Source organism: Streptomyces sp. NPDC048734 (genome assembly GCF_043198675.1).
Classification (GTDB): domain Bacteria; phylum Actinomycetota; class Actinomycetes; order Streptomycetales; family Streptomycetaceae; genus Streptomyces.
In genome coordinates this window covers 28,404-83,454 of record NZ_JBICUZ010000007.1, presented here as the reverse complement: position 1 = coordinate 83,454, position 55,051 = coordinate 28,404, and the positions used below count along the sequence as shown (strand labels likewise).

General features: G+C 72.9%; 54 protein-coding genes (1 of these 54 running past the window's edge). 23 read left to right on the top strand and 31 right to left on the bottom strand.

Annotated features, from left to right (window positions below; all coding sequences use genetic code 11):
* Window positions 1–79 carry the start of an acyltransferase gene (locus tag ACGFQC_RS19835; RefSeq protein WP_363089857.1) on the bottom strand. The gene continues 686 nt to the left of window position 1, outside the view, so the window shows 79 of its 765 coding nt (coding positions 1–79); the start codon lies at window positions 77–79; its stop codon lies beyond the left edge, outside the window.
* Window positions 80–188: 109 nt separating this feature from the next.
* On the opposite strand from ACGFQC_RS19835, the gene ACGFQC_RS19830 reads away from it, so the two are divergent.
* Complete coding sequence (locus ACGFQC_RS19830) at window positions 189–716, top strand: gamma carbonic anhydrase family protein (protein ID WP_363089858.1); 528 nt, start codon at window positions 189–191, stop codon at window positions 714–716.
* Between the two features lie 31 nt (window positions 717–747).
* Here ACGFQC_RS19830 and ACGFQC_RS19825 read toward each other — a convergent pair whose 3' ends face one another.
* Entirely contained in the window at window positions 748–1,419 is a 672-nt protein-coding gene (locus ACGFQC_RS19825) for a DedA family protein (RefSeq protein ID WP_363089911.1), read from the bottom strand.
* A gap of 283 nt (window positions 1,420–1,702) precedes the next feature.
* Here ACGFQC_RS19825 and galU point away from each other — a divergent pair, with 283 nt between their 5' ends.
* Window positions 1,703–2,692 (top strand): UTP--glucose-1-phosphate uridylyltransferase GalU, encoded by a 990-nt coding sequence (galU, locus tag ACGFQC_RS19820; RefSeq protein ID WP_363089859.1) that lies wholly within the window; start codon window positions 1,703–1,705, stop codon window positions 2,690–2,692.
* A 274-nt stretch (window positions 2,693–2,966) separates the two neighbouring features.
* On the opposite strand, the gene ACGFQC_RS19815 is transcribed toward galU, so the two are convergent.
* The gene (locus tag ACGFQC_RS19815; protein WP_363089912.1) at window positions 2,967–3,404 is read right to left on the bottom strand and encodes a DUF4442 domain-containing protein; all 438 of its coding nucleotides are present in this window, start codon (window positions 3,402–3,404) and stop codon (window positions 2,967–2,969) included.
* 164 nt (window positions 3,405–3,568) lie between these two features.
* On the opposite strand from ACGFQC_RS19815, the gene ACGFQC_RS19810 reads away from it, so the two are divergent.
* Both ACGFQC_RS19810 and ACGFQC_RS19805 read left to right on the top strand, forming a co-directional pair.
* Window positions 3,569–4,603 (top strand): hypothetical protein, encoded by a 1,035-nt coding sequence (locus ACGFQC_RS19810; protein WP_363089860.1) that lies wholly within the window; start codon window positions 3,569–3,571, stop codon window positions 4,601–4,603.
* Between the two features lie 87 nt (window positions 4,604–4,690).
* Window positions 4,691–6,043, top strand: a complete 1,353-nt coding sequence (locus ACGFQC_RS19805; RefSeq protein WP_363089861.1) for an MFS transporter — start codon at window positions 4,691–4,693, stop codon at window positions 6,041–6,043.
* Between the two features lie 176 nt (window positions 6,044–6,219).
* Here the strand turns inward: ACGFQC_RS19805 and ACGFQC_RS19800 are convergent, their stop codons facing one another.
* Both ACGFQC_RS19800 and tuf read right to left on the bottom strand, forming a co-directional pair.
* Window positions 6,220–7,065, bottom strand: a complete 846-nt coding sequence (locus ACGFQC_RS19800) for a fused MFS/spermidine synthase (protein ID WP_363089862.1) — start codon at window positions 7,063–7,065, stop codon at window positions 6,220–6,222.
* 341 nt (window positions 7,066–7,406) lie between these two features.
* Window positions 7,407–8,588: an elongation factor Tu gene (gene tuf / locus ACGFQC_RS19795; protein ID WP_363089863.1), complete on the bottom strand. Its 1,182-nt coding sequence runs from the start codon at window positions 8,586–8,588 to the stop codon at window positions 7,407–7,409.
* Between the two features lie 497 nt (window positions 8,589–9,085).
* On the opposite strand from tuf, the gene ACGFQC_RS19790 reads away from it, so the two are divergent.
* A complete protein-coding gene (locus ACGFQC_RS19790) occupies window positions 9,086–9,880 on the top strand; it encodes a TVP38/TMEM64 family protein (RefSeq protein ID WP_363089864.1) in 795 nt (264 codons plus the stop codon).
* A gap of 181 nt (window positions 9,881–10,061) precedes the next feature.
* On the opposite strand, the gene ACGFQC_RS19785 is transcribed toward ACGFQC_RS19790, so the two are convergent.
* Window positions 10,062–11,231 (bottom strand): thiolase family protein, encoded by a 1,170-nt coding sequence (locus tag ACGFQC_RS19785; protein ID WP_363089865.1) that lies wholly within the window; start codon window positions 11,229–11,231, stop codon window positions 10,062–10,064.
* Window positions 11,232–11,379: 148 nt separating this feature from the next.
* Between ACGFQC_RS19785 and ACGFQC_RS19780 the strand changes: the two genes are divergently transcribed.
* Window positions 11,380–11,853 carry a helix-turn-helix domain-containing protein gene (locus ACGFQC_RS19780; RefSeq protein ID WP_363089866.1) on the top strand — a complete coding sequence of 158 codons (474 nt, stop codon included), beginning with the start codon at window positions 11,380–11,382 and terminating at the stop codon, window positions 11,851–11,853.
* A 411-nt stretch (window positions 11,854–12,264) separates the two neighbouring features.
* The gene (locus tag ACGFQC_RS19775) at window positions 12,265–12,978 is read left to right on the top strand and encodes a S1 family peptidase (protein ID WP_363089867.1); all 714 of its coding nucleotides are present in this window, start codon (window positions 12,265–12,267) and stop codon (window positions 12,976–12,978) included.
* A 202-nt stretch (window positions 12,979–13,180) separates the two neighbouring features.
* Here the strand turns inward: ACGFQC_RS19775 and ACGFQC_RS19770 are convergent, their stop codons facing one another.
* From ACGFQC_RS19770 to ACGFQC_RS19760, 3 genes are all read right to left on the bottom strand, one after another.
* A complete protein-coding gene (locus ACGFQC_RS19770; RefSeq protein ID WP_363089868.1) occupies window positions 13,181–13,660 on the bottom strand; it encodes a hypothetical protein in 480 nt (159 codons plus the stop codon).
* Window positions 13,661–13,943: 283 nt separating this feature from the next.
* Window positions 13,944–14,870: a PmoA family protein gene (locus tag ACGFQC_RS19765; protein ID WP_363089869.1), complete on the bottom strand. Its 927-nt coding sequence runs from the start codon at window positions 14,868–14,870 to the stop codon at window positions 13,944–13,946.
* The gene (locus ACGFQC_RS19760; protein ID WP_363089870.1) at window positions 14,867–16,108 is read right to left on the bottom strand and encodes a Gfo/Idh/MocA family oxidoreductase; all 1,242 of its coding nucleotides are present in this window, start codon (window positions 16,106–16,108) and stop codon (window positions 14,867–14,869) included. Before ACGFQC_RS19760 ends, ACGFQC_RS19765 begins: the two co-directional genes overlap by 4 nt.
* A gap of 304 nt (window positions 16,109–16,412) precedes the next feature.
* On the opposite strand from ACGFQC_RS19760, the gene ACGFQC_RS19755 reads away from it, so the two are divergent.
* Entirely contained in the window at window positions 16,413–17,288 is an 876-nt protein-coding gene (locus ACGFQC_RS19755) for an undecaprenyl-diphosphate phosphatase (RefSeq protein WP_363089871.1), read from the top strand.
* A 97-nt stretch (window positions 17,289–17,385) separates the two neighbouring features.
* Here the strand turns inward: ACGFQC_RS19755 and ACGFQC_RS19750 are convergent, their stop codons facing one another.
* Complete coding sequence (locus ACGFQC_RS19750; RefSeq protein WP_363089872.1) at window positions 17,386–17,964, bottom strand: TetR family transcriptional regulator; 579 nt, start codon at window positions 17,962–17,964, stop codon at window positions 17,386–17,388.
* 239 nt (window positions 17,965–18,203) lie between these two features.
* Between ACGFQC_RS19750 and ACGFQC_RS19745 the strand changes: the two genes are divergently transcribed.
* Window positions 18,204–21,335 carry a Tn3 family transposase gene (locus ACGFQC_RS19745; RefSeq protein WP_363089873.1) on the top strand — a complete coding sequence of 1,044 codons (3,132 nt, stop codon included), beginning with the start codon at window positions 18,204–18,206 and terminating at the stop codon, window positions 21,333–21,335.
* Between the two features lie 128 nt (window positions 21,336–21,463).
* On the opposite strand, the gene ACGFQC_RS19740 is transcribed toward ACGFQC_RS19745, so the two are convergent.
* Together ACGFQC_RS19740 and ACGFQC_RS19735 are read right to left on the bottom strand one after the other, a co-directional pair.
* The gene (locus tag ACGFQC_RS19740; protein WP_363089874.1) at window positions 21,464–21,880 is read right to left on the bottom strand and encodes an ester cyclase; all 417 of its coding nucleotides are present in this window, start codon (window positions 21,878–21,880) and stop codon (window positions 21,464–21,466) included.
* A 146-nt stretch (window positions 21,881–22,026) separates the two neighbouring features.
* Window positions 22,027–22,818 (bottom strand): MBL fold metallo-hydrolase, encoded by a 792-nt coding sequence (locus ACGFQC_RS19735; RefSeq protein ID WP_363089875.1) that lies wholly within the window; start codon window positions 22,816–22,818, stop codon window positions 22,027–22,029.
* Window positions 22,819–22,902: 84 nt separating this feature from the next.
* Between ACGFQC_RS19735 and ACGFQC_RS19730 the strand changes: the two genes are divergently transcribed.
* The 3 genes from ACGFQC_RS19730 (at window position 22,903) to ACGFQC_RS19720 (ending at window position 25,147) form a co-directional block, all read left to right on the top strand.
* Complete coding sequence (locus ACGFQC_RS19730; RefSeq protein WP_393288435.1) at window positions 22,903–23,520, top strand: ABATE domain-containing protein; 618 nt, start codon at window positions 22,903–22,905, stop codon at window positions 23,518–23,520.
* Between the two features lie 258 nt (window positions 23,521–23,778).
* The gene (locus ACGFQC_RS19725; RefSeq protein ID WP_363089877.1) at window positions 23,779–24,786 is read left to right on the top strand and encodes a recombinase family protein; all 1,008 of its coding nucleotides are present in this window, start codon (window positions 23,779–23,781) and stop codon (window positions 24,784–24,786) included.
* Window positions 24,787–24,967: 181 nt separating this feature from the next.
* Complete coding sequence (locus ACGFQC_RS19720) at window positions 24,968–25,147, top strand: hypothetical protein (RefSeq protein WP_363089878.1); 180 nt, start codon at window positions 24,968–24,970, stop codon at window positions 25,145–25,147.
* Between the two features lie 131 nt (window positions 25,148–25,278).
* On the opposite strand, the gene ACGFQC_RS19715 is transcribed toward ACGFQC_RS19720, so the two are convergent.
* Window positions 25,279–26,394, bottom strand: coding sequence for an AI-2E family transporter (locus ACGFQC_RS19715; protein WP_363089879.1), 1,116 nt, complete (start codon window positions 26,392–26,394; stop codon window positions 25,279–25,281).
* Between the two features lie 203 nt (window positions 26,395–26,597).
* On the opposite strand from ACGFQC_RS19715, the gene ACGFQC_RS19710 reads away from it, so the two are divergent.
* Window positions 26,598–27,077, top strand: a complete 480-nt coding sequence (locus tag ACGFQC_RS19710; RefSeq protein WP_363089880.1) for a nuclear transport factor 2 family protein — start codon at window positions 26,598–26,600, stop codon at window positions 27,075–27,077.
* A gap of 90 nt (window positions 27,078–27,167) precedes the next feature.
* Window positions 27,168–28,733, top strand: coding sequence for an apolipoprotein N-acyltransferase (gene lnt / locus ACGFQC_RS19705; RefSeq protein WP_363089881.1), 1,566 nt, complete (start codon window positions 27,168–27,170; stop codon window positions 28,731–28,733).
* Here the strand turns inward: lnt and ACGFQC_RS19700 are convergent.
* Window positions 28,651–29,562, bottom strand: coding sequence for a Gfo/Idh/MocA family oxidoreductase (locus tag ACGFQC_RS19700; protein WP_363089882.1), 912 nt, complete (start codon window positions 29,560–29,562; stop codon window positions 28,651–28,653). The two genes, lnt and ACGFQC_RS19700, sit on opposite strands and share 83 nt — an antisense overlap.
* A 730-nt stretch (window positions 29,563–30,292) precedes the next feature.
* Here ACGFQC_RS19700 and ACGFQC_RS19695 point away from each other — a divergent pair.
* Window positions 30,293–30,805 carry a DinB family protein gene (locus tag ACGFQC_RS19695; RefSeq protein WP_363089883.1) on the top strand — a complete coding sequence of 171 codons (513 nt, stop codon included), beginning with the start codon at window positions 30,293–30,295 and terminating at the stop codon, window positions 30,803–30,805.
* A gap of 604 nt (window positions 30,806–31,409) precedes the next feature.
* On the opposite strand, the gene ACGFQC_RS19690 is transcribed toward ACGFQC_RS19695, so the two are convergent.
* The 7 genes from ACGFQC_RS19690 to ACGFQC_RS19660 all read right to left on the bottom strand — a co-directional run bounded on the left by ACGFQC_RS19690 (window position 31,410) and on the right by ACGFQC_RS19660 (window position 37,414).
* On the bottom strand, window positions 31,410–31,889 hold the full coding sequence (locus ACGFQC_RS19690; RefSeq protein ID WP_363089884.1) for a hypothetical protein: 480 nt from the start codon (window positions 31,887–31,889) through the stop codon (window positions 31,410–31,412).
* Window positions 31,890–31,989: 100 nt separating this feature from the next.
* Window positions 31,990–32,673, bottom strand: coding sequence for a uracil-DNA glycosylase (gene ung / locus ACGFQC_RS19685; protein WP_363089885.1), 684 nt, complete (start codon window positions 32,671–32,673; stop codon window positions 31,990–31,992).
* 79 nt (window positions 32,674–32,752) lie between these two features.
* Entirely contained in the window at window positions 32,753–34,333 is a 1,581-nt protein-coding gene (locus tag ACGFQC_RS19680) for an ABC transporter substrate-binding protein (RefSeq protein WP_363089886.1), read from the bottom strand.
* A 200-nt stretch (window positions 34,334–34,533) separates the two neighbouring features.
* Entirely contained in the window at window positions 34,534–35,295 is a 762-nt protein-coding gene (locus ACGFQC_RS19675; RefSeq protein WP_363089887.1) for an SDR family oxidoreductase, read from the bottom strand.
* A gap of 19 nt (window positions 35,296–35,314) precedes the next feature.
* Window positions 35,315–36,076, bottom strand: a complete 762-nt coding sequence (gene fabG / locus ACGFQC_RS19670) for a 3-oxoacyl-ACP reductase FabG (protein ID WP_363089888.1) — start codon at window positions 36,074–36,076, stop codon at window positions 35,315–35,317.
* Between the two features lie 169 nt (window positions 36,077–36,245).
* A complete protein-coding gene (locus ACGFQC_RS19665) occupies window positions 36,246–36,662 on the bottom strand; it encodes a DUF3037 domain-containing protein (RefSeq protein WP_363089889.1) in 417 nt (138 codons plus the stop codon).
* Complete coding sequence (locus ACGFQC_RS19660) at window positions 36,659–37,414, bottom strand: HipA family kinase (protein WP_363089890.1); 756 nt, start codon at window positions 37,412–37,414, stop codon at window positions 36,659–36,661. Before ACGFQC_RS19660 ends, ACGFQC_RS19665 begins: the two co-directional genes overlap by 4 nt.
* 197 nt (window positions 37,415–37,611) lie before the next feature.
* Between ACGFQC_RS19660 and ACGFQC_RS19655 the strand changes: the two genes are divergently transcribed.
* Complete coding sequence (locus ACGFQC_RS19655; protein WP_363089891.1) at window positions 37,612–38,100, top strand: Rieske (2Fe-2S) protein; 489 nt, start codon at window positions 37,612–37,614, stop codon at window positions 38,098–38,100.
* 156 nt (window positions 38,101–38,256) lie between these two features.
* Window positions 38,257–38,724 carry a pyridoxamine 5'-phosphate oxidase family protein gene (locus ACGFQC_RS19650; protein WP_363089892.1) on the top strand — a complete coding sequence of 156 codons (468 nt, stop codon included), beginning with the start codon at window positions 38,257–38,259 and terminating at the stop codon, window positions 38,722–38,724.
* Between the two features lie 195 nt (window positions 38,725–38,919).
* On the opposite strand, the gene ACGFQC_RS19645 is transcribed toward ACGFQC_RS19650, so the two are convergent.
* Window positions 38,920–39,822, bottom strand: coding sequence for a LysR family transcriptional regulator (locus ACGFQC_RS19645; protein ID WP_363089893.1), 903 nt, complete (start codon window positions 39,820–39,822; stop codon window positions 38,920–38,922).
* A gap of 75 nt (window positions 39,823–39,897) precedes the next feature.
* Between ACGFQC_RS19645 and ACGFQC_RS19640 the strand changes: the two genes are divergently transcribed.
* A complete protein-coding gene (locus tag ACGFQC_RS19640; RefSeq protein ID WP_363089894.1) occupies window positions 39,898–40,866 on the top strand; it encodes a DMT family transporter in 969 nt (322 codons plus the stop codon).
* Window positions 40,867–41,145: 279 nt separating this feature from the next.
* Here ACGFQC_RS19640 and ACGFQC_RS19635 read toward each other — a convergent pair whose 3' ends face one another.
* Complete coding sequence (locus tag ACGFQC_RS19635) at window positions 41,146–42,477, bottom strand: aminotransferase class I/II-fold pyridoxal phosphate-dependent enzyme (RefSeq protein WP_363089895.1); 1,332 nt, start codon at window positions 42,475–42,477, stop codon at window positions 41,146–41,148.
* Between the two features lie 35 nt (window positions 42,478–42,512).
* On the opposite strand from ACGFQC_RS19635, the gene ACGFQC_RS19630 reads away from it, so the two are divergent.
* Window positions 42,513–43,214 (top strand): pyridoxamine 5'-phosphate oxidase family protein, encoded by a 702-nt coding sequence (locus ACGFQC_RS19630; RefSeq protein ID WP_363089896.1) that lies wholly within the window; start codon window positions 42,513–42,515, stop codon window positions 43,212–43,214.
* Window positions 43,214–43,849 carry an FMN-binding negative transcriptional regulator gene (locus tag ACGFQC_RS19625; protein ID WP_363089897.1) on the top strand — a complete coding sequence of 212 codons (636 nt, stop codon included), beginning with the start codon at window positions 43,214–43,216 and terminating at the stop codon, window positions 43,847–43,849. Before ACGFQC_RS19630 ends, ACGFQC_RS19625 begins: the two co-directional genes overlap by 1 nt.
* A gap of 159 nt (window positions 43,850–44,008) precedes the next feature.
* On the opposite strand, the gene ACGFQC_RS19620 is transcribed toward ACGFQC_RS19625, so the two are convergent.
* From ACGFQC_RS19620 to ACGFQC_RS19610, 3 genes are all read right to left on the bottom strand, one after another.
* A complete protein-coding gene (locus ACGFQC_RS19620; protein WP_363089913.1) occupies window positions 44,009–45,013 on the bottom strand; it encodes an EamA family transporter in 1,005 nt (334 codons plus the stop codon).
* Window positions 45,014–45,087: 74 nt separating this feature from the next.
* Window positions 45,088–45,675, bottom strand: a complete 588-nt coding sequence (locus ACGFQC_RS19615) for a Clp protease N-terminal domain-containing protein (protein ID WP_363089898.1) — start codon at window positions 45,673–45,675, stop codon at window positions 45,088–45,090.
* 341 nt (window positions 45,676–46,016) lie between these two features.
* Window positions 46,017–46,658: a PadR family transcriptional regulator gene (locus ACGFQC_RS19610; RefSeq protein ID WP_363089899.1), complete on the bottom strand. Its 642-nt coding sequence runs from the start codon at window positions 46,656–46,658 to the stop codon at window positions 46,017–46,019.
* A gap of 142 nt (window positions 46,659–46,800) precedes the next feature.
* On the opposite strand from ACGFQC_RS19610, the gene ACGFQC_RS19605 reads away from it, so the two are divergent.
* The gene (locus ACGFQC_RS19605) at window positions 46,801–47,229 is read left to right on the top strand and encodes a VOC family protein (protein ID WP_363089900.1); all 429 of its coding nucleotides are present in this window, start codon (window positions 46,801–46,803) and stop codon (window positions 47,227–47,229) included.
* 188 nt (window positions 47,230–47,417) lie between these two features.
* Here ACGFQC_RS19605 and ACGFQC_RS19600 read toward each other — a convergent pair whose 3' ends face one another.
* The 3 genes from ACGFQC_RS19600 to ACGFQC_RS19590 all read right to left on the bottom strand — a co-directional run bounded on the left by ACGFQC_RS19600 (window position 47,418) and on the right by ACGFQC_RS19590 (window position 50,260).
* Window positions 47,418–48,260: a class II glutamine amidotransferase gene (locus ACGFQC_RS19600; protein WP_363089901.1), complete on the bottom strand. Its 843-nt coding sequence runs from the start codon at window positions 48,258–48,260 to the stop codon at window positions 47,418–47,420.
* Window positions 48,261–48,327: 67 nt separating this feature from the next.
* Complete coding sequence (locus ACGFQC_RS19595) at window positions 48,328–48,750, bottom strand: hypothetical protein (protein ID WP_363089902.1); 423 nt, start codon at window positions 48,748–48,750, stop codon at window positions 48,328–48,330.
* 580 nt (window positions 48,751–49,330) lie between these two features.
* Window positions 49,331–50,260 (bottom strand): NAD-dependent epimerase/dehydratase family protein, encoded by a 930-nt coding sequence (locus ACGFQC_RS19590; RefSeq protein ID WP_363089903.1) that lies wholly within the window; start codon window positions 50,258–50,260, stop codon window positions 49,331–49,333.
* Between the two features lie 189 nt (window positions 50,261–50,449).
* Here ACGFQC_RS19590 and ACGFQC_RS19585 point away from each other — a divergent pair, with 189 nt between their 5' ends.
* Window positions 50,450–51,259 (top strand): PhzF family phenazine biosynthesis protein, encoded by an 810-nt coding sequence (locus ACGFQC_RS19585; RefSeq protein WP_363089904.1) that lies wholly within the window; start codon window positions 50,450–50,452, stop codon window positions 51,257–51,259.
* A 31-nt stretch (window positions 51,260–51,290) separates the two neighbouring features.
* Here the strand turns inward: ACGFQC_RS19585 and ACGFQC_RS19580 are convergent, their stop codons facing one another.
* Window positions 51,291–52,091 (bottom strand): type II CAAX endopeptidase family protein, encoded by an 801-nt coding sequence (locus ACGFQC_RS19580; protein ID WP_363089914.1) that lies wholly within the window; start codon window positions 52,089–52,091, stop codon window positions 51,291–51,293.
* A 145-nt stretch (window positions 52,092–52,236) separates the two neighbouring features.
* Window positions 52,237–53,754 (bottom strand): glutamate--cysteine ligase, encoded by a 1,518-nt coding sequence (locus tag ACGFQC_RS19575; protein ID WP_363089905.1) that lies wholly within the window; start codon window positions 53,752–53,754, stop codon window positions 52,237–52,239.
* A 577-nt stretch (window positions 53,755–54,331) separates the two neighbouring features.
* Between ACGFQC_RS19575 and ACGFQC_RS19570 the strand changes: the two genes are divergently transcribed.
* Window positions 54,332–54,916 carry a hypothetical protein gene (locus ACGFQC_RS19570; RefSeq protein WP_363089906.1) on the top strand — a complete coding sequence of 195 codons (585 nt, stop codon included), beginning with the start codon at window positions 54,332–54,334 and terminating at the stop codon, window positions 54,914–54,916.
* Window positions 54,917–55,051 lie beyond the last annotated feature (135 nt).

The window sequence follows — 55,051 nt, the reverse complement described above, 5'->3', positions numbered from 1 at the left end:
CCCAGGCCCAGCCCGCGTGGACGGCCCGCTGGGCGAGGCGGCGCCGCCATGATGAGAACGTGTTCTTGCGCTTCGGCACCCGCTCACCGTACTCAGCACGCGTCGGCGCCAGGACGCCGGAAGCCTGTGATCTTCACCCCACCGGGTGACGTACGGTGCGGGGAGCGGACGGACACGAGGAGACGGTGATGACGCACAAGGCGCTGATCGTGGGCATCGGCGGCAGGGAACCGAAGGTCGACGGGGAGGCGTTCGTGTCGCCGACGTCCTCCGTCATCGGGGACGTGACGCTGGCGGCGGGCGCGAGCGTCTGGTACGGCGCCGTGCTGCGCGGTGACGTGGAGCGGATCTCGGTGGGGGCGCGGAGCAACGTCCAGGACAACTGCACGCTGCACGCCGACCCCGGTTTCCCGGTGACCATCGGCGAGCGGGTCTCCGTCGGCCACAACGCGGTCGTCCACGGGGCGAGCGTCGGGGACGACTGCCTGATCGGGATGGGGGCGACCGTGCTGAACGGCGCGGTGATCGGGGCCGGTTCGCTGGTCGCCGCGCAGGCGCTGGTGCCGCAGGGCATGGAGGTGCCGCCGGGGTCGCTGGTCGCGGGGGTGCCGGCGAAGGTCAGGCGGCAGCTGTCCGAGGAGGAGCGTCAGGGCATCACGCTGAACGGCACGCTCTACGCCGACCTGGCGAAAGCCCACGGCGATATCCACGAGTAGGGCGGTGCCGCGGCGGGCGCGCGGCTGTGGCCTACTCGGCGGCCGCCACCGTCTCGGCCCTCGGTGCGGCGGCGGTCTCGGTCTCGGTCTCGGCCTGCCGTGCGGCGTTCTTCGCCTTGCGCTTGAGCACGATCATCGAGGTGAGGCCGATGAGCACGGCCACCACCAGGCCCAGCCAGGAGAACCGCTTCAGCCAGGACTCCGCGACGACACCCACGTAGTAGATGACGGCCGTCGTGCCGCCCGCCCACACGATGCCGCCGAGCAGGTTGGCGGTGAAGAACCTCCAGTACGGCATGTGCAGGACGCCCGCGAGCGGCCCGGCGAAGATCCGCAGCAGGGCGATGAAGCGGCCGAAGAAGACGGCCCACACGCCCCACTTCTCGAAGGACCGCTCCGCCGTGGCGATGTGCCCCTCGCTGAAGTGCCGGGGGAACTTCTCGCCCAGCCAGGCGAGCATCGGGCGGCCGCCCTTGCGGCCGATGGCATAACCGATGGAGTCACCGATCACCGCGCCCGCGATGGCGCAGGCGCCGAGGATCACGGGGTTGATGTCGCCGTGCTGCGAGGCCAGCAGCGCCGAGGAGACGAGGATGATCTCGCCCGGCAGCGGGATGCCCAGGCTCTCCAGTCCGATGACCAGGCCCACCAGCGCGTAGATGGCGACCGGGGGTACGGCCTCGAGCCACTCCTGGACGTGCACCGCCGGCTCCTCCCGTACGAGTCCTGCTTCGCGGCGCGCCGGGGACGGGCGCACGCCGGGAAGCCTACCGGGTCGGCCCCGCGACCGGTCCGTCCCGTCGTCCCGTCGCCCCCGGACTGCGGCTCCGGCTCCGGCTTCGGCTCCGGCTCCGGCTCCGGCTTCGGCTCGCAGCGGTCCGGAATCCCCGGACTCCCGCCCGCTCCCCGCGGTCCGGCCCTCGCGCACAGGATTCTCAGACGTGTCTCCCGGGGAACTCCCATCCCGGTGGTCCAGCATGACCGCCATGAACGCCCCCCACCCTTCCGCGCCCCCCGCCGGCTGTGTCCCCGCCGTACCCGCCGTCCGCAAGGCGGTCGTCCCGGCGGCCGGGCTCGGCACCCGTTTCCTCCCCGCGACGAAGGCGACGCCGAAGGAGATGCTCCCGGTCGTCGACAAGCCGGCCATCCAGTACGTCGTCGAGGAGGCCGCCGCGGCCGGTCTGGACGACGTGCTGATGGTCACGGGGCGCCACAAGCGGGCCATCGAGGACCACTTCGACCACGCCTTCGAACTGGAGCAGGCCCTCGCGGCCAAGGGCGACACCGTGCGACTGGACGCGGTGCGCGATCCGGCCCGGCTCGCGGACATCCACCACATCCGCCAGGGCGACCCGCTCGGCCTCGGTCACGCCGTGCTGTGCGCCCGCAACCACGTGGGCGACCAGCCGTTCGCGGTCCTTCTCGGCGACGACCTCATCGACCCGCGCGACGCGCTCCTCAGCCGCATGCTGGAGGTCCGCGACCGGCACGCCGGCAGCGTGGTCGCGCTGATGGAGGTGCCACCGGAGCAGGTCCACCTCTACGGCTGCGCGGCCGTGGAGCCGTCCGGCGAGGACGGCGTCGTACGGGTCACGGGGCTGGTGGAGAAGCCCGCGCCCGAGGACGCTCCGAGCCGGTACGCGGTCATCGGGCGGTACGTCCTCGACCCGGCGGTCTTCGACGTCCTGGAACGCACGGAACCCGGCCGCGGCGGCGAGATCCAGCTCACCGACGCCCTCCAGGAACTGGCCGCGGGCGGCACGGTGCACGGCGTCGTCTTCTCCGGCCGCCGCTACGACACCGGCGACAAGGCCGACTATCTGCGCACGGTGGTCCGGCTGGCCTGCGACCGGGACGACCTGGGCCCGGAATTCGTCTCCTGGCTCAAGGAGTTCGTGGCGGAACTGGAGGAGACCGGCGCGCCGGGGCGCGAACGGTCCCACCGCGTGCGGGCGAGGGCCGCCGGGGCGGCGTAGCGCCGGCGCCCGGCAGGGCGAGAGGGGAGGACGGCGCCGCGAAGCACCGGCGCCGGGCGGTGCGGCGCGGGTGGGAGGTCACCGGCACCACGCGACGCCGTCCCGCTCCACGCCGCGCCGGTGGCCGCCGGTCCCGGAACGCGGGGCGCGGGCCGCCGGTCCCGGAACGCGGGGCGCGGGCCGCCGGTCCCGGAACGCGGGGCGCGGGGCGCGGGGCGCGGGGCGCGGGAACGACCGCAGCCGCGTCCGGGGTCCCGGTCCGCGGCCCGTCCGCTCAGCCGTTGGGCCGCAGCGTCCACACCACGGTCATCTCGCCGGTCACGGCCCCGTCCTCGCGGCGGATCTCGATCGCCACCGGGAACTCGGGCCGCTCCCCCGCGTCGAGCTGGGCGACGACCTCGGCGGCCGGGCGTCCCAGTGTCGCGGTCGCCGTGACGGGCCCCATGGCGAGCTTGCGGTAGGCGATCTCGGCGCGGACGGCGAGCGGCACGGCCCGGGACAGCTGGTCCCCGAACGCGGCGAGCACGATCGCCCCGCTCGCGGACTCGCCGAGCGTGAACATCGCCCCGGCGTGCGGCCCGCCCACGTGGTTGTGGAACGCCCCCTGGTCCGGCAGAGCCACCACGGCCTTCTCCGGCCCGGTCTCGAGGAACTCGAGGTTCAGCGTCCGGGCCATGGGCACAGTGGCGGCGAGCATCTCGCCGATGGACATCTGGTCAGCGCTCATGCCGCGATGTTACCCACGAGTAGGCTCGTCGGCCAGGGGGAGGGAACAGGGAGTCCACGCGGGAGGGGGCGCGCCGCGGCCGATTCGGTACCGCCCTGACGAGGGGCGGTGACCTGTTCGTGTCATGGGCGGCACTAGGGTTTCCGGCCATGTGGCCAGGACAGCAGCAGCCCGGGGGAGAGCAGAACCCGCAGGCGCAGAACAACCCGTACCAACAGCCGGGATACCAGCAGCCGAATCCGTATCAGCAGCCGGGGTACCAGCAACAGCCCGGCTATCAGCAGCACCCCGGTGCCTACGCGCAGACGGCTCAGTGGGGCGCGCCCGGGGGGCCGGGCTCCCCGCAGTCCGGCGGTGGCGGCGGGAACCGGACGAAGGTGGTCGCGATCGTGGCGGCCGCGGCCGTCGTCCTGGCCGCCGGTGTCACCGGATTCCTGGTGCTGGGCGGAGACGACGAGCAGCCGGAGGCCAAGGGCAAGGGCGGTGCGAGCCCGACGGTGTCGGTCGAACCGAGCGGCTCGGCCTCCTCCTCGTCCGGCACGGACGACAACCCGCGCGACACCGAGACCGAGAAGCCGACCGTGGCGGGCTGGAAGGTCGTCGTGAACCCCAAGTGGGGCATCGCCTTCGACGTGCCCGCGGACTGGGAGGTCCAGTCGCCGGGCCTGAGCCAGGGCTTCGAGTGGGAGGACAAGGAGCAGCCCGACGGCTACGACGCGATCATCCAGGGGGGCACGGCCGAGTACAAGTCCAAGTGGTGCACGTCCGACGACGACAAGGACGGCAAGACCGACGACACCGCGCTGGCCATGGTCGGCAGCAAGGGTGCCGAAGGGGCCAAGAACACCGACGAGATCGCCCTCAACACGCCCGCCTGGTGGGTGTTCGGCGGCTACACCGAGCCGGACCGCAAGAGCATCACCACCGACAAGAAGGCCACCCCCTTCACCACTGCCTCGGGGGTCGAGGGCAGCTACGCCTGGGCACGGTCGACGAACACGCCGCAGAAGGGCAAGTGCGACAGCGACGGCAAGGCGATCACCTTCGGCTTCAAGAACTCCGCCAACGACTACGTGTCGTGGAACCTGTACGGCGCCAGGGGCGTGAAGGACGAACTGCCCGAGGCGACCATCCTGAAGATCCTCGCCACCGTGCGGCTGCACGGGGAGCCGACCGGCGGCTGAGTCCCCACCGCCCGCGCGCCGGCTCCCCGGCCGGCGAAACCGGCCGCCGGCTTGCCGGACCGGCGGCCGGGCGGGGATAGTCGGCCGGTGACCTCAGCCGCCGATCCCCGCCCCCGCCTGCGCAGACCCTCCTGGGCGGGCCGCAACTACAGCCTGCTGACAGCCGCCGCGTTCGTGACGGGCCTCGGGGCCAACGGGGCCCTCATCGCCGCCGCGTTCGCCGTCCTCGAAGCCGGCGGCGACGGCGGCGACGTCGGTCTGGTGGCGGCGGCCCGCACGCTGCCACTGGTGCTGTTCCTGCTGGTCGGCGGGGCGGTCGCGGACCGTCTGCCGCGGCACCGGGTGATGGTCGCGGCCAACGCCCTCAGCTGTCTGTCGCAGGCCGCGTTCGCCGTGCTCGTCCTGACCGGCGAGCCGCGGCTGTGGCAGATGATGCTGCTGACCGCCCTCGGCGGCACCGGCCAGGCGTTCTTCAGCCCGGCCGCCGAGGGCATGCTGATGTCCTCGGTGCGCGGCGAGCAGGCCGGCCGGGCGTTCGCGGTGTTCCGGATGGCGATGCAGGGAGCGGGCCTCGGCGGCGCGGCCCTCGGCGGCGCCATGGTCGCGGTGATCGGGCCGGGCTGGGTGCTCGCGGCGGACGCCGCCGCCTTCGCCGTCGCCGGGTCGCTGCGCGCGTTCCTCGACGTGGGACACATACCGGACCGCGAGCCCGGCGGCGGCCTGCTGGCCGATCTGCGGGAAGGCTGGCGGGAGTTCAGCGGCCGCCCCTGGCTGTGGGGCGTCGTGCTCCAGTTCTCGATCGCCAACGCCGTCGTGGCGGCCGCCGACGCGGTCTACGGCCCCCTCGTCGCCCGGGACCACCTGGGCGGGGCGGGCCCCTGGGGTCTCGCCCTCGGCTTCTTCGGCGCGGGCACGGTGGCGGGCGCCCTGCTGATGACCCGCTGGAGACCACACCGTCTCCTCTTCGTCGGCACCCTCTGCGTGTTCCCCCTGGCCCTGCCCTCGGCGGCCCTCGCCGTGCCGGTGCCGGTCGGCGTCCTGTGCGCGGTGATGTTCCTGACCGGCATCACCCTGGAGGTGTTCGGCGTGTCCTGGATGACCGCCCTCCACCAGGAGATCCCGGAGGAGAAGCTCTCCCGCGTCTCGGCCTACGACTGGTTCGGCTCGGTCGCCCTGGTTCCCCTGGCCACGGCCCTGGCAGGCCCCTCGGAGTCCCTCTTCGGCCGCACGGCCTCCCTGTGGGGCTGTGCCGTCCTCGTCGTCGTGGTCACGGCGGCGGTCCTGTGCGTACCGGACGTACGCCACCTGACCCGCCGCACGAAGCCGGTGGCAGGCCGACGGGCGGCCGCGGCCCCCACCGGTCCCCTTCCGAAGACGCTGCCGGACCAGGCCTCCCCGGCCCCGGCGAAGCCGGACGGGAGCACCGGCGCACTCGGGTGAGAGCCGCGCACGGGTTCCCGGTGCCGAGCATCACCCGCGGGCGGCGAGGCCCCCGTCCGGCTTCGCGCCGGCCGGCCCGGCCGCGCTGGCGACCCGCCCGCGTCCCGCCGGCCGACCGGCCGGCCCCGGTGCGGCCGGCAAGGGCCGCGGCCCGCGGCAGTGGAGGCCGGCGCTGGTCACCCGATCCCGAACGCCCCCTCGGGCGGCACCGGTGACGGCACCGCCTCCGCGTCGCCCACCGGGCGGGCGTCGCCGGTGAACTCCCTCAGGGACGCGCCGTGTTCCACGCGGGCGGGGAAGGCGTCGGAGGCCGTGCGGCGGGCCAGGGGCGGGACGTCCAGGGGATGGTGGGCGGCGACGAGGACGGCGTTGCCGAACCGTCGGCCGCGCAGGACCGCCGGTTCGGCGATGACCGCGAGATGCTCGAACACCACCGCGAAGGTCGCGAGTTGGGAGCGCAGGAAGGCGAACGGGGCCGCGTCCGCGAGGTTCGCCAGATAGACGCCGTCCGCGCGCAGGACCCGCCCGGCCTCGCGGGCGTAGGACAGCGTCGTCAGGTGGGCGGGGACGCGGGAGCCGCCGAAGACGTCGGCCACCAGGATGTCGGCGGAGGCCGTCGGGGCCGCCTCCAGCCAGTCCCGCGCGTCGGCCGCGTGCAGGGTGATGCCGGTGCCGGCCGGGACCGGCAGCTGCTCGGCCACGAGGTCCAGCAGACCCCGGTCGGCCTCCACGACGTCCTGCCGGGAGCCCGGCCGGGTCACGGCGAGGTACCGGGGCAGGGTGAGCGCCCCGCCACCGAGGTGCAGCACGTCCAGCGCACGGCCGGCCTCGGCGACGGTGTCCAGGACATGCCCGAGCCGCCGGGCGTACTCGAACTCCAGATGCGTCGGCTCGTCCAGGTCGACGTACGACTGCGGCGCCCCGTCCACCGTCAGCAGCCAGGCCCGCTCCCGGTCGACGTCGGGCATCAGCTTGGCGGTGCCGTGATCGACGGCTCGGGTGACGGGTATGGAGTCGTTCACGCTGTCATTGTGCCCGGGACCCGCCGAGGCCGTGGGACCCGCCGAGGCCGTGGGACCCACGGGGGCGGGCGGCACGGCACGGCGCGGCAGGGGCGGAAGCGCCAGGAACGCGGGAGCGCCGCACACGCGGAAGCGCCAGGGGCGCGAAGCACCGGAGAAAGGCGCGGGGTGCCACAGGCGAGCAAGATCCGCAGGAGCTGGGCCCGCAGTGGCAGGGCCCGCGATGGCGCAAGGCTCACAGAAGCGCGAGGCGCCTCAGAGGCACAGGGCGCCGGAGGAGCGCGGGGCCCCGCGAGACCGGTTCGGTACCGGCCCCTGCGGGCCCCGCCTGTGTTCCGTCGTCACTCGACGGTGGTCACGGTGCCCGCCCCCACGGTCCGTCCGCCCTCCCGGACGGCGAAGCCGAGGCCGGGCTCCAGCGGCATCTCGCGCCCCAGCTCGACGGTCATGACGACCGTGTCACCGGGGCGGGCGACGGCCACCTCTGCGAGGTCGACGTCCCCGACCACGTCCGCCGTGCGGATGTGGAACTGCGGCCGGTAGCCGGTGGCGACGGGCGTCGAGCGCCCGCCCTCCCGCGTCGACAGCACGTGCACCCGCGCCGTGAAGCGCCGGCTGGGCACCACGCTCCCCGGCGCGGCGACCACGTGCCCGCGCCGTACGGCGTCCCGCGGCACGCCCCGCAGGAGCAGCGCCACGTTGTCGCCGGCCTGTGCCTCCTCCATCGGCTTGCCGAAGGTCTCCAGGCCGGTCACCACCGACTCGACGCCGGCGCCGAGCACGTCGACCCGGTCGCCGAGGCGGACCGTGCCGCGCTCCACGGCGCCGGTGACGACCGTCCCGCGTCCGGTGATGGTGAGCACGTTCTCCACGGGCAGCAGGAACGGCGCGTCCAGGTAGCGCTCGGGCATCGGCACGTAGGTGTCCACCGCGTCGAGCAGCGCGTCGATCGACGCCGTCCAGCGCGGGTCGCCCGCCAGTGCCTTCAGCCCCGAGACCCGTACGACGGGCGCGGAGTCGCCGCCGTAGCCGTGCGCGGTGAGCAGGTCGCGGACCTCCAGTTCGACCAGGTCGGTCAATTCGGCGTCCGCGCCGTCGCCGACGGCGTCGGCCTTGTTGAGCGCGACCACGATGTGGTCGACGCCCACCTGGCGGGCGAGAAGGACGTGTTCGGCGGTCTGCGGCATGATCCCGTCGAGCGCGGACACGACGAGGATCGCCCCGTCGAGCTGCGCGGCACCGGTGACCATGTTCTTGACGTAGTCGGCGTGACCCGGCATGTCGACGTGCGCGTAGTGCCGGGTGTCGGTCTCGTACTCGACGTGCGCGATGTTGATGGTGATGCCGCGCGCCGCCTCCTCGGGGGCGCGGTCGATGCGGTCGAACGGCACGAAGGTGCCGGTGCCGCGCTCGGCGAGGACCTTGGTGATGGCGGCGGTGAGCGTGGTCTTGCCGTGGTCGACGTGACCCATGGTGCCGATGTTCAGGTGCGGTTTCGTACGCACGTAAGCCGTCTTGGGCATGGCGGTACCTCGAAGCCTCTCGGAGGGTGCTGCGTGACGGCCCCGGCGGCGAAGGACGCGCAGGCCGGGACGGGGACCCCGGGGAACCCGCCGACCCTCCCCCTGCGGGGTCCGCCGGTCGATCCGGAGAGGGTCAGCTTCGGGCGCCGTCGACAGCGGCCACGAGAACGGGAACGGCAGCCTTCGGCGCATCCGCGACCGCGGATGCCGCAAGGAGGAAGGCGCACCGGAACATGGGGCCGATCCTCGCCGACGGCGGAACCGGTGTCGAACGGTTTTCCCGGGCGGGCGGGGCGGGCGGACCCTGGCCGGCCCGAGCGGCCGGGGGTCCACGCCCCGATGCCCTCAGCGCCTCACGGCACCGGCCGGGGCACCGTACTCGGCGGCCGGGCGGTGTCGGCGGGAGCGCCGGGCGGTGCCTCCGCCGCCCCGCTCCTGCGACGGCCATGAGACGGACCACACGGCGATCACACCTGTCCTTCGGTTAGTGTCGCCGGATGCTCGATGCCCACACCCGCTCTGGGGGCACCGCCACGGCCTCTCCCCGGGCCACCGCCACTGAGCTGGTCGTCCCCGTACCGCTCGTCCCCCTGCCCGTCGTCGCCCCGGCGCCGACGGGGTTCGCCGCGCGCTGCACGAGAACGCTGCTCTCGCCGTGGGCGCGGTTCTCGCTCCTGGTCGCACTCCTGACGGTGGCCGCGTCGAGCGTGCTGCTGTTCGAGCCGCAGCGGCTGCTCTCGGAGGGCTGGCCACCCCAACTGGGCGGAGTCGCCGCGGCGTCGGTGTTCGCGGTGGCGTACGGCCTGTGCACGGTGGCGTTCGTGCCGCGCCCCTTGCTGAACCTGGCCGCCGGAGCGCTGTTCGGCTCGCAGCTGGGCACCGGCACGGCGCTGGCCGGCACGGTGCTGGGCGCCGGGCTCGCCTTCGGGCTCGGCCGGATCCTCGGCCAGGACGCGCTGCGGCCCCTGCTGCGGGGGCGGCTGCTGAAGGCGGCGGACGGCCAGTTGAGCCGGCACGGACTGCGGTCGATGCTGGCGGCCCGGCTGTTCCCGGGGGTCCCGTTCTGGGCGGCGAACTACTGCGCCGCCGTCTCCCGCATGGGCTGGCTGCCGTTCCTGGCCGCGACCGCGCTCGGTTCGATCCCGAACACGACCGCGTACGTCGTCGCCGGGGCGAACGCCTCGTCCCCGACCTCGCCCCTCTTCCTGGTCTCGATGGCGGCCATCGCCCTGCCCGCGGCGGCGGGCACGGTGGTCGCCTGGCGCAAACGCCACCACCTGCGCCGCCGCTGACGCCCGCCCGCGCCACCGCCCGCACCACCGCTCACGCCCGCGTCCGCGCGGGCGCCACCGCTCACGCCCGCGCGGACGCGGACGCCGGTGTCCGTCACGCCGGGGCACCCGCGCGTCGGACGCCTCCGCGTGTCGGACGCGCTCGTGTGCGAGACGCGACCGTGCGGGGACGCGTCGCGTGTCAGACGCCCTCGAGGATCATCGCGTTGGCGAGACCACCCGCCTCGCACATCGTCTGAAGGGCGTAGCGGGCTCCCCGTTCACGCATGGTGTGGACCAGGGTCGTCGTCAGCCGGGTACCGCTCGCACCCAGTGGATGGCCGAGCGCGATCGCGCCCCCGCGCACGTTGACCTTGCGCGGGTCGGCGCCGGTCTCCTGCGCCCAGGCGAGTACGACGCCGGCGAAGGCCTCGTTGACCTCGAACAGGTCGATGTCGTCCAGGCGCAGGCCCGCCCGGCGCAGGACCTTCTCGGTCGCCGGGACGACTCCGGTGAGCATCAGCAGCGGATCGGAGCCGGTCACGGCGAAGCTGTGCAGGCGGGCCAGCGGGCGCAGGCCGAGGCGTGCGGCGGTGTCGCCGGACGTGATCAGCACGGCCGCGGCGCCGTCGTTGACCGGGCTGGCGTTGCCCGCGGTGACGTTCCACTCGATCTGCGGGAAGCGCTCCGCGAAGGCGGGGTCGTGGTAGGCGGGCCGGAGCCCCGCCAGCACGTCCAGACCGGTGTCCGGACGGACGCACTCGTCGCGCGAGACACCGTCGAGGGGCGCGACCTCGGCGGCGAACAGGCCCTTCTGCCAGGCCTCGGCCGCCTTGCGGTGCGAGGAGACGGCGAAGGCGTCCATCTGCTCGCGCGTGATCGACCACTTCGCGGCGACGAGTTCGGCACTGATGCCCTGCGGGACCAGGCCCTGCGGGTAGCGCTCGGCGACGCCCGGACCGAAGGGGTCCTTGCCCGGCGGCACGTTGGACCACATCGGCACCCGGCTCATCGACTCCACGCCGCAGGCCACGACGAGGTCGTAGGCACCGGAGATGACGCCCTGCGCCGCGAAGTGCACGGCCTGCTGGGAGGAGCCGCACTGCCGGTCCACCGTGGTCGCGGGCACCGCCTCCGGGAAGCCCGCCGACAGGGCGGCGTACCGGGTGGTGTTCATGGCCTGCTCGCCGACCTGGTCGACGGTGCCGCCGATGACGTCGTCGATGAGCGCGGGGTCGACGCCGGAACGCTCGACGAGGGTGCGCAGGGTGTGGGCGAGGAGTTCGACGGGGTGGACGTGGGCGAGGGAGCCGTTCGGCTTGCCCTTGCCGATGGGGGTGCGTACGGCTTCGACGATGACTGCGTCACGCATGTGCGGGCCTCCTTGGCCGCCGGACGGTGACCGGTCGCCTGGCACGGCGATTACCGGTGAGTAGGAAATCCGAACTCACCATAGCGTTACGAGTTTGAAAATCAAACTTACAAGTTGGAGAATCCAACCCTCATCTAGACTGGGCGGCATGGCCGCCTCCACCAAAGACCCGCGTCCCTGCTCCATCGCCGACGCCCTGGCGCTGGTCGGCGAGAAGCACTCCCTGCTCGTCCTGCGGGAGGTGTGCCTGGGCAACGGCCGTTTCGACCAGTTGGCGCGCAACATCGGCGCCCCGCGCGACATCCTGGCCACCCGGCTGCGCCGCCTGGTGGACGCGGGGATCCTGACCAAGCGCGCCTACAGCGAGCGCCCGCAGCGCTTCGAGTACCGGCCCACCCGGGCGGGGCTCGAACTGGAACCGGTCCTGCTGACGCTCATGGCGTGGGGCGACCGCCACCTCCGCGCGGACGACGACCGCCCCATGGTCGTCGAGCACGTCTGCGGCCACGAGATGGTCCCCGTGGTCACCTGCACGGCCTGCGGCGCCCCGGTCCACCACGAGGACCTCTCGGCGCACCCCCAGGTCCCCGGCTGGACGGTGGCGGGTCCGACGGCCGCCTGACCACTGCTGAGGGAAGGGCGCTTCCGCACCGGACCGGGTCGAGAGCGGTGATCGACGACTCGCACGCCAGGGCGCTCGAAGGCGGCGGCCCGAAACGGGACCGAGCCCGGTCGGCCGAGCGTGCCCGGTCGGCCGAGTCCGGACAGGCTCGAAGCACCACCCGATCACCTGAGGGCAGCGCGTTCCACCGGCGGTACCGCTGACCGACGGCAACCACAACGGCGGAAACCACAACGGCGTCACCCGGCCCGCCCCTCCGGTCCAGACCGCCCCGCCCGTACGTGGCCCGTGGGGACGACCCGGCGAGGACGGCCGGCGGCCCGCCCACGTGCTCCGCGGTTGGCGGCTTTCCGTCTGACCGTCCGGGTCCGGAAGGTGCACAATGGCAGGCACATGTCATGGGAGGTCGCCGTGGGTCCCCTGCGTACCGAAAGTCCGCTCCGAGACGTCGTCCGGGCCGTCGTCGTGCTGGCGCTGCTCTTCGGCTGGTCCGCCGGCATCGGACCGGTCGCCCGTGCCGGGGAACGAGCGGGGCAAGAGGCGGCTGCCGCGGTGCGCGGGGGCGACACCCTCTACAGCACCGGCACCCGTTGCACCGTGGGCTTCAACGCCCGCTCCGGATCCGCGCTGTACGCGCTCGTTTCGGGCCGGTGCGCCCAGGGCGCCCGTACCTGGTACGCCGACGCCGCCCTGACCGTCGTCGTCGGCGTCACCGCGGGAGTCAGCTTCCCGGGCAACGACTACGCGAGCGTCCGGTACACGAACACGGCGGTCGCCTACCCGGGCGAGGTCTCGCTGGGCGCCGGCGCCGGTACCCGCGACGTCACCGGCGCGGCGAATCCCGTCGTCGGGCAGCCGGTCTGCCACGTCGGACGGACCACCGGATACCGCTGCGGGACCGTCCAGGCCGTGAACGTCACCGTCAACTACGGCGGGGGAACCGTCTACGGACTGTTCCGGTCCACCGTCTGCTCCGAGCCCGGAGACACCGGCGGTCCGGCTTTCTCGGGCGGCACGGCCCTCGGCATCATCGTCGGCAGCAGCGGGAACTGCGGCTCGGGAGGGTTCACCTACTACCAGCCGGTGACCGAGTGGCTGTCGGCGTACGGCCTGAGCGTCTACTGAGGCGACCGGGCCGACCGGGCGCGCAGGCCCCTGCCGCAGCGCACCACGGATCGGGCACGCCTCGATCCACGACTGCGCCCGCCGCCCGTCCCGGCCTTTCCCTGCCGTTCGAGGCGGCGATCCCCACGGGCCGACGTGTCCGTCGGGGATCACGGAGGTCGGGGATCACGGAGGAGGCAGGACTTCCCCGGCAGCCGCACTCTCAGCCGGCGGTGACGGGAGCGGGCCGGACGTGGGGGCAGATGCCCGCGGCGGCTGTTCCGGGGATGCGCATCCGGCGCAGCAGATCGCGGGTGAGACGCTTGTCGAGCGTGGTGCGCCAGGTGATGTCCGGGTACTGGGACTTCAGATGTGACAGTGCCCTGGTGCCCAGTCCGCTGTCGCGGAAGGGTTCGTCGAGAACCATGTTGGTGATCACGCCCTGGGCGCACTCGCCGCAGGACCGGTAGGTCACCCGCCCGACGACCTTGCGGATGTGCACCAGCAGCAGGCATTCCTCACCCGCCGTTTCCGGCGCGGGGGACACCAGCAGTTCGATGCCGCGGTAGGCCAGAAGCCTGCGGTGCCAGCGGCCCCATCGCCGTTCGGAGCGGCGGTGTCTTCCCCCGGTCCGCCGCTGCGAGGCCTCCACCGTCGGTCCGGTCCGGCCGTGGGCCGTGGCATACGTCTGATGTGCCTGCATGCCATCGCGCCTGCCCCGACACCGGGAGTCCATGCCCGTACGACGCCACGAGGAGCCGGGCGGACCCCCGGGGCGGCAGGGGACGGGGGACTCCCCCACGGGCCTCGCCGTTCCGCCCGCCGCGACGGCCAGAGGGAAGAAGCGCCCCTCTGCCGGGAGTCGTCAGGCGTTTCCGCGTGGATCGGACCTCGTGAGCCCGGCGTGATCCGCACGAGAGGCACCGTATGCGCCGGATGTGCCGCCCCCGACGCGGTTCGCATGACCGACGGGGGCCGGACCCCGCTCACCAGGGATGCGCCGCCAGGTACTCGGCGATCTCCTTCCGCTCCCAGGCGCCGTCCGCCACGACCACCCGGTAGCGGCGGGTGAGGGTGTCGCCGGGGGCCAGTTCCAGTTCGTCGTGGAAGGCCCAGGACGGGGCCAGGCCCGCGAAGGGCTCGTTGCGGACGAACCAGTGCGCGGGATGGGACCCGGCGTCGCCGGACTGGTCGTTCTCGGGGGCGTGCGCGAAGACGACCGTGGCGTGTCCGTCGGTGCCGTCGTGCTCGCCGGACAGCGCGAGCCAGGGGCCCTGCGTGCCCATCAGTGCGGGCCCCTCACCGTCGGGGCCGATGATCCGGCCGTCGCGGAAGGCGCGCGGGCCGCGCCAGAACAGGCCCGTGTAGCCGGCCATCTCCCGGCCGGCGGTGGTCGGACTGCCGAACCGCAGCGGCTCCTCCCGGCGGTTGGTGATCGCGCTGGCCCAGGTCAGCGCCCAGGAACCGGCGGCCCGGTCCACGTCGTGCACCTCGATCCGGCGCCGCTCCTCGGCCCACAGCTCCCCGCCGTACGGATGCCAGGTCAGCCGCTCGGCGAGGACGACCCGGTCACCGTCCGCCGTGACCTCGTCGAAGCCGACGTGCGCCATCGAGCCGACGCGCTCCGGAAGTGCGCGATACCCCTCGCCGTGCACGTAGCTGTTGCCGCCCCACAGGTTGGCGCCCGAGAGGTGGGAGGCGGTCAGCGACAGCCCCTTGTGCCAGCGGTGGTCGTTGGGCCGGTAGTCGGTGACGACATCGCCCGCGAGGGTGCGCAGCGGGTGGATGTACGGCTTCGGCGCCTCCCAGGCGGCCTCGGGCCGGTAGACGTACGCGAGCAGTTCGACGCCGCTTCCGGAGTCGGTCACGGTGACGCGGTCGCCGTGGGTGTGGACGAGGCGCAGCCCGGTCATGCCGCCCCCTCCCGGCTGCCGACCGGAGCGACGGGAGGGACGGGAGGGACGGGAGTCATGGCGGACTCCACGGCCGGCTCGGCGGAGGAGGCGGCGGGAGTCGCGGCGGGCGTGACGACGGGTGCCCAGCCGGGAGCACCCCCGTGCAGGGCCGTGTAGAAGGGATCGCCGGGCCCGATCTCGCCCCGCCTCACCGTCACGTCCGTGAACGCCGACTTGTACAGGGCGCTGACCAGTTCCAGGCTGGTGCGCCCGTCGGCGCCGCTGCTGCGCGGCCGTTCCCCCGCCCGCATGCCGGCGACGAGCGCCCGCAGCTGGGCCAGGTGCGAACTGGGCACGTCCGCGCCGAAGTCCTGCCAGACCGCGGCCCGTTCCGCGGGGACGTCCCGCGCCGGGGTGATCCGCCAGTTGTCGTTGCTGTGGCCGTAGAGATGGGTCAGCTCGACGGTGGCGTGCTCGCAGTCGACGCGGATGCGGCTGACCTCGTCGGGGCTGAGGACGCTGTTCACGATCGTGGCCATCGCGCCGTTCTCGAACCGGACCAGGGCGGTGGACACGTCCTCGGTCTCCACGTCGTGGACGAGCCGGCCGGCCATGGCCCGCACCTCGCTCCACGGTCCGAGCAGATCGAGCAGCAGGTCCATCTGGTGGATGCCGTGGCCCATCGCGGGACCGCCGCCCTCGGTCCGCCAGCGTCCGCGCCAGGGAACGGCGTAGTAGGCGGTGTCGCGGTACCAGGTCGTCTGGCAGTGCGCGACGAGCGGCCGCCCCATCGCCCGCCCGGCGAGCAGCCGCCGTACGTGATCGGCCCCGGACCCGAAGCGGTGCTGGAAGACGATCGAGGCGTACGGCCCCCCGGCGGCCCCCTCCTCGGCCATCACGGCGTCGTAGTCGGCGAGGGTCGGCACGGGCGGCTTCTCGCACCACACCCAGGCCCCCGCCCGCAGCGCGGTGACGCTCTGCTCGCGGTGCAGGGTCGGCGGGGTGCAGATCGTCACCAGGTCGGGGCGCTGCTCCGCGAGCATCCGCTCCAGATCGGTGTAGGCGTGCGGAATCCCGCCCTCCGCACAGAAGGCCTCGACCGCGCCGGCGTCGATGTCGACGGCCGCGACGACCTCGGCCTCACCCTCCGCCGCGAGCTGGGCGAGCGCGGGCAGATGGGAGCCGCGGGCGATGGCACCGGTGCCGATGACGGCGGCGCGGATGCGGCGACCGGCGAGCGGAGGGGACGGGGACATGGGCGTGATCAGCACTCCTCCGACGAACGGCCCGGCAACGGGAGCGAGAGCGGCAAGCACGGCAACCGGCATAGCAAGCGCTTTCCCTCGGCAGCAACGTAAGCGGCCGCCCCCGGGCCGGTCAACACATACGCCCTGTTCGACCGCCGTGCGCGCTTCCCCTGCGCACTCTCCTTCGAAACCCCTGTGCCGGATCTGTCACCCGGGGGCGCTACGCTGCCTCCGACACATCACTTGATCACCGCGCGCGGCGGCCCGCCGTGTCCGTCGCCCTCCCCGATCGGCACTTGGACTCCGTAACCTCATGTCTTGGTTTGAATCTCTCATCCTCGGACTCGTCCAGGGGCTGACCGAGTTCCTCCCCGTCTCCTCCAGCGCGCACCTGCGGCTGACCGCGGCCTTCTCCGGATGGGAGGACCCCGGGGCGGCCTTCACGGCGATCACACAGATCGGCACGGAAGCCGCGGTACTGATCTACTTCCGCAAGGACATCGGGCGGATCATCTCCGCGTGGTCCAGGTCGCTCTTCGACAAGACGATGCGCAAGGACCACGACGCCCAGATGGGCTGGCTGGTGATCGTCGGCTCGATCCCGATCGGCGTCCTCGGCGTCACCCTCAAGGACCAGATCGAGGGCCCGTTCCGCGACCTGCGGATCACCGCGACGATGCTCGTGGTCGTCGGCATCGTCATCGGCATCGCCGACCGGCTGGCCGCCCGCGACGAGAACGGCGGCCGGCACCGGGCGCCCAAGCAGCGCAAGGGCCTGGAGAACCTGGGCGTCAAGGACGGCCTGACCTTCGGCCTCTGCCAGGCCTGCGCCCTCATCCCGGGCGTCTCCCGTTCCGGCGCCACGATCAGCGGCGGCCTGTTCATGGGCTACAAGCGCGAGGCCGCGGCCCGCTACTCGTTCCTGCTCGCCATCCCGGCGGTGCTGGCCTCCGGCGTCTTCGAGCTGAAGGACGCCATGGAGGGCGGCCACGTGGCCTGGGGACCGACGGGGTTCGCGACGGTGATCGCGTTCGTGTCCGGATATGCCGTGATCGCCTGGTTCATGAAGTTCATCAGCACCAAGTCGTTCATGCCGTTCGTGTACTACCGCGTGGTCCTCGGCATCGTGATCATCGCCCTCGTCGCGACGGGCGTCCTGAGCCCGCACGCGGCGGAGTCGGCGGGCTGATCCCGCTCGGGCGGCAGTCGACCCGCGCCGCACCGGCACGGCCGTTCCGCCTGCTGCCTGCCGCCCCCGGCCGTGGGCAGCAGGCAGCAGTCCCGGCCTACTCGGCCGCCACGATCCGGTCGACCGCCGCCGTCACCAGCTCCTCGCGCTCCGCCGCCGTGAAGACGTCCGGCAGGGTGAGCTGCTCCACGATCAGCCAGTTGAGCGCCAGGATGAGCAGCTTGACGGCCATGGCGTCCCCGGGGAGCCCGGAGGCCTCGTGGTAGGCGACGTTCCCCTCGACGTCGGCCCGGACCCGCTCGGTGAGGACCTTGCGCAGTTCGGGACGGCGGGTGGCCTCGAGGCGCAGTTCGAGCAGGGCGAGGTAGCCGGTGCGGAACGAGGCGACGCGGCCGACCAGTTCACGCATCAGCTCCGCGTACGTCTCCCGGTCGCGGCCGGCCGTCCGCTGCCGGGCGAGTGTGGCCTCGTCGGGCCGGAGCCGCTCGTAGACGCGGGCGCCGGCCTGGGTGAGCAGGTCGTCGCGGCTCGCGAAGTAGTTGGACGCGGTGCCGACGGGCACGGCGGCCTCGGTGTCCACCGCCCGGAAGGTCAGACCTCGGGCTCCTTCCCGGGCCAGTACCTCGATCGCGGCATCGATCAGGGCGGCGCGCCGCTCGTCGTTCCGTCTCGCCATGGACACCCTCCCGGTGCGTCATCGGACCACTTCGGCGAGAGTACTACGTGTGAAGTTGTCGGGCCGGGTGCCGACGAGCTGCCGTCCCTTCGCACCGGTCGAAGACGGCCTTGAGGAACAGCGGTACAACGGTTAACGCTAAGCCGGTGATCATGGGCTTCTAGCACAGTCGATCAGCTTGGCGCCGGGGTTCGGCGGAAGATCGTTGAGCGGCTGCGGGCGTCGTTGGCGTCAGGTCCATGCCAGTGGAGTTCTTGACCGACGAGCAGGCGGCTTCGTACGGGAAGTTCAACGAGGAGCCGACCCGGCCGGAGCTGGAGCGGTTCTTCTTCCTCGACGACGAGGACCGCAAGCTGGTCGCGAAGCGGCGCGGTGATCACAACCGGCTCGGGTTTGCCCTTCAGATGTGCACCGTGCGCTACATCGGCCGGTTCCTCCCGGACGACCCGCTGGACGTTCCGTGGGCGGTGGTGGAGGACCTCGGGGAACAGCTCGGCATCGAGGACGTCAGCTGCGTGAAGCAGTACACCGAGCGTAAGCCGACGGCGTACGAGCACGCGTGGGAGGTCCGGGACGCGTACGAGTACCACGAGTACGAGGATGCGGAGTGGGGGCGGAAGTTCCGTACATTCCTGCACGGGCGGGCGTGGACGCACGCCGAGGGGCCGGTGGCCCTGTTCAACCAGGCGGTGGGCTGGCTGCGCCGGCACCGTGTGCTGCTGCCCGGGGTGAGCGTGCTGGCCCGGAAGGTGTCGGAGGTCCGGGCGGTCGCGGAGAAGCGACTGCACGCCACGGTCGCCAGAGCCGCGCACCGGGCGGACGCGGCGCTGCCCGGGCATCTGGTGGCCACGCTGGTGACGCCGGAGGGCGCCCGTTACTCGGAGCTGGAGCGGCTGCGCCGGCCGCCGACGCGGACGACCGGGACGGCGTTCGCGCGGTCGCTGGAGCGGGTCGATGAGATTGGCGCGTTCGGTCTGGGCCGGGTGCGGCTGTCGCAGGTCCCGCCGAACCGGCTGGCCGCGCTCGCCCGGTACGGGCTGGGGTCGAAGGCGGCGAGTCTGGAGCGGGCCGAGGAACCCAAGCGCACCGCGATGCTCACCGCGGTGATGCGGCACCTGGAGGCGAAGGCCATCGACGAGACCCTGGACCTGTTCCAGGTGCTGATGGCGACCCGGCTGCTCAGCACCGCGAGGCGGGCGACGGAGAAGGAGCGCCTGTCGACGCTGCCGCAGCTGGAGAAGGCGTCCCGGACGCTCGCGCGGGCGGCGAAGGTGCTGTTCGAGGAGCTGGAGCTGGTGGAGACGCACGGCGTCGACCTGGACACGGCGGCGCTGTGGGCGGCGGTCGAGGAGGTCGCCCCGCGGGAGACGGTGATGACCGCGGCCGCCCTCGTGGTGTCCCTGGTGCCCGAGGACGAGGACTCCGCCGACGTCGCGATGCGGGCGGCGCTGACCACCCGCTACAACACGGTGCGCCCGTTCCTGGCGCTGCTGGGCGAGTCGAAGGCGCTGGCGGCGTCGACCGGCGGCGCGCGGGTGCTCGCCGGGGTGAAGCGGCTGCCCGCGCTGGCGCGGAGGCGGGTGAAGGACAAGCCGCTGCTGCCGCGCGAGGTGGACGAGAAGCTGGTGCCGCCGGCGTGGCGCAAGGCGGTCTACGCGAACGCCGATCTGCCGCAGGGGTCGGTGGACCGGGACGCGTACGTGGTGTGCGTGCTGGAGCAGCTGCACCGGGCTCTGAACAACCGCAACGTGTTCGCCTCCCCTTCGCACCGGTGGTCCGACCCGCGCGCCCGGCTCCTGGACGGCGCGGCGTGGGACGCGGTGTGCGAGGACGTGCTGGCCGGGCTGAGCCTGGACATGCCCGTCACCGAGCACCTGGCGGAGCTGGTGCGGGCCCTGGACGCGGGCTGGAAGCAGATGGCCGAGCGCCTGGAGTCGGCGGGCAAGGCCGCGAAGGTGTCGCTCGACGTCCTGCCGAAGGGCCGGGTGAAGCTGAACGTGGAGAAGCTTGGCGCGCTCGGCGAGCCGAAGTCGCTGGCCTGGCTGCGCAAGCGGGTCGAGAAGATGCTCCCGAGGATCGACCTGCCGGACCTGCTCTTCGAGGTCCACTCCTGGACCGGGTTCCTCAACGCCTTTGTCCACCTCGGGGACGGCACCACCCGCATGAAGGACCTGACCACCTCGGTGGTCGCGCTGCTGGTGAGCGAGGCGTGCAACATCGGCATGACCCCGGTCACCAACCCCGGCCACGAGGCCCTGACCCGCTCCCGCCTGGTCCACGTCGACCAGTTCTACCTGCGCGCCGACACCATCGCCACGGCGAACGCGGCTCTGATCGAGGCTCAGGCCGAGGTGCCGATCGTGCAGTTCTGGGGCGACGGGCTGCTGGCCTCGGTCGACGGACTGCGGTTCGTCGTTCCCGTCCGCACGATCAGCGCGGCGCCCTCCCCGAAGCACTTCGGGTTCAAGCGCGGTATCACCTGGCTCAACGCCGTCAACGACCAGGTCGCGGGCATCGGGCAGATGGTCGTCCCCGGCACCCCGCGCGACTCCCTGCACATTCTGGACGCGCTGCTGAACCTCGACGGCGGCGTGAAGCCGGAGATGGTGGCCACCGACAATGCGAGCTACAGCGACATCGTGTTCGGGATCTTCAAGATCCTGGGCTACAACTTCAGCCCCCGCTTCAAGGACCTGGACGACCAGCGGTTCTGGCGGGCGACGATGCCCGGGGTGGAGACGGGCACGTACGGGGTGCTGGAGCCGCTCGCCCGCAACCGCGTCAACCTGAAGAAGATCGAGACGTGGTGGCCGGACATGCTCCGGGTCGCGGGCTCCCTGGTCACCAACCAGGTCCGCGCCTACGACCTGCTGCGGATGTTCGGCCGCGAGGGCCACCCCATGCCCCTGGGACAGGCGTTCGCCGAGTACGGGCGGATCGCTAAGACTGAGCACCTGATGCGAATGGTCGACCCCGTCGACGACACCTACCGCAGGCAGATGAACCGCCAGCTCACCGTGCAGGAGTCCCGCCACAAGCTGGCTCGCGACGTGTGCCACGGCAGGCGCGGCACCATCCACCAGGCGTACCGCGACGGCATGGAGGACCAGCTTGGTGCGCTCGGCCTGGTCCTCAACGCCATCGTGCTCTGGACCACGAAGTACATCGACGCTGCCGTCGCCCAGCTCCGCGCCGAGGGACACGAGCTGCGGGACGAGGACATCGCCCGGCTCTCTCCGCTCAAGCACGCGAACCTCAACGTGCTCGGCCGCTACAGCTTCACCGCCTCCACCCCGGCCGCCGGCGCCCTGCGCCCGCTGCGCGACCCGGACGCGGCCGGGCTCGGGCTGGATGAGGACGACGAGGAGTAGAGGAGCTCTTGGCGTCTTCCGCCGGGGCCCGGATCGCTGTCTGGGTGGGAGCGTTTCGTTCCAGGCGGGTGCCGTCGGTGGGCGGCGGTGGAGAGGGGCAGGGTGTGGCCCTGTCGAGGCCCGTGTCGTCAGGCGGCGGAGCCGGCCGTGAGCTGGTCCATGATGTCGGCCAGGTTGTAGTGGGCCCGCTTCTCGATGATCTTCCCGTCCTTGAACGTGAACAGGTTGAACATGGAAAACCGTACGTGCGCTCCGCGTGGGGGGATGTTGTAGTAGTCGCCGCCCTGGTCTCCTTCGACCACGACGTAGGCGCCGACCTTGTCGGCTTCGGCGACGGTGTCGAGGACCGTCAGGCGGTTGCCGGGGAAGGCGTCGAGGTGCTTCTTCTCCGCGTCGATGAACCCTGCGGCGCCGGGCCGGGGGCTGTCGATCTGTGGGTAGAAGACGAAGTCCGGGTGGAACATGCCGGTGAGCGTGTCGTAGTCGCCCTGCTGAAGGGCCTGGTAGAAGCGGTGCACGAGGTCGGCGTTGGTTCCGGTGGACATGTGATCGGGTCCTTCTCTGTCGTTCTGGCACGGCGCAGGGGACGCCGCGAAGGGTCGTGCCGGGGCCGGGGCCGGGGCCGGTGGCTCGGCGTGCTGCGGCCCCGGCCCCGGCACGAGCTCTCGGTTCCTTAAGTGGTGGTCCGGACTCAGGCGCGCTGCACCCAGTCCTGGTCCAGGCGGTCGGTCAGGCCCGCGGCGGCGAAGGCCGCCTCCAGGGCGTCGCGGCCCTCGGTGAAGTGGGCCCAGCTGTCGTGGTGGACCGGGACGACACGGCAGGCGTCAAGAATCCGGGTGGCCTCGGCGGCCTGCGCACTGTCCAGGACGATCAGGTTGCCGTCGAAGAGCATGGGGAAGCGGGGTGCTCCGGCGAACAGGAGGGCGGTGTCGACCGGGGCGAAGCGGTCGGCGATCTCCCTGACCGCGTCGAGCGAGGCGTTGTCGCCGCTGACGTAGACCGTCGGCAGGCCCTCGCCCGTCAGGACGAAGCCGACGACCTGGCCGGCGAAGGGCTCGATCTCCTCACGCGCGCCGGGGCCGTGGATGGCCGGGACGCCGGTCACCGTGATGGTACCGCCGCCCGGACGCTCCAGTTCGACCGTCTCCCAGTCGGCCAGGCCCTTGGCCTTCGCCCCGAGGCGCTTGCCGCCGGCGGGGGTGGTGAGGGTGAGGGGGACGTCGGCGAGCAGGGCGCGGCCGGAGGTGTCGAGGTTGTCGGCGTGCTCGTCGTGGGAGAGCAGGACCACATCGACGGGGCCGACATCGGCGGGCGTAGCGGTGGAGGGCGCCGTCTTGGTCAGGGTCGGGCCGCCGGGCGCGGGGTAGTCGCCGGGGCCGTCGAAGGTCGGGTCGGTCAGGAAGCGCAGGCCGCCGTACTCGAACAGGGCGGTCGGACCGCCGAACGTGCGGACCGGGAACTGGTTGGCGTCGAGCTGGGACATCACATCTCCGTTTCTCACGAAAAAAACCTGCGGTTAACGTGATGCCAGGCTAGGCAGGTGTCACGGAAAATTGCAAGCGCTACCATGAGAGGCATGGACGACACCCTGGCCACCAACGTGGCACCGACCGCTCTGCCCCCGGCCCCGGGTGCCGACCGGTACCGCTCCCTGGACTTCGCCGACACCGCCGCCGCCCTGCCCGCCGGCCAGAGCTACGACCTGCTCGCCGCCCCGGAATCCGCCATGCGCTGGCTCGCCGCTCACAACCTGACCACCCCGGACGTGCAGCTGTACGAGTTCTGCGCCCAGCGGATGCGCACCCTGCGCGGACACGTCCGGGCCCTATTCGCCGCACGCGTGGACGGCGCACCCCCGCCCGAGGAATCCCTGCACGCGGTGAACGAGGCCCTCACGGCCGTACCCACCGCCCCCCTCCTCGCCTGGGACGGGGCCCAGGGGCTGCGCCGCGTTCAGGCGCACCCCACCGACCAGGCCGTCAACCACGCACTGGCGACCCTCGCCGCCGACGCCGCCGACCTGCTCACCGGTCCCGACGCCGGCATCCTCGCCGCCTGCGGCTCCGCCCCCTGCGACCGGTTCCTCCTGCGCACCCACGGCCGACGCCACTGGTGCTCCACGCGCTGCGGCGACCGCGTCCGTGCCGCCCGCGCCTATGCCCGGCGCAGCGGCGCCTCGGACTGACGCACCACCCCCAGGCCCCTCTTGCGGACCGCCCGGTGGCCACGCGAAACACCTTCAGCAGGCTGCTTCCGGTTGTCGACCGGCGGCCGGGCGTTTGATCACCGAAGATCACCGCTCCGACTCGGGCTCTCTCACAAACGTTCATCTGTGAGAGTTCTGCGAGACCCCCCGCAGGGATCACGTTTTCGCAGGTCGCCGTTCGCAAAAGTCCTCTCGAAACCCGCACGTTGTGCGAGGCACTTCTGAGAGACTTCCCGGATGGACCTCACGCCCGATCGGGTCGCATTGGCGGTAGAACGTCACGACTGCCCGAACTGTGACGCGCCCGCCGGCTCCGCCTGCCGCACCCGCGGCGGGAAGACCGCCGCGAAGTACCACACCCCCCGCTTCGTCCTCGTCCCCGCGCTCCGCGAGGAACTCGAAGTCCTCGTCCGCGCCGACCGCCACCCCGGCCGCGCGTGGAAGCAGGGCCCGGCGCTCGCCGCCGTGCCCGCGCCCCGCACAGAGCGCCCGGTCCGCATCGGGTACGCCAGAACCTCGACCGCACGCCAGGAGCTGGCGAGCCAGCTCGAAGCCCTCCACCGGGCCCAGTGCCACAAAGTCTTCCAGGAGCAGATCAGCACCCGGGTGAAGATCCGGCCCGAGCTGGAAAAGGCGCTCGCCCTGGCCCACCAGTTCAAGGAGGCCGCCCCCGAGACCCCGGTCATCCTCACCGTTCACGAGCTCAAGCGCCTCGCGCGCAACGCGGCCGAGCTGATGACGCTGTCCGCCGAGCTCCAGGCCGGCGGCATCCAGCTCGAACTCCTCACCGGCCCGCTCACCGGCATCTACGACCCCAACGGCATGGGCGCCATGTTCTTCGCCGTGCTCGCCGTGGCCGGGCAGATCGAGCGCAACTACATCCGGGAGAAGACCCTCGAAGGCCAGGTCATCGCCGCGTCCAAGGGCAACCATGGCGGCCGCCCGAAGGTCATCGACGACGACATGCTCACCTTCGCCGTCGCGCTCAAGGACAAGGGCGTCCCCGTCCCCGAGATCGCGAAGAAGCTGACCATCAAGACCGGGAAGAACGCGGGCAAGTCCCCGTCGGTCGCCTCGCTGTACCGGGCGCTCGCGGAAGCCGAGGAAGCCGCGGCCGACGACGGTCTGCCGCTGCGGCCCAAGCCCGTGCGCATCCGCCGGCCCGAGGACCCGCTCACCCCCGAGGAAATCGACCTCCGTGAACGGCTCCAGGCCCAGCCCCACCCGAACGCCGAGCTGCGGTAGTCCCGCCCACGACCTGCCCTGACCCCGTGATCACCGGCTTAGCGTTAACGGCTGTACCGCTGTGCCCCAAGGCCGGAAGACACCGCCCCCCGCGCGGTGAACGCGGCCCGTGACCAAGCCCATAGGGATTGCGTAGCCACCCGGTAGCGCAGTGTCAGTGCTTGCCCCTAGGCTGTCGCCCATGTCCCCGAGTTCATCAGCCCCTGGTTCCGTGCGGTCTGCCGCCGAGTTGAACGAGCAGATCCGGGCTCTGTGGCTGCGCGCGGGCGGGTCGCTGTCGGCCCAGGAGCGTGCGGAGTACGAGCTGTTGGTGGTCGAGTGGGCCGCGGCCATCCGCGGAGAGGTCGTCAGGGCGGCCTGAGGCCGGCCCCGTCGCGGCACGGCTCCAGGCCGGGCGCTCGTCCTGGTCCCCGTCCGAATCCCCGTGCGACCGGCCGGGCGCGTTCCCGACCGGGGCGGCGGTGCGCCACGCCGCCCTCCCCGGTAAGAGCGCTACGACGGCACCACGACCCCGTCGTGCGCCTCGTCCGCTCCCGACTCCTCGGCCGGGTCGGTGAGTTGCTCGCGCACGTAGTTCCAGATCACCGCGAGCAGTGCCGCGACCGGCACCGCGAGCAGACTGCCGACGATCCCGGCGAGGCTGCCGCCGAGCGTCACCGCCAGCAGGATCACCGCCGCGTGCAGGCCGAGCCCCCGGCTCTGGATCATCGGCTGGAAGACGTTGCCCTCCAGCTGCTGCACCACGACGATGATGGCCAGCACGATCAGCGCGTCCGTCAGACCGTTGGAGACCAGCGCGATGAGGACGGCGACGAATCCGGCGAACAGCGCGCCCACGATCGGCACGAACGCGGAGACGAAGGTCAGCACCGCCAGCGGAAGCACCAGCGGCACGTCCAGGATCCACAGCCCGAGGCCGATGAGCACCGCGTCGAGCAGACCGACGACCGCCTGCGACCGGACGAACGCGCCCAGCGTGTCCCAGCTGCGGGCGGCCACCGTCGGGACGTCCGCGGCGAACCGGCCGGGCAGCTGGCGGGCCAGCCAGGGCAGGAACCGGGGGCCGTCCTTGAGGAAGAAGAACATCAGGAAGATCGCCAGGACCGCGGTGACCAGACCGTCGATCACCGTGCTCACTCCCGTGACGACGGCGGTGACCATGCTCCCCAGGCCGTCCTGGGCGCGGGCGACCCCGGTGTCGAAGGCCTTGGTGATCTGGTCGTCGCCGATGTTCAGCGGCGGCCCGGCGGCCCATTCGCGCACTCTCTGCAGGCCTTCGACCACCCCGTCGGTCAGCTCCCCGGACTGGGAGGCCACCGGTATCGCGATCAGCGCCACGACGCCCGCGGCGACCAGCAGGAACAGGACGGTCACCAGCGACGCGGCGAGGGCGGGCGGCCAGCCGCACCGGCGCAGGTAGCGCGTCGGGGGCCAGGTCAGGGTGGTCAGGAACAGGCCGACGACGAGCGGCCACACGATCGACCACATCTGTCCCAACAGCCACAGCGCGACCGCGAGCCCTACGAGGAGCAGCAACAACTCGACGGATATGCGCGCCGACGTGCGGAGCGCGGCGCGGGTCCTCGTGGGACTCAACATGGCAGACATGGGGCTCACCCTATGGGTACGCCGGTCGGGGATGCGCCGGTCCGGGACGCGCCAGACGGGGATCCGCCGGTCAGGGACGCGCGGGGCACGAACCCGCCCGGCCCGGTTCCTGCCGGAAGGCCTTCGGCGGTTCGCCGCGCCGATCGGACGGACGTACCCGCACGGCCCTTGGCGCGGCGCCCGCCAGGCCTGACACTCGGGCCATGACGCAGCGTGTGGAGCTCGCGGCCGTGATGGACCGCCTGGCCGTCGACGGTCTGATCACCGACTACGCGGTCGCCGTCGACGACGGCGACTGGGCGGCCTACCGGGCCTTGTTCACTTCCGACGGGCGGGCGGACTACCGCTCGGCCGGCGGCGTCGAGGGAGGGGTGGGGAAGGTCGCCGCCTGGCTCGAGGAGAGCATGCGGCCGTTCTCGATGCGCCAGCATCTGATCGTCAACCGCAGACTGCGCTTCGGGGTCCTGGAACAGGACCTGGGCGACACCGCCCGGGTCCAGGCCGACTACGTGAGCCCGATGCGGCTGGCGGGCGGGGAGGAGGAGGCCGCCGGGGCGCCGGACCTCGTGTGCGGCGGCCGGTACGCCTTCGAACTGCTGCGGACGCAGGACGGCTGGCGGGTGCGCGAGATGGTGGTGCGGGAGAAGTGGCGCGGGCTGCCGGGCCGGGACATCGCCAGCTGACCGTACGGCTCCCCGTCCGCCGAAGACCATCTGGTCGGAGATCGCCTCCGACGCGCACACTGGAGCGACCACGGGGTAGGGAGGTGCCGTATGAAGACGTTCGGTCACTGGCTCTCCTCCCCGTGGCGGCGCTCGGCCCTCGTGGCCCTGGCAGGCGCGCTGCCCGTCCCGTCCTTCCCGGCGCCCGGCCTGTGGTGGTGGGCGTACGCCGCGCTGGTCCCCTGGCTCCTGCTGGCGCGTTCGGCGCCCACGGGGAGGCGGGCCCTGTACGACGGCTGGGCCGGCGGGTTCGGGTTCATGCTGTCCATGCACGTGTGGCTGCTGCCGAGCCTGCACGTCTTCACGCTGGTCCTCGCCGCCCTGCTGGGCGCGCTGTGGGCGCCGTGGGGCTGGCTGGCGCGCCGGTTCCTCGGCGGGGTGCCCTCGCGGGGCCGGGCCGGAGCCGCGCTGCTGGTGCTGCCCTCGGGCTGGCTGGCCGTGGAGCTGGTCCGTTCCTGGCAGGGGCTGGGCGGGCCGTGGGGTGTGCTCGGAGCCGGCCAGTGGCAGGTGGAGCCGGCGCTGCGGCTGGCGTCCGTCGGCGGGGTGTGGCTGCTGAGCTTCCTGGTGGTGGCGGTGAACGTCGCCCTCGCCCTGCTCGTCGCGGTGCCGGCGCACCGGGTGCCGGCCGTCGCCGGCCTGGTGGCGACGGCCGCCGCGACCTCCGCCGCATGGGCGTGGTCGCCGCGGCCGGAGACCGACGGGCAGGCGCGGATAGCCGTCGTGCAGGCCGGTGTCGTCGACGGGCCCGAGCGCCGTTTCGACCGGGAGGAGCAGCTGACCCGCCGGCTCGTCGGGCAGGACGTCGATCTGATCGTCTGGGGCGAGAGCAGCGTCGGCCACGACCTGGCCGACCGTCCCGACCTGGCGCGCCGGCTGGCCGCCCTGTCGCGCGCGACCGGCGCCGACATCCTGGTCAACGTGGACGCCCGCCGGTCCGACCGGCCCGGCATCTACAAGAGTTCGGTCCTGGTCGGACCGGACGGACCGACCGGCGACCGGTACGACAAGATGCGGCTGGTGCCGTTCGGTGAGTACGTCCCCGCCCGGTCGCTGCTGGGCTGGGCCACGTCCGTCGGCAAGGCGGCCGGCGAGGACCGGCGGCGCGGCACGGAGCAGGTCGTGATGAACACCGGGGCAGGCCTGCGCATCGGCCCGCTGGTGTGCTTCGAGACGGCGTTCCCCGACATGAGCCGCCGTCTCGTCGCGGACGGCACCGACGTCCTGGTCGGCGAGTCGTCGACGTCGACGTTCCAGGACAGCTGGGCCCCCGCGCAGCACGCCTCGCTGGGCGCCCTGCGGGCCGCGGAGACCGGCCGCCCCTTCGTGCACGCGACGCTGACGGGTGTCTCGGCGGTGTACGACGCGGGCGGCGGGCGGCTCGGCCCGCGGCTGGGGACGGACGCGAGCACCACCGCCGTCTACGAGGTGCCGCTCGCGGACGGCGTCACCCCGTACGTCCGCCTCGGCGACTGGCCGGTCCACGCCGCCCTGCTCGTCCTCCTCGGACTCGGTCTGGTGGAGGGAGCGCGGGCGGTCAGGCCGCGCCGGAACGCTCCCGCACCGCCCGGACCACCCGCTCGCACAGTTCGTGAGTCGCCAGCGCGTCCCGGGCGCTGAGCGTCCTTCCCGCGCGGACGGCGTCGAGGAAGGCCAGCGTCGCCTGCTCGATGCCGCGCTGGCGGGCCACCGGCACCCAGTCGCCGCGCCGCCGCACGGTCGGCTGGCCCTTGTGGTCGATCACCTCGGCGAGATTGACCACCTGACGCTTGGTGTCCTGGCCGGACACCTCCAGGATCTCCTCGTTGGACCCGCTGAGCCGGTTCATCACCCCGAGCGCGGTGAAGCCGTCGCCGGAGAGCTGGAGGACGACGTGGTGCAGCAGCCCGGCCTCGACGCGGGCCCGCACGGTCACGTCCTCGACCGGCCCCGGGGCGAGGAAGCGCAGGGTGTCGACGACGTGGATGAAGTCGTCGAGGATCATCGCCCGCGCCTCCTCGGGCAGGCCGACGCGGTTCTTCTGCATCAGGATCAGCTCGCGCGGATGGTCGGCGCACTGCGCGTACCCGGGGGCGAACCGCCGGTTGAAGCCCACGGCCAGGCTGGTCCCACGCTCCTCCGCGAGCGCGACGAGCCGCTCGGAGTCGGCGAGGTCGTACGCCAGCGGCTTGTCGACGTAGGTCGGGACGCCCGCTTCCAGGAGCCGCGTGACGATCTCGGGGTGGACGGCGGTGGGGGCGTGCACGAAGGCGGCGTCCAGGCCCTGGGCGAGCAGCGCGTCGAGGTCGCGGTGGCGCTGCCCGGCAGGCAGGCGCAGGCCGTCGGCGATCCGGTCGAGGGTGGCCGGGGTGCGCGTCTGGAGATGGAGTTCGATGCCGGGCAGCGCGCCGAGCACCGGCAGGTACGCCTTCTGCGCGATGTCGCCGAGTCCGATGCAGCCGACCTTCACGGGGGGCTCCTTCACTGCTGGTCCGCGCCTTCCTGCACGGCAGGATACGGGGCCCGCGGCGGCGTCCGGCGGGCGCTCCCGCCGAGGCCCGCGCGGCAGGAGCCGGGGCCGGGTCACCGGGCCCGCCGTCGCGTACGGCGACGACGGCCGGGCGGACGCGGGACACGCCCGGAAGGGCAGCGGTGCGGGCGGGGTGGCCGGTGTGACGCCGGGCGGGGACGACGGCGTACCCGCAGGGCCTGGCCGTCGGCTCGGGTGAGCCGCGGGAGCATCACGTGGCCGACGCCGGCCGTGCAGGCGAGACGGCCGGCGTCGGCCGAGGGCCTGGGGAGCGGCCCGGCGGGCCGAGCCGCGAACCTTCCGGGCCGCGCGGGCGCCGGGCCCCGTCCTGGAGAGAACCGGTCGGGGCCGCGGGCACCGCCTGCCGGATGCTAGTGCCGCGACGGGCGACGTTCGCCCCGTCGCGACGCCCGGCACGCTCCCCCGGAAGGGGGACCCCACCCGCCGCACCGGCCGAAGACCCGAGCACGCCCAGTACGAGGGCCTCCGGCCGGCACTCCCCCAGCCTCCGGCCGGCACCCCCTCAGCCTCCGGCCGGGGGTACCCCCGGAGCACGCACCGGCCGCCGCTCCTCCACGGGCGAACGCTGCCCGCCACGGCACTCGCTCGCCGAGCCTGCCCGGCGGAAAACGCGTGGTGGCGGAGGGGCAGGCCGGGCGACCATGGGGGCATGACGACCGAGCGCACCGAACCCGCCCAGAACGCCGACGAACGCGCCATGCTGGAAGGCTGGCTGGACTACCACCGGCAGACCCTCGCGTGGAAGTGCGAGGGCCTCACCGACGCCCAGCTCCGCACCGCGTCCGTGCCGCCCTCCGAGCTGTCCCTGATGGGACTGGTGCGGCACATGGCGGACGTGGAGCGCGGCTGGTTCCGCAGGGTCCTCGTGGACGACGGGGCCGGCCCGATCCACTACGACGACGAGGACCGCGACGGCGAGTTCCACCTCACCGAGCAGGACACCTGGCAGGAGGCGTACGCCGGCTGGCAGGCCGAGATCGCGATCGCCCGGCGCAACGCGGCCGGCTTCGGACTGGACGACCTCTCCCGTGGCACGAGCCGGTCCACGGAGGAGCCGTTCAGCCTGCGCTGGATCTACACGCACATGATCGAGGAGTACGCACGGCACAACGGCCACGCCGATCTGCTGCGCGAGCGGATCGACGGCGTCACCGGCGACTGACGACACGTCACTCCCGGCCACCGCGCGTCCTCCCCGAGTGGTACGGGATCACCCGTGTGGGGGATCCTCCGCCGGTGCGCCGTGCCTCGGCGGGCCGGAGCCAGCAGAGTGGCGCGGGTGCAGCGAACGACGACTACCGCGACGCTTCTGGTGACCGTGGCCGTCACGGCCCTCGCCGGATGCGTGACCGTCCGGTACCCGCCCGTACCCCGCCCGCCCGCGGGCCCGGCCCAGCCGTCCGAGGGGCGGGCCGGGACGCAGGAGGTGCAGGCACCGGCCCGGGAGGCCCTGGAGCTGGTCGGGACGGAGCCCGGGCGGGAGCCGAGCGCACCGGCGTCACCACGACGGACCGCGCCCGCGGCGCCGGCCGCGCAGCCTCCGTCCGCCCGCCACCGCCCACCGGCCCCGGCGCGCCCGGGACCGGCCCGGCCGGAACGCCGTCGCCCCGCGCAGCCGCGCGTCGAGGTCTCCGACGGGAAGGAGGGGGCGCGCGGCAACGCCGATGTGTGCGACCTCGGCCGGAAGTACGGGGGCTGGCGGCCTGGCAGCCCGGAGTCCGTGATCTGCGAGGGCGCCTACGGGCGTTGAGGCCCCGTCGCCCCGCCTACTCGGACCGGAGGTGGTCCTGACCGCCCTCCCCCAGCCGCAGCTCCATCCGGCTGATGGCCGCCCGCACGCCGTCGCCGTAGGTGTCGTCGCCGAGCCCCCTGGCCGCCCTGCGGGCCTTGCGCACATGAGTGCGGGCGGCTTCCGTACGGCCGAGTTTGACGTAGTCCGCCGCGAGGTTGAGGTGGAGCGAGGGGTACAGCGCCCGCACGGCGGGCGCCCGCTCGTGCTCCTCGGCCGCGGTCAGCGCTCTCAGGTCCCAGGTCAGTTCGTCGAACGGGTCGTCCTGGGTGTCGGCGAGGTAGTGGGCGACGGTACAGCGGTGCAGCGCGTCGCCCTCCTCGCCCAGCTCCTCCCACAGCTCCAGCAGGCGCCGTCCGGCCTCCTCCCGGTCTCCTCCGTGGTGCAGCATCACCAGCTGCCCGATCCGGGTCAGCACGGCGTCGGGCGCCGCCTGTTCCTGCCGATGCTCCGCCACGAACCCTCCTTGCGTTGTTGCGAAGACGCTAACCGCAGGCACCAAAGATCCCGGTCAGGCGGCACCGGGCCGGTCCGCCGGGGGCCCGGCCCGGTGAGGGTCAGGTCAGGTTCGGCACCGTCCAGTCGATCGGCTCGTGGCCCTGCCGGGCCACCGCCTCGTTGATCTGCGTGAACGGACGGGAGCCGAAGAACTTCTTCGCCGACAGCGGTGAGGGGTGCGCGCCCTTCACCACCACGTGCCGGGTCTCGTCGATCAGGGGCAGCTTCTTCTGCGCGTAGTTCCCCCACAGGACGAAGACCGCCGGGTCGGGCCGCTCGGCCACGGCCCGGATCACCGCGTCGGTGAACCTCTCCCAGCCCTTGCCCTTGTGCGAGTTGGCCTCACCTGCGCGGACCGTGAGGACCGCGTTGAGCAGCAGCACGCCCTGCTCGGCCCACGGCATCAGATAGCCGTTGTCCGGGATCGGGGTGCCCAGCTCGGCGTGCATCTCCTTGTAGATGTTGCGCAGCGACGGCGGGATCTTCACCCCGGGCCGCACCGAGAAGCACAGACCGTGTCCCTGGCCCTCGCCGTGGTAGGGGTCCTGCCCGAGGATCAGGACCTTCACCCGGTCGTACGGCGTCGCGTCGAGCGCGGCGAAGACCTCCTCGCGCGGAGGGTAGACGGGCCCCTTCGCCCGCTCCTCCTCGACGAACTCCGTCAGCTCCTTGAAGTAGGGCTGCTCCAGCTCGTCGCCCAGGACCCCGCGCCAGGTCTCGGGCAGCATGGCGATGTCGGTCACGTCAACGTCCTCCGTCGTGCGGTCACTTACCGGGCACAGAACCTACAGGTGACCACTGACAACGGCGTCCGCGGTGCGCCTACCAGCTGGTCTTGCGGGACAGCTCCCACACCATCATGATCGTCGACGGGTCCAGCGCCCGCTCGCCGCCGGAGACGTCCTCGTTCGCGGCGATGTACTGCTTGCCCTGCCACAGCGGCAGCAGCCGGGCGTCGTCGACGATGATCTGCTGGGCCTCCTGGAAGTCCTTCACCACGTTGGCGCGGTCGCTCTCCTGGCGGGAGCGGGGCAGCAGCACCTGGGTGATCTCCTTCGCCGGGTAGGGCGTGCCGAGCGCGTTCTGCTCGCCGACGAAGGGGGCGATGAAGTTGTCGGCGTCGGGGAAGTCGGGGGCCCAGCCGCGCCCGAACACCGGGTACTCGCCCTTCTGGTAGCCCACCACGTAGGTCTTCCAGGGGCGGCTCTTGAGGGTGACCTCGAACAGGTCCGAGGCCTCCAGCTGGGCCTTGATCTCCTTGAACTCCAGGGCGGTGTCGGAGCCGTAGCGGTCGGTGGTGTACCAGAGGGTGAGCGGCACGGGGGCGGTGATGCCGGCGTCGTCGAGGATCGAGCGGGCCTTGTCCGGGTCGGGGTCGCCGAAGTCGTCGAAGAAGCCGGTGGTGTGGCCGGTCAGGCCCTTGGGGACCATCGAGTACAGCGGGTCGACGGTGTCCTTGTAGACCTTGTGGGCGAGCGCGGCCCGGTCGATGACCTGGGCGACGGCCCGGCGCACGGCGAGCTTGTTCGACCACTTGTCCTTGGGGTTGAACACCAGGTAGTTGATGTTGCTGGCGGCACCCTCGACGAGCTGGAGGCCCTCGTTCTCGTCGCTCTTGTTCTCCAGCGCGACGATGTCGTCGGCGGCGAGCCCCTGGTAGGTGATGTCGATCTGTCTGCCCCGCAGGGCCTTGACCATCTCGGCGGAGTCCTGGAAGTAGCGGATGGTCACGGCGCCGTTCTTGCGGTCGGCGGCGCCCTTGTAGCGGTCGTTGCGGACGAGCTCCGCCCGGTCGCCCTCCTTGTAGGCCTTCAGGTCGTACGGGCCGGAGCCGACGATGCCGCCGTCCTCGCGCACCGCCTTGGCCGGGTAGTCGTCCGGGGCCACGAGGGACATGCCGGGGGTGGCGAGCACGAACGGGAAGGTGGCGTCGGCCTTGTTCAGCCGGAAGACGACCTCGCGGTCGCCGACGGCCTCGACCCGGTCGAGGCTGCCGAGCAGTCCCGCGGGGCCGGTGGGCGCGTTGATGGCGAGGATCCGGTCGAAGGTGTACTTCACGGCCTCCGCGTCGAGCTTGTCCCCGTTGGAGAAGGAGAGGCCCTCCCGCAGCTCGCAGCGGTACGTCCGGCTGCTGTTGTCGGTGAACTCGCAGGTGGCGGCGTCGGGCTGGGGCGTCGTCGCGCCGTTGGGGTACGACAGCAGCGTCTGGTAGACGTTGCGGAACAGCTCCCAGGAGCCGTCCCAGGAAGCGGCGGGGTCCAACGTGCTGGGGGCACTGGTGGTACCCACGACGATCGGCCCGGCGTCGTCGGAGCCTTCCTCTCCCAGGAGGCCGCACCCGGCCACCAGGGATATGGACACGATCGCAGCGACCTGCCGCAAGGATCGGTTCCGGTTGAACACGCGCACGCTCCTCGATCTGCCATGCCAAGGGTTGGCAGACCATACCGCAGCGCCACCCCGGCTGAACCCGTTCCAAACATCACGTTATGGATCACGGTGAATGACGACGTTGTCATGACACTGTGCGACGTTTCCACGGCCGCACGGGCGCCGCCTCCGGTGTCGGAGGCGGCGCCCGTGGCGGGTACGGCGGGGTCTCGTCAGGCCACGCCGGCGTTGAGGAAGATGCCGCCGTCGACGACGAGGGTCTGACCGGTGACCCAGTCCGACTGCTCCGAGGTGAGGAACGCGGCGGCGCCCCCGATGTCGGAGGGCACGCCGAGCCGGGCCAGCGGGTAGGCGGCGGCCGCCTCGGCCTCCCGGCCCTCGTACAGGGCCTGTGCGAACTTGGTCTTCACCACGGCCGGGGCGATGGCGTTGACCCGCACCTTCGGCGCGAACTCGTGCGCCAGCTGCTGCGTCAGGTTGATCATCGCGGCCTTGCTCACGCCGTACGCCCCGATGAAGGGTGAGGGCGCGAGGCCCGCGACGGAGGCGATGTTGACGATCGCGCCGCCGTTGTCCTTCTGCCAGGCGTGCCAGGTGCGCTGGGCGAAGCCGAGCGCCGAGATCACGTTGGTCTCGAACACCTTGCGCGCCACGTCCAGGTCGAGGTCGGCGATCGGCCCGAAGACCGGGTTCGTACCCGCGTTGTTGATCAGGTGGTCGACGCGACCGAAGGCCTCCATCGTGCGCTCGACGGCGACCGCCTGGTGCGCCTCGTCGTGGGCCTTGCCGGCGACGCCGATGACGCGGTCGGCGCCGAGCTTGTCGACGGCCTCCTTGAGGGCGTCCTCGTTGCGTCCGGTGATGCAGACCCGGTCGCCGCGGGCGATGAGCGCCTCGGCGATGCCGTAGCCGATGCCGCGGCTGGCGCCCGTGACGAGGGCGACCTTGCCGGAGAGTGCGGGCAGTTCAGTCATGTCCGTGATCCCTGGTGGTCTAGTTGAGCGGTCCGCCGGCGACGTACAGCACCTGGCCGGAGACGAAACCGGCGGCCTCGCCCGTGAAGAACGCGATCGCGTTGGCGATGTCGTCGGGCTCGCCGACGCGCGCCACCGGGATCTGGGTGGCGGCGGCGGCCTTGAACTCCTCGAAGCCCATGCCGACGCGGGCGGCGGTCGCAGCCGTCATGTCGGTGGCGATGAAGCCCGGGGCGACGGCGTTGGCGGTGATGCCGAACTTGCCCAGCTCGATGGCGAGGGTCTTGGTGAAGCCCTGCAGACCGGCCTTGGCGGCGGAGTAGTTGGCCTGGCCCCGGTTGCCGAGCGCGGAGGACGAGGAGAGGTTGACGACCCGGCCGAAGCCGGCGTCGACCATGTGCTTCTGGACCGCCTTGGTCATCAGGAACGAGCCGCGCAGGTGCACGTTGAGCACCGTGTCCCAGTCACCGGCGCTCATCTTGAACAGCAGGTTGTCGCGGAGCACACCCGCGTTGTTGACGAGGATCGTCGGGGCGCCCAGTTCCTCGACGACGCGCGCGACGGCCGCCTCGACCTGGGCCTCGTCGGAGACGTCGGCACCGACCGCGATCGCCCGGCCGCCCGCGGCGGTGATCTTCTCGACGGTGTCCTTGCAGGCGGCCTCGTCGAGGTCGATCACCGCGACCGCGCGGCCCTCGGCGGCCAGCCGTACGGCGGTGGCGGCACCGATGCCGCGCGCCGCGCCCGTGACTACTGCGACCCGCTGCTCTGTGGTGGACATTGCTGCTTCTCCTCGCCCTCGAGAATGTACGTCCGTGTGGGGAGCGACCGTCCTGATCACCGTCGACTCGGTGAGCGACCGCTTAGTACCTTCGGCAGACGTGACGCTAGAAGCCTTGGCATCCGGTGTCAACGCCACACGGGGGCGGTGTGATCCATCACCCGGCCGCTCACCTCACCAGGAGGTCCAGGAGGCGGTCGGTCTCGGCCGCGGGATCGGTGGTGAGCCCGGTGTGCACGGGCCCCGGCTGGACGACCGTCGAGCGGGGGGCGATCAGCCAGCGGAACCGCCGCCCGGCGTCGTCGTGCGCCGCCTGTCCGGCCGCCTCTCCGCCGCCGCACACCTTCTCCACGGCGCGCAGCGCGGCACGCACCCCGGCCACGTCCACGTCCGGGTCCAGCGCCAGCAGCCGGGCCTCGTCGAGGTGGGTGCGGGCGCCGACGTAGCCCTGGGCCCGGCAGTAGACGAGGACGCCGGCGTTGATGCACTCGCCGCGCTCCACGCGGGGCACGATCCGCAGCAGGGCGTACTCGTAGACGTCCCGCTCGTTGGCCTCGCTGGCCCTGATGATGTGGCGCTCGTTCACCGGTCCCTCTCGATGCGTTCGTGGATGACGGCGGCGCGCGCGAGGAGGGGTGCCGCGTAGGCACGCCGGAGCGCGTCCGGGGTGTCGAAGCCGGGCTCGCCGGTCAGCCAGGCGTCGGGGATCCCGGCGGTGACCTCGGCGAGGAGATCGGCGGTGATCAGGGGTGCCAGCTCGGTCGCGGCGGCCTCGACGTCCGGGCGGAAGCGGGCGAGGGCGTGGTCCGTGGCGTCGTAGGGGCGGGCCGCGGAGGCCTCGGCGGAGGGCCAGTTGTGGTGCCAGATCATGGTGGCGCCGTGGTCGATGAGCCACAGGTCGCCGCGGTGCACCAGCAGGTTGGGATTGCGCCAGGAGCGGTCGACGTTGTTGACCAGCGCGTCGAACCAGACGATCCGCCCGGCTTCGGCGGGATCGACCGGGAAGGCGAGCGGGTCGAAGCCGAGGGCTCCGGACAGGAATTCCATGCCGAGGTTGGTGCCGCCGCTGGACCGCAGGAGGTCCTGCACCTGCTGTTCGGGTTCGCCGAGGCCCAGCACGGCGTCCAGCTCCACGGTGACCAGGCGCGGCACCCTCAGTCCCAGACGGCGGGCGAGTTCTCCGCAGACGACCTCGGCGACGAGTGTCTTGCGGCCCTGCCCGGCGCCGGTGAACTTCAGGACGTAGGCGGCGAGGTCGTCGGCCTCGACGAGACCCGGCAGCGAACCGCCCTCACGCAGGGGCGCGATGAAACGGGTCGCGATGACTTCCTTCAGCATCGCCCCAGGCTACTGGGGTCGCGCGGACCCGCGGGGCCCTGCCGACAGCTCCGCGACAGCTGTGACTTACGCCCCGCTCATCCCGGACGGGTCAGGATCTCGGCACTGCCCGGACGGGCGCGAGCGCCGCTGAACGGGCGGCATCCGTGGCCCGTACCTCTCGGCACACCGTCGAATCCAGTCGAAGGGAACCCAGCATGACCAGCGCATCGTTCCACTCCGCCCCGGGACCCGCCCGCCGCACCGTCGTGGCGGCCGCCGGAGCCGCGGGGCTCGCCGTCGCGCTGACCGCGTGCGGAGGCTCCGACGACGACTCGTCCGCTTCGGTGGACTCCTCGGGAGCGGCCGGCACCACCGGCGGTTCCGGGTCCGCGAGCACCGGCGGAGGGGCCGCGGCGGGTGCGGCCCTGACGACGACCGCGGACATCCCCGAGGGCGGCGGCAAGGTGTTCGCCGATCAGAAGGTGGTCGTCGTGCAGCCGAAGGCGGGTGAGTACAAGGCCTACTCGGCGGTGTGCACGCACCAGGGCTGCGCGGTGAAGAGCATCGCGGACGGCGTCATCAACTGCCCCTGCCACAACAGCAACTTCTCCATCACCGACGGCGGCGTCAAGAGCGGCCCGGCGACGAAGTCCCTGCCCGAGGTGGCGATCAGCGTGAGCGGTGACTCGATCACACTGGCCTGACGCGACCGCCCCGGCGCGCGGGGACAGCCGCCGTTGCGCGGGCGGGGGAGGAGAACTCATCCTGTGCGGGCGGACCGTCCCTTTCCGACGTGATGCCAGAGATGCCTCCGGCACGACGTGCGTGACGCGGGGGAAGCCGAGAGAGAAGAGGGATGGATGACCGTCGCCCAGCGCAGGGGCCGGAAGATCATGATGTCGCCGGGCGAGGTGAGCGCGTTCCTCACCACCCAGCGCACCTGCCGGGTGGCCACCGTGTCCGCCGACGGCGCCCCGCACGTGAGCGCCCTGTGGTTCCTGTGGGACGGCTCCGCACTGTGGCTGTACTCCGTGGTGCGCAGCAGACGCTGGGCGGACCTGCGCCGGGACCCACGGGTCGCGATCGTGGTCGACAGCGGCGAGGAGTACGAGTCGCTGCGGGGCGTGGAGCTGTCCGGCACCGTGGAGTTCGTGGGCGAGATCCCGCGCACCGGGGAACTGTGCGCCGAACTCGACTCCGTGGAGACGCTGTTCGCCCGCAAGAACTTCGGTCTGGACGCCATACCGCACGACGGACGGCACGCCTGGGTGCGGCTGCGCCCGGAGAAGATCGTGTCGTGGGACTTCCGCAAACTGGCCGACCTGTAGGGCCCGCGGGGCCTGTAGGGCCTGCGGGGCCTGTAGGGCCTGTAGGGCCTGCGGGGCCAGCGAGGCCAGCGAGGCCAGCGAGGCCAGCGAGGCCAGCGAGGCCAGCGAGGCCAGCGGGAATGGAAGCAGCCGGCGTCCGTCGCGTCGGCCGGCGTCCGGCCGGTGCCGACCCGGACCGTCGGCGGCCGGCCGGTGTCAGCCGAGGTCGTCGGCGGCCGACTTCAGCGCCCGCACCGCCGCCCTGATCGACGGGCGGCGGTCGGCGTCGGCCCGCCACAGGGCGTAGACGTGCCGGCGCAGCCGCTGCCGGAGCGGGACCATGACGACTCCCTCCGGCACCGGGTGGCGTCCGAGCAGCGGGGCGATGCACACGCCCAGACCGGCGGCCACCAGCCCGAGTTGGGTGTGCGTCTCGGCCGCCCGGTGGCCGACGATCGGTTCGACGCCCCGCGAGCGGAGCGTGAACATCAGCCACTCGTGGCAGAACTCGCCGTCGCCCCAGGTGATCCACTCGTCCCCGGCGAACTCCCCGAGGTCCACCTCGTCCCGTCCCGCGAGCGGATGTCCGGTCGGCATCGCCACGTCGGCGGGGTCGTCCAGGATCGGTGCCTTGACCAGCCCGTCCGGCACCGGCATCGGCTTGTTGTACCAGTCCAGGACGACGGCGAGATCGAGGTCGCCGCGGATCACCCCGGCGATGCCGCGCTCCGGCTCCAGCTCGCTGGAGCGCACGCGGAGCCCGGGGTGTTCCCCGCGCAGACCGGCGAGCGCGGTGGGGAACAGCCCGCGCGCGGCGGTCGGGAACGCCGACAGTCTCAGTTCCCCCACCACCTGGCCGCGCTGGGCCTCCAGGTCCGACTGGGCCAGCTCGACCTGGGACAGGATGCGGGCCGCGTGGTCGGCGAGCAGCCGGCCCGCGTCCGTGAGCCGGACGCCCCGCCCGTTCTTGGCGAGGAGCTGCTGGCCGACCTCGCGTTCCAGCTTGGCCATCTGCTGCGAGACGGCCGAGGTCGTGATGTGCAGCCCCGCGGCGGCGCCGCTGACCGAGCCGTGCCGGGCGAGGGCGTCGAGGGTGCGCAGGCGCTCCAGATTCAACATGTAAGCGATGCTACGAAATATCGCTCGCACATTCTCGCTTGTGCTACGACGTTGTTGTCGGGGACGGTGAGGACCATGACCACCGCCACCACCACGGGCTCTCCGTCCGCACCCGCGTCCGCGGCCACCTCCACGTCCGGGGACGTCCGGCCGTCCGACCGGCCCCGCCGCACCCTGGACTGGCGACTGCGCTTCGGGTTCCTCTCGCTGATCTGGGGCTTCAGCTTCCTGCTCATCAAGGTGGGCACGGGGAGCTACGCGCCGTTCCAGGTCACGCTCGGCCGGCTGGCGTTCGGAACGGCGGTGCTGGCCGTCGCCATCGCGGTGAAGCGGGACCGGCTGCCGCGGGGGGCCCGCACCTGGGCGCACCTGACCGTCGCCGCGCTCCTCCTGAACGCGCTGCCGTTCTCCTTGTTCGCCTACGCGGAACTGACCATCCCGTCCACCCTGGCAGGCATCTGCAACGCGACCTCGCCGCTGTGGGGCATGGCCCTGTCCCTGGTGGCCCTCTCCGAGGACCGGCCCACCCGGGTCAGGGTGGCGGGCCTGGGCCTCGGCTTCCTCGGCGTGCTGACGGTCCTGGGCGCCTGGCAGGGCTTCAGCGGACTCGACGCCCGCGGCACGGCGCTGGCACTGCTGGCCTCGCTGAGCTACCCGATCGGATGGATCTACGTCCGCCGCACCCTGGCCGGCACCGGCAGTTCGGCCCTGTCCATGACCGGCGCCCAACTGTTCCTGGCCACCCTGCAACTCGCCGTGGTCACACCGCTGTTCACCACGTTCCCGGCACGCTTCCCGCTGCTGCCGCTGCTGGCGGTCGCCGCCCTGGGTGTCCTGGGCACCGGCCTGGCCCTCCTCATCCAGTACGGCCTGGTCACCGAGGTCGGCCCGACGACCGCCCAGATGGTCACGTACTTCATCCCGGTCATCGCGACGGCGGCGGGCGTGGCCCTGCTCGGCGAGTCCCTGACCTGGTCGACACCGGTGGGAGCGGTGATCGTCCTGGCGGGAGCGGCACTGACACAGGTGCGGGGCAAGGCGTAGCAGCGGGGTGGGGGCGCCGGGGAGGGGCGCGCGAAAGGAGTCGCGGGGAACGGTGCGACCGGCGACGACGTCACCGGCGCACGCGCACGCAGGTGACGCAGCCCGCCGACGCACGTGGTGTGGCCCGCCCGCGCCGCCCGTTCCCCGCCGACGCACGCGACGCGGCCGTCCGCTCCCCCGCCCCTCGCCGACGCACGCGACGCGGCCACCCCCTCCCCCGCTCCGCGCCCGAGCGCCCCGTTCGCGAGCCCTCCCCGCACCCGGTAGCGCCGCTCTCCTCTAGACGATCCCCCGCCCACTGCCCACCCGTACCGCCGAGGCCACCGCGTCCGCCAGCGCCTCCACCTCCCCCTCCGCCAGCGTCGACACGGTGATCCGGATGCCGGGCGGAGCCGCGAGCCGGAACCGCGCGCCGGGCGCGACCGCCCACCCCGCGCGCAGCAGCCGCGCCACCGCCCCGGTCTCGTCGGGGACCGGGATCCACACGTTCATCCCGCTGCGGCCCCGCGCCGCGACCCCCCGCCCGGCCAGCGCGCCGATCAGCGCGTCCCGGCGCCTGCCGTACGCCCCCGCGACCGCCGCGGTGTCCACCGCGCCGTCGGCCCACAGCCGTACGACGGCGCGCTGGGTGATCCTGCTGACCCAGCCGGGCCCGAGCCGCTGGCGCCCGCGGACCCGGTCGAGGGTGACCTCGTCACCGGTGAGGACGGCGAGCCGCAGATCGGGGCCGTAGGCCTTGGCGACGGAGCGGACGAAGGCCCAGTGCCGGGTGACGCCCGCGAGGGGGTGCAGCGGCAGGTCGACGATCCGGTGACCGTGGTCGTCCTCGACGAGCAGGGTCCCCGGGTGCCGGCGCAGCACGGCCCGCAGGGCACGCGCGCGTGCGGCGCCGAGCACGGCGCCGGTGGGGTTCTGCACCCGGTCGGTCACGATCAGGGCGCGCGCACCGGCCCCCAGGGCACGGTCCACGTCCTCCGGGAGCGGTCCGTCGTCGTCGACGCCGACCGGGACCGTGCGCAGGCCGAGTGCCGGGACGAGGTCGAGGAGCGAACCCCAGCCGGGGTCCTCGACGGCCACCGTGTCGCCGGGTCTGAGGTGCGCGGCGAGCACCCGCTCGACGGCGTCGAGCGAGCCGGAGGTGACGGCCACCGACCCGGCCGGGACCCCGTCGGCGTCCAGTTCGGCGCGGGCCAGCCGCGCCAGTTCGGGCTCGACCGGCTCGTCCCCGTAGAGGACCGGTTCCCGGTCGCCCCGGTCGGCGGCCCAGGCGAACGCCGGCCCGAGCGGCGGCAGCAGCGCGGGGTCCGGATTGCCCGCCGACGCGTCCCGCACCCCCTCCGGCACGTCCACCCGGATGAACTCGCGGCCGGTCGTGGCCGGCTTGGACCGCACCCTGCTGCCCCGTCGGCCGTCGGTCTCGATCACCCCGCGCTCGCGCAGGGTGCGGTAGGCGGCCGCGACGGTGTTCGGGTTCACCCCGAGCCGCTCGGCCAACTCCCGCATCGGGGGCAGAAGTCGCCCGGGCTCCAGCTCACCGGCGCCCACCGCCCGCTCGACGCTCGCGGAGATGTCGGCCGCGCGCCGTCCTTTGATCGGATACTCTCCTAGCACAAACATCATTATGCACTAGTGCAATGGAGAACGCCATGCAGGGGACCACGCAGCCGCAGGGGACCGCACCGTCGACGACGCCGCCCGCCGCCTACACCCCGAGCGACCGTACGGTCCCCACCCGCTCCGCCGAGAGGGCCTCCTACGACAAGGACCTGGTGCACGCGATACTCGACGAGGGTTACGTCTGCCACCTGGGCTTCGTCCGCGACGGCGCGCCGGTGGTGCTGCCCACGCTCTACGGCCGGGTCGGCGAGACGCTCTACGTGCACGGGTCGACGGGCTCGCGCCCACTGCGGATGACGGGACAGGCCGACCCGGGCCTGCCGGTCTGCCTGACGGTGACGCACGTCGACGGACTGGTCCTGGCCCGCTCGGCCTTCCACCACTCGGTCAACTACCGTTCCGTCGTCGTGCACGGCATCGCCCACGACGTGACCGACCGCGAGGAGAAGCTCACGGCCCTGGACGCCCTGGTGAACCACGTCGTCCCCGGCCGTGCAGCCGACTCCCGGCCCGCGAACAGGAAGGAACTGGCCGCCACCGCGGTCATCCGCATCGACCTGAACGAGGTCTCGGCCAAGACCCGCACCGGCGGCGTGAACGAGGAGCCCGAGGACCTCGCCCTCCCGCACTGGGCCGGCGTGGTCCCCCTCCGCAAGGGCTACGACACGCCCGTCCCGGAGGCCGACCTGCTGCCCGGCACCGAACTCCCCGCCTACCTCAGGGCCTTGTGATGCTGATCCATCCCTGGGACGCGCCTCGCGACGACGCCGAGTGGCAGCGGTGGCTGGCCGCGCGCGACTTCGGCCAGCTCGCCGTCAACGGCCTTCCGGGCGACCCCCCGTGGGTCCAGCCCCTGCACTTCGCCTACGACGCCGACCGCGGCGAGGCCGTCACCCACCTCGCCCGGCCGAACCCCCTGTGGGCGGCCATGGAGGCCGACCCCGAGGTCGTGCTCAGCGTGGTCGACGACCACGTGTACGTTCCCGGCCCCTGGCAGGCACCGCCGGAGGGACCGGCCGAGCACGGCACCCCGACGAGTTTCTACACGGCGGTCCAACTGCGCTGCACGGCCCACCCGGTCGACGACCCCGAGGCCAAGGCCGACCTGCTGAACCGGCAGATGGGCCACTTCCAGCCGGAGGGCGGCTCCGCGCGGGTCGCGGTGGGCGAGGTGCCGTACGGCCGTCCGCTCTCCGGGATCCGCGGGATCCGGCTCGAGGTGACGGGCGTACGGGCCAAGTTCAAGTACGCGAACCACCGGCCCGCCGAGACCCGGGAGCGCATCGCGGCGGGCCTCGCGGCGCGCGGCGGCCCGGGGGACGCGGCGGCACGCGAGCACCTGCTGCGCCGCGGACCCGGGACGTGACCGCGGGGCGGCGGCGGGAGCCGCGTCCGGGACGGCTCCACCGGCGCACCGGACGGCTCCACCGGCGCGCCGGGCGGGGGTCGGGCGGGTCGGGCGGGTCGGGCGACACACCGGGGCCGCGTGGCGCGCCCGGCGGGAATCCGGCCCTCTCGGCCCCTCTCAGGTCGCCGTCCCGCGGGCGGACAGCTCCCGCTCCGGGCCGCCGGCGGCCACCGGGTCCGGGGAGCCCTTGGCGGGAGCGGACGACTGGGCGATGAACGCGCCCAGCAGGACGACCGCGCCCCCGACGATCTGCGGCGCCGAGAGGTGCTCGCCGAGCAGGACCCAGGCCAGCACGGTGGCGATGACCGCCTCCAGACAGGCCACGACACCCGCCACCTGCGGGGAGAGCCGGCGCACGGAGACCACGCCGGTGACGTACGCGACGACCGTGGCGATCAGTACGATCCAGCCGAGCAGGAGCCAGGCCGGGACCTCGGTACCGTCCATGGCGGCGTCACCCGCGAGCACCGACCAGTCCATGCCCCACGGACGGGCCACCGCCGTCAGGACGACGGCGCCGACGAGGAGGCCGTAGGCGATCACGCCGAGCGGGTCGGGGGCGTCGTCACCGCAGTCGCCGCCCTGGTCGGAGAGGACGAAGTAACCGACCTGACAGCAGGCGGCGGCCAGGGCCAGGGCCAGGCCGAGGGCGTCGAAGCCGAGCCCCGACCAGACCTCGACGACACAGGCGAGCCCGCCCACGGCGAGGACCACGCCGAGCGCGGCGGCCCGCGTCACCGGCCGCCGCTGCACGAACCGCACCCAGCCGAGCACGAGGGCGGGCGCCAGGTACTCGACGAGCAGGGCGACGCCGACGGGGATGCGGGAGATGGAGGCGAAGTAGAACGCCTGGACGCCGGCCACGCCGAGCAGTCCGAACCCGGCGAGCAGCGCGGGACGGCGGCGTGCCAGTGCGCGGTGGCGCACCGCCAGCGGCAGCATGACCAGGGCCGCGCCCGTCACTCGCAGCCACACCACGTGCAGCGGGTCGAGTCCCGCCTCGATCAGCGGCTTCGCCGCCACTCCGGATCCGCCGAAGGCGATGGCCGACCCGACCGCCAGAGAGAGCCCGATGCCCTTTCCGCGACTGACCTGACTGTTCACAGACGTACGCACCGGCACATGATGACAGGCCACGACATGACCGTCACCCCGGTTGACACCTGTCTCAGCCGCTGGACGGGGAAGGGGCCCGGTCAGGGCGCGTCGCCGTCGCCGGCGTAGTCGTCGAAGCCGTCGTCGATCCGGGCGCGCACCTCCCGCGGGTCGATGCCGGCCCGGCCCAGCACCTCGACGGCGCGGGCCTGCGGGTCGGCGAGGATCGCGGCGAGCAGGTCGACACCGCGGGCGACGCCGCGCGCACAGGGGGGCCGGCCCTCGTCGGGGGTGCGAAGTCCGGAGCGCCCGGCGGCACTGGCCCGCGCGTGCCGCAGCGCGGCGGAGGCGAGGGGGGAGAAGCCCTCGGCGGCCGTGACGACGGGCAGGGTGCCGGAGTCCTCGACGCCGCCCTGCCAGCGCAGGCCGTAGCCGATGCTGCGCTGGACGAGATAGCCGAAGAGACGGGCGAGCCGCGGCCCCCCGCCGAAGGCGGCGCACACCTCGGGGTCGCTCTCCAGGAGGGAGTGCAGCAGGTGCGCGGTGTCGATCTGCCGGTCGCCGTCCCGGACGGCCCGCCGGCGAGCGCCCTCGACCGCCGCCGCCAGCTCGGCACTGAGCCCGGCGTCGTCTTCCATGGCCCGGAACGCGTGGTCGCGGACCGGCTGCCGGGGGATACGGGGTTGCACATCCTCCACCCCATCAGTCCCGGCCGGCCGGGTCATCCACGGAGGGAACCATCTTCGCGTCCCGCACAGAGCCGACAGCGGGCGCCGAAATCTCCTCCTCACGGATGAGATCAGGCCGTTTTCGCACCAGCGGCGCGCGCCGCCTCGCCTCACGGCCCCGCGGACGCCCGCCGTCACGTCACGGGGACGCGGGGAGCGGGTGCCGCCCCCGGTGACTCCGCACCGGCGTCTCCGCGGGCGGCCCGAAGACGCCGGAAGCGGGCACGGCCTTCCGGCGGAGAAGCGGAAGGCGCCTGGCCGAGTCCTCCGCCAGGCGCCTTCGCTCTCGTACGGACCAGCGGTCAGTCCTCGTCGGCGAGGATCAGGTACAGCTTCTTGCGGGCGTCGTTGACGACCGCGAGCGCCTTCTCGCGCTGTTCCTTGCTGCCGGTCTTCCAGACCTGCCCGAAGGCCTCCATCAGACCGAAACCGGCCTGCCTGATCTCACCGAGCGCCTCCCAGTCGACCCCGCGGGAGGCTTCCTCCCAGGGGGCCTCGGGCCCCTCCTCGGCCGCCGTACGGCCCGCGTCGGTGAGCGAGAACAACTTCTTGCCACCCTCCGACGCACTGCTGATCAGGCCCTCGTCCTCCAGCAGCTGGAGGGTGGGGTACACCGAGCCGGGGCTCGGCTTCCACGCCCCGCCGCTGCGCTCGGCGATCTCCTGGATCATCTCGTAGCCGTGCATGGGCCGGTCCTTCAGCAGCGCCAGGAGCGAGGCCCGCACGTCACCGCGCCGCGCCCTCCCCCTGGGTCCGCCCCGCCCTCGACCGCCCCAGGGTCCCGGCCCGAAGCCGCCACCGGGACCGCCGGGGCCGAATCCCGGACCACCCGGACCGAAGGGCCCGAAGGCCGCCCGGCGCCCGTCGAAGCCATCCCGGCCACCCCCGCCACGCCGGGAGAAGCCGTCCTGCCCATGTCCACGCTCGTATCCGTGGGTACGCATCGCCATCACTCCATTCATTCATTCATTCGTTGATCGATCGCGATACGTAAACGATATATCGGAACAGTTCGCATGGCAAGACCCCCCCCCGCCGCGGAACCCCGGGATCCCGGTGAACGGCACGCGCCAATACGGTGGGCCGATGACGCCGATCAAGAAGTTCCAAGTCACCTTCGACTGCGCAGAACCTGAGCGCCTCGCTCGTTTCTGGTGCGAGGTGTTGGGGTACGTCGTACCGCCGCCGCCGGAGGGGTTCGCCACCTGGGACGACTTCAAGGGCTCGCAGCCACCCGAGCAGCGGGATTCCTGGTTCGCCTGCGTCGACCCCTCAGGTGTGGGCCCACGGCTGTACTTCCAGCGTGTCCCCGAGGGGAAGGCCGCCAAGAACCGTGTGCATCTCGATGTGCGGGTCGGCACCGGACTCGTGGGGGAAGAACGCCTCGCCGCACTCGAGGCCGAATGCGCACGGTTGGTCCCGCTCGGCGCGGTACACGTGCAAACGCTGTACGACGGCGACGACGCGTGCATCCCGATGCTGGACATCGAGGGCAACGAGTTCTGCATCGACTGAGGGCCGCGGGCGTGTCCCCGTTCCGTCCCCCGTCGCGATGCATCCGGTCGTCGCAGGTCGAAGACCCTTCTCGGACCAGATCGTCTGCGCCGGGACGGCAAGGCCCCGCACGACGGCGTCCGGCATGGCAGGGCTTCGCCGCGCCGAGGCCCGGCACCGGACGGGACCTCGTCCCGTCCGGTGCCGGATCAGGCCGGGGCCGGCTCCAGCGGAGTGAAGGGGAACATCTCGTCACCGTCGGGCTGCACCACACCACCCGTGCTCTCGGGGACCGCGTTCCAGGCGCCGGGGAGGTCACCGAGGGGCTCGGACACGATGAGGCGCGTGGTGTCGGAGACCTCTTGCAGGAACTCCACATCGGGGTGGAGGGCGCGCAGGGTGTCCACCCGGGTGCTGTAGAACAGCGACCGCGAGGTCTTCTGGCTGGAGTAGCGGAACGCCCACAGCCGCTCCCCGTCCGTCACGGCCACCGTCATCTGCAGCGGGAACTCGACCCCGTGCTCGTGACCGGTCCGCTCCACCAGGCCCGCCATGCGCGCGACGGCGCTCGGCGGGTCCTGTTCCAGACCGAGGGTGAGCGCCAGGTAGAACATCATCTCGGAGTCCGTGGAGCCCTCCATGTCGAGGAACAGCGCCGGGTCGACGGCCAGCGCCAGGTCCCGCCGTATCCGGTGGAACTCGGCGATCGCACCGTTGTGCATCCACATCCAGCGGCCGTGGCGGAACGGATGGCAGTTGGTCTGCTGCACCGCGGACCCCGTCGAGGCGCGGATGTGGGCGAAGAAGAGGGAGGAGCGGACGTGGCCCGCGATCTCCCGCAGGTTGCGGTTGCTCCAGGCCGGGCCGATGTCACGGACGACCGCCGGGGTGCTCAGGTCCGGTCCGTACCATCCCACTCCGAAGCCGTCGCCGTTGGTCGTCTCGACGCCCATCCGGGAGTGCAGGCTCTGGTCGATCAGTGAGTGCGTCGGCTTGTAGAGGATCGTCTCGAGCAGGACGGGCGTACCCGAGTAGGCGAGCCATCGGCACATCGCGCGCTGCCTTCCTGGCCGTTCGGACGCGCGCGGGTGGCCGTCGTCCCCGCGCGCGGGCGGATCGCTAGCGCAGCGAGGCGGTGTCCGACCGTGACACGCACAGACCCCAGATGACGAACCCGGAGAAGGCGATCATCACGACGGACCAGACCGGGTAGTACGGCAGCGACAGGAAGTTGGCGATGATGATGAGTCCCGCGATGGCCACGCCGGAGACCCGTGCCCACATCGATCCCCTGAAGAGTCCCATGCTGACGAGCACGGCCACCACGCCGAGCGCCAGGTGGATCCAGCCCCAGCCGGTGAGGTCGAACTCGAAGACGTAGCTGCGGGTCGTGACGAAGACGTCGTCCTCGGCGATCCCCATGATGCCGCGGAAGATGTCCAGGATCCCCGCGAGCATGAGCGTCACGGCGGCGAAGATCGTCAGACCCTCGGCCCACTGCTGCTTTGCGGTCCCGGTGTGCGAAGAGTGCGTCGCGCTCATACCGTCGCCTCGATTCGGATGTCGTGGATTGTCAGCGGCCCAGGGCGGAGGCGGAGGCCGCGGGGCCGGGAGCGGGGCGGTCGGGGCCGGTTCCGTCACACGCTACGGCGGGCGCGACACGGGATGACCCCGATCACCCTCCTCGAGCCCGGCACGGCGTTCACCGCCGCCTCTCGTCAGGCCATGGGCACCGCTTCCCCCAGCATCCCAGCGTGCCGGTGAGTCCGCGCGGTGGAGGCTTCCCCGCCGGGTCGGCACCCCGTGCCGCACGCCACCGGGCCCGGACGGCGCGTCCGGCGTCCGCCACCCGACGGGCCGCCTCTCACGGTCTGCCGGTCTGCCGGTCTGCCTCCGCGCCGGGTGAAGCCCGGGGCTCGAGGATCCACACGGCCGTCGTGCGGTTCCCGGCAACGGGCGGGCGACGGACCTGCCGATGGGCCCCCGGAGGCCAGTACCGTCCGCGGGCGGCTCCCGGGACCGGGACAGCCCGCCGAGGGAGCTTCCCGGCGTGCGCGAGACGGACTCGCCGTACCGGCCCGCGGGCCACGTCCCGTGTCCCCGGTCCGCGACCCGCGGTACCTCAGGCGCCCCGCCCCAGCCGCTCCCGGTACCACTCGGCCGCGTCCGGGAGGCGGCTCAGCGGGCCGGGGCCCGGTGGCTCGGCCGTCAGTTCCCAGATCTGGTCGGCGCGGTACCAGTGATCGCGGCCGACCAGGGCGAACTGGCGTTCCGAGGCCCGGCCGGGGGTGGCCCGCAAGCGCTCCAGGCAGGTGGCCCACGGCCAGTCGGCGTCGGGGCGGGGCGGCAGCACGCCGTACCGCGCGAGCACGGCCAGCAGGTCGCCGACGCGCACGGGGGCGGGGTGGCCCGCGTGGTACACGCCGGGCGGAACCGGGTGGGGGCCGGCGGCGACCGCGGCGACCAGGCGGGCGAGATCGCCGACGTCGATCACCGACAGCAGGGCGCGGCCGCCGTCCCACGCGGCCGGCACCCGCTCGACCAGCTCCCGCAGGCCCGGCACGACCCACCGGTCCCCGGCCCCGAGCACGAGCCCCGGCCGCAGGACGACCGCGCCGGCCTCTCGGGCGGGTGCCTCCCCGGCCAGCCGGGTCCGGCTCACAGTGGAGACCGGCTCGGCCGGTGTCTCGTCCACGGCGATGCCCCGGTGCGGGCCGGCGCCGTACACCGCGGCCGTCGACAGGTGCACCACGCGGCGGGCGCCGGCCCGCCGGGCCTCCGCCATCAGCGCCCGGGTGCCACCGACGTTGACCGCCTCGCACAGCCGCTCGTCCGCGCCGACGTACGAGGCCAGGTGGACGACCGTCCGCGCGCCCTCGCACAGACCGCGCACGGCGTCCGGGTCGGTCAGATCGCCGCGCACCCACTCGACGGCCCCGGCCCCCGCCCCGTCGCCGGGGACCGTGCGGACCAGGGCACGCACACGGACTCCCCGGTCCAGCAGCGCGCCGAGCACGTGGGACCCGATGAAGCCGGTCGCCCCCGTCAGCACGAGGGGGCCCTCGTCACTCCTTGCCGTGGTGCCGTTCAGGGCAGTGTCCTTCCGCCGGTCGTCGCGCCTGCCGGGGCCGTTCGCCCCACCGCGATCAACGTCCGGGCGGGCGCGGCCGGTTCCCCGACCGGTCCAGCACTCGCCGATTGGCCTTGGCCCGCCGACGCTCCCGGCGCCTACCGTCGCCGCATGCGGATTCGTATCGTCGACGCCTTCACCGACCGTCCCTTCGCCGGGAACCCCGCCGGGGTCCTGCTGCTCGACGCCTTCCCTGGCGACGACCGGCTCCAGAACGTGGCCCTCGAGGTCAACCACGCCGAGACGGCCTTCGCCCACCCGCTGCCGGCGGGCGGCGAGGCCGACTGGGCGCTGCGCTGGTTCACCCCCGCCACCGAGGTGGCGATGTGCGGTCACGCCACGCTGGCCACCGCCCACGTCCTGCACAGCACGGGCACCCACGCGGGACCGGTGCGGTTCGCGACCCGCAGCGGGGTGCTCGTGGCGTCGCCCGCCGAGGACGGTTCGATCACCCTGGACTTCCCGACCGCCCCCCTCACCCGCGTGGAGGTTCCGGAGGGGGTCGCCGAGGCACTGGGCGCCGAACCGCTCACGGCCTTCGACACCGGCCCGAACGTGGGCGACCTGCTGGTCGAACTCGCCGACGAGCACACCGTCCGCGCCCTGCGCCCCGACCACCGGGCCCTGCGCGCCCACTCCGCGCGCGGCGTCATCGCCACCGCCCGTGCCGAACGCCCCGGATTGGGACACGACTTCGTCTCCCGCTGTTTCTTCCCCAACATCGGCATCGACGAGGACCCGGTCACCGGCAGCGCCCACACGGCCCTGGCCCCCTTCTGGTCGGAGAGGCTCGGCCGTGCCGAGCTGACCGGCCTGCAGGCCTCACCGCGCTCCGGGCACGTCCGCACCACGCTGCGCGGCCCGCGCACCCTGCTCGGGGGCCGCGCGGTGACCGTCATCGAGGGCGACCTGCTCGCCTGACCTTCCCGGCCGGGGGACGTACGGCCCGCGCTCACGCCGTGGGCAGCCAGTCGACCCTGCCCGCCAGCAGCGCGTACCCGACGAAGGCGCCGATGTCGAGCAGGGCGTGCGCGGCGACCAGGGGCCCCACCCGGCCCCAACGCCGGTAGAGGTACACGAACACCACGCCCATCACCATGTTGCCGACGAACCCGCCGATGCCCTGGTAGAGGTGGTACGAGCCGCGCAGCACGGAACTGGCCGCCAGCGCCCCGACCGGCGTCCATCCCAGCTGTCCGAGGCGGCGCAGCAGATAGCCGACCACGATGACCTCTTCGAGGATCGCGTTCTGCAGCGCCGACAGGATCAGCACCGGATACTTCCACCACACGTCGGGCAGGGCCTCGGGAACCACCGTGAGGTTGAAGCCGAGGCCGCGGGCGGCCAGGTAGAAGGCGATGCCGGAGCTGCCGATGACCGCGGCGATCGCGGCGCCGCGGCCGAGGTCGGACCAGGGGCGGGTGCGGTCGAAGCCGAGGGCGCGCAGGCCCTGCCCCTCGCGCAGCAGCAGGTGCGCGACGAGCGCGACGGGGACGAGCGCGCTGGCGATCCCGAACAGCTGCCAGGCGAGGTCGAGCCAGGGACGGCCCGGCGCGGCCGAGGCGTTGAGGGTCGCCGCCTGGTCCTTCAGGCCGCCCGGCTTCGTGACCGATCCGACGAAACTGATCAGGGCGGACACCCCGCTCGCGCCCAGCGAGACAGCCAGGACGAGCAGCGTCTCGTCCCGGAGGACCCGCCGGGAGAACCGCTCCTGCGGAAAAGAATCAGCCACCTGCGGGGCCTCCACCTTCACACCTGCCGCACCACCATCGGACGTCACAGCTTGCCCGATCCCCACGGTGCGACCGGCGGCGCCCCCGCGTCCCGGGGCAGCACACCCGGGGCCCCGCGCGGAACGGCGGTGCCCCCGTGCCCCCGTGCCCCGTGCCCCGGGACCGTCACCCCGCGGGAACGGGCTCCGGCAGCCCCACCGGCCAGGTGTGCGCGGGCTCTCCCCGATGGCTCAGCTCCGCGTACCGCCGGGTCGTCGCCGCCAGGGCCGCGTCCCTCGGCAGCCCCGCCTCCAGCGCGGCGCGGAAGGTCGCCACCTGCCAGCTCGCGCCGTTGGTCCGCAGCCGGCACCGCTCCTCGATGACTCCCAGGTAGAGGTCGCGGTCGGCCGGTTCCACCCCCCACGCGTCCAGCCCGGCCTCGGCCAGCGGCAGCAGTTCGTCGCGTACGAGGCTCACCGCGTCGACCTCCGCGACACCGCCGAGCCGGCCGCGCCGGGGCCAGCGCAGCCGGGCGTCGATGCCGTGGCGGCAGGCCGCGTCGAAGTTCTCGGCGGCGGTCTCGAAGGGCATCCGGGTCCACACCGGCCGTGACTCCTCGGCCAGGGCACGGACCACGCCGTAGTAGAAGGCCGCGTTGGCGACGACGTCGGTGACGGTCGGGCCGGCGGGCAGGACGCGGTTCTCGACGCGCAGGTGCGGGACGCCGTCGGCGACGTCGTAGACGGGGCGGTTCCAGCGGTACACGGTGCCGTTGTGCAGGACCAGCTCGGCGAGCCTGGGGGTGCCGCCCGCCGCCAGGACCTGCGCCGGGTCCTCGTCATCGCGGATGGGCAGCAGGGCGGGGAAGTAGCGCAGGTTCTCCTCGAACAGCTCGTACGCGGAGCTGATCCAGCGCTCGCCGAACCAGGTCCGCGGGCGCACTCCCTGTGCCTGCAGTTCCGGCGGCCGGGTGTCGGTGGCCTGCTGGAACAGCGGCGGCCGGGACTCGCGCCACAGTTCGTGGCCGAAGAGAAACGGTGAGTTGGCGCCGATGGCGATCTGGGCCGCGGCGACGGCCTGCGCGGCGTTCCACACGTCGGCGAAGCGGCCCGGCGTGACCTGGAGGTGCAGCTGCACGGACGTGCAGGCGGCCTCGGGGACGATCGACTTCGAGGTGCAGGACAGGTGCTCGACGCCGTCGATGTCGAGCGTGAACTCCTCGCCGCGAGCGGCCACGATCTGGTCGTTGAGGAGCGTGTAGCGGTCGACCTCGGAAAGGTTGGAGGTGACCAGGTCGTCACGGTCGAGAGTCGGCAGAATACCGATCATCACGATTCCCGCGTCGACCTCCCCGGCTTTTCGGTGGGCATATGCCAGTGACGTACGGAGTTCCTCGGCGAGCCGGTCGAATACCCGGCCGCCCAGGCGGTGTGGAGCTATGTTCACTTCCAGATTGAACATGGCGAGTTCTGTTTGGAAGTCCCGGCTGGCGATCCGCTCCAGCACTTCCCCGTTCAGCATTTTCGGCAGACCGTCCGCGCCGGCGAGATTCAGTTCGATCTCCAGCCCCATGAGATTCTTGGGGCGGTCGAAGCGCTGCTGGGCCAGCAGTCGCTCCAGCACCGACAGGCACTGGCGCAGCTTGTCTCGGTAGCGCTGGCGATCGGACAGGTCGAACCCGCCCGCCACGACCTTCTCCCCCATCGGGCGTCCCTCCTCGCGTGGGCGGTCCGAGGATCCGGCCGCCGGTGTGCCGGGGTCAGGTGGGATGATGCCCAACCCCGTCGATCGATAACGTCACCTACCCGGCATCACACCCGCTACTCTGGCCAAAGTCGCCCGGAGGTGACCGGAGGCACATTCACGGGGCATGAAGCAAAGGGCCGATTCACGAACTCGGGATCTCGTGAAAAGCCGACGGGAATAGGCCGACCGCTGCACCTGCATATCCTGAGGTCATCGAGGCGCACCCCGCTCCGAATCGGGATGATTCACACGTACCGCCGTCCGAATGGAATCTTGACGGGTATCCCGGGAGCGGCTAGGCGAAACACAGTCTGAACACGTGTCGTATAAACTCCGCGGACAAGGCAGAGAAGGTGGGCACCCGCGGTCGAAGGAGCCTGTCGTCGTCTACGGGACGGAGGCAGGCCGCAGGCGCAGCCTCCGTTCCCAGACCCCGGCCCCCTGCCTCTTTGACCTCACCCTGAGAGCTGACAGCGCTGTCCGCCCCACCCACGCCCTCGTGCCACCGTGCCTGTCCAATGAGAGGCGACCCACCATGCCGCTGCATGTCCCCCCGGCTCCCGCGCCCGCCCTGCGCTCCGTCCTCACGGCACTGGGTTCTCCCACCGCGGTCCGCGAGGCGAGGACTCCCGCCCTGCGTACCGCACAGGGGCCCGTCACCCCCGAACTTCCGCTGCCCGTGCACGTCCTGGACCGGATCGCCTCCGAGGGCACGTCCGCGACCAGGCTGGCCGGCTGGCGCTTCCTGATCCGCTGCGGAGACCGGTCGCTGGCCGCGGCCGAGACCCGGCTGACCCCGGACGGCTGGGCCTTCTCGCACTTCTTCGAGGGCCCGTACCTCGCCTCCACCGAACTGGCCCTGCGCCAGGCCGAGTCGACGACACAGCCGTACCAGGCGCGCCTGCTGTCCCTGCCCGGCCTGTACATGCTCACCCTGTGGCTGCACGGCGACTGCGCCTCGGACGGCACCTCCGGGCATCCGGCGGCGACCGACCTCCTGGTGCCGCTGGCCCCGGCGCCGCCCGGCATCGCCGCGCACCGCCCGCACCGGGTCGCCGAGTTGCTGCCGGTGCTCAGCCTGCGGGTGACCCGGCCGCCGCTGCTCGGCTCGCCGGCCTGACCGTCCGCCCGCGGCGTGGGGGGGGGGGGGCCCCCCCCCGCCGCGGGGGGGGGGGGGGGCGCGCGGCGGGGCGCCCGCCCGCCCCCCCCCCCGCCGCCCGGCCCCCCCCCCCCCCCCCCCCCCCCCCCCCCCACC

Bases quoted from the DNA above. Each gene is read 5' to 3' on its own strand.
- ACGFQC_RS19640 (WP_363089894.1), top strand. From the start codon at position 39,898: ATGACCACCGCCACCACCACGGGCTCTCCGTCCGCACCCGCGTCCGCG.
- ACGFQC_RS19645 (WP_363089893.1), bottom strand. From the start codon at position 39,822: ATGTTGAATCTGGAGCGCCTGCGCACCCTCGACGCCCTCGCCCGGCAC.
- ACGFQC_RS19745 (WP_363089873.1), top strand. From the start codon at position 18,204: ATGCCAGTGGAGTTCTTGACCGACGAGCAGGCGGCTTCGTACGGGAAG.
- ACGFQC_RS19780 (WP_363089866.1), top strand. From the start codon at position 11,380: ATGGCCGCCTCCACCAAAGACCCGCGTCCCTGCTCCATCGCCGACGCC.
- ACGFQC_RS19740 (WP_363089874.1), bottom strand. From the start codon at position 21,880: ATGTCCACCGGAACCAACGCCGACCTCGTGCACCGCTTCTACCAGGCC.
- ACGFQC_RS19755 (WP_363089871.1), top strand. From the start codon at position 16,413: ATGTCTTGGTTTGAATCTCTCATCCTCGGACTCGTCCAGGGGCTGACC.
- ACGFQC_RS19570 (WP_363089906.1), top strand. From the start codon at position 54,332: ATGCCGCTGCATGTCCCCCCGGCTCCCGCGCCCGCCCTGCGCTCCGTC.
- ACGFQC_RS19750 (WP_363089872.1), bottom strand. From the start codon at position 17,964: ATGGCGAGACGGAACGACGAGCGGCGCGCCGCCCTGATCGATGCCGCG.
- ACGFQC_RS19735 (WP_363089875.1), bottom strand. From the start codon at position 22,818: ATGTCCCAGCTCGACGCCAACCAGTTCCCGGTCCGCACGTTCGGCGGT.
- tuf (WP_363089863.1), bottom strand. From the start codon at position 8,588: ATGCCCAAGACGGCTTACGTGCGTACGAAACCGCACCTGAACATCGGC.
- ACGFQC_RS19575 (WP_363089905.1), bottom strand. From the start codon at position 53,754: ATGGGGGAGAAGGTCGTGGCGGGCGGGTTCGACCTGTCCGATCGCCAG.
- ACGFQC_RS19695 (WP_363089883.1), top strand. From the start codon at position 30,293: ATGACGACCGAGCGCACCGAACCCGCCCAGAACGCCGACGAACGCGCC.
- ACGFQC_RS19610 (WP_363089899.1), bottom strand. From the start codon at position 46,658: ATGCGTACCCACGGATACGAGCGTGGACATGGGCAGGACGGCTTCTCC.
- fabG (WP_363089888.1), bottom strand. From the start codon at position 36,076: ATGTCCACCACAGAGCAGCGGGTCGCAGTAGTCACGGGCGCGGCGCGC.
- galU (WP_363089859.1), top strand. From the start codon at position 1,703: ATGAACGCCCCCCACCCTTCCGCGCCCCCCGCCGGCTGTGTCCCCGCC.
- ACGFQC_RS19630 (WP_363089896.1), top strand. From the start codon at position 42,513: ATGCAGGGGACCACGCAGCCGCAGGGGACCGCACCGTCGACGACGCCG.
- ACGFQC_RS19600 (WP_363089901.1), bottom strand. From the start codon at position 48,260: ATGTGCCGATGGCTCGCCTACTCGGGTACGCCCGTCCTGCTCGAGACG.
- ACGFQC_RS19710 (WP_363089880.1), top strand. From the start codon at position 26,598: ATGACGCAGCGTGTGGAGCTCGCGGCCGTGATGGACCGCCTGGCCGTC.
- ACGFQC_RS19605 (WP_363089900.1), top strand. From the start codon at position 46,801: ATGACGCCGATCAAGAAGTTCCAAGTCACCTTCGACTGCGCAGAACCT.
- ACGFQC_RS19660 (WP_363089890.1), bottom strand. From the start codon at position 37,414: ATGCTGAAGGAAGTCATCGCGACCCGTTTCATCGCGCCCCTGCGTGAG.
- ACGFQC_RS19830 (WP_363089858.1), top strand. From the start codon at position 189: ATGACGCACAAGGCGCTGATCGTGGGCATCGGCGGCAGGGAACCGAAG.
- ACGFQC_RS19650 (WP_363089892.1), top strand. From the start codon at position 38,257: ATGACCGTCGCCCAGCGCAGGGGCCGGAAGATCATGATGTCGCCGGGC.
- ACGFQC_RS19815 (WP_363089912.1), bottom strand. From the start codon at position 3,404: ATGTCCATCGGCGAGATGCTCGCCGCCACTGTGCCCATGGCCCGGACG.
- ACGFQC_RS19810 (WP_363089860.1), top strand. From the start codon at position 3,569: ATGTGGCCAGGACAGCAGCAGCCCGGGGGAGAGCAGAACCCGCAGGCG.
- ACGFQC_RS19765 (WP_363089869.1), bottom strand. From the start codon at position 14,870: ATGACCGGGCTGCGCCTCGTCCACACCCACGGCGACCGCGTCACCGTG.
- ACGFQC_RS19675 (WP_363089887.1), bottom strand. From the start codon at position 35,295: ATGACTGAACTGCCCGCACTCTCCGGCAAGGTCGCCCTCGTCACGGGC.
- ACGFQC_RS19625 (WP_363089897.1), top strand. From the start codon at position 43,214: ATGCTGATCCATCCCTGGGACGCGCCTCGCGACGACGCCGAGTGGCAG.
- ACGFQC_RS19595 (WP_363089902.1), bottom strand. From the start codon at position 48,750: ATGAGCGCGACGCACTCTTCGCACACCGGGACCGCAAAGCAGCAGTGG.
- ACGFQC_RS19790 (WP_363089864.1), top strand. From the start codon at position 9,086: ATGCTCGATGCCCACACCCGCTCTGGGGGCACCGCCACGGCCTCTCCC.
- ACGFQC_RS19715 (WP_363089879.1), bottom strand. From the start codon at position 26,394: ATGTCTGCCATGTTGAGTCCCACGAGGACCCGCGCCGCGCTCCGCACG.
- lnt (WP_363089881.1), top strand. From the start codon at position 27,168: ATGAAGACGTTCGGTCACTGGCTCTCCTCCCCGTGGCGGCGCTCGGCC.
- ACGFQC_RS19655 (WP_363089891.1), top strand. From the start codon at position 37,612: ATGACCAGCGCATCGTTCCACTCCGCCCCGGGACCCGCCCGCCGCACC.
- ACGFQC_RS19725 (WP_363089877.1), top strand. From the start codon at position 23,779: ATGGACCTCACGCCCGATCGGGTCGCATTGGCGGTAGAACGTCACGAC.
- ACGFQC_RS19730 (WP_393288435.1), top strand. From the start codon at position 22,903: ATGAGAGGCATGGACGACACCCTGGCCACCAACGTGGCACCGACCGCT.
- ACGFQC_RS19760 (WP_363089870.1), bottom strand. From the start codon at position 16,108: ATGTCCCCGTCCCCTCCGCTCGCCGGTCGCCGCATCCGCGCCGCCGTC.
- ACGFQC_RS19720 (WP_363089878.1), top strand. From the start codon at position 24,968: ATGTCCCCGAGTTCATCAGCCCCTGGTTCCGTGCGGTCTGCCGCCGAG.
- ACGFQC_RS19770 (WP_363089868.1), bottom strand. From the start codon at position 13,660: ATGCAGGCACATCAGACGTATGCCACGGCCCACGGCCGGACCGGACCG.
- ACGFQC_RS19585 (WP_363089904.1), top strand. From the start codon at position 50,450: ATGCGGATTCGTATCGTCGACGCCTTCACCGACCGTCCCTTCGCCGGG.
- ACGFQC_RS19785 (WP_363089865.1), bottom strand. From the start codon at position 11,231: ATGCGTGACGCAGTCATCGTCGAAGCCGTACGCACCCCCATCGGCAAG.